General features: G+C 66.5%; 56 protein-coding genes and 1 pseudogene (2 of these 57 only partly in view). 20 read left to right on the forward strand and 37 right to left on the reverse strand.

The window, feature by feature from the left end; translation table 11 throughout:
• Positions 1–710, reverse strand: partial view of a sulfite exporter TauE/SafE family protein gene (locus U5914_RS04440; protein ID WP_336134464.1) — the 5' portion only. It extends 88 nt beyond the left edge of the window; the window shows 710 of its 798 coding nt (coding positions 1–710); its start codon is at positions 708–710; its stop codon lies off the left edge, out of view.
• A gap of 6 nt (positions 711–716) precedes the next feature.
• A complete protein-coding gene (locus tag U5914_RS04445) occupies positions 717–917 on the reverse strand; it encodes a DUF8131 family protein (RefSeq protein ID WP_336134466.1) in 201 nt (66 codons plus the stop codon).
• 104 nt (positions 918–1,021) lie between these two features.
• Between U5914_RS04445 and U5914_RS04450 the strand changes: the two genes are divergently transcribed.
• The 5 genes and pseudogenes from U5914_RS04450 (at position 1,022) to U5914_RS04470 (ending at position 4,288) form a co-directional block, all read left to right on the forward strand.
• Complete coding sequence (locus U5914_RS04450) at positions 1,022–1,177, forward strand: cytochrome oxidase (protein WP_336134467.1); 156 nt, start codon at positions 1,022–1,024, stop codon at positions 1,175–1,177.
• Positions 1,174–1,659, forward strand: a pseudogene (locus U5914_RS04455) (cytochrome c oxidase subunit II); the annotation flags it as partial. The gene U5914_RS04450 and the pseudogene U5914_RS04455, both read left to right, overlap by 4 nt.
• Before the next feature lie 11 nt (positions 1,660–1,670).
• Positions 1,671–3,395 carry a b(o/a)3-type cytochrome-c oxidase subunit 1 gene (locus U5914_RS04460; RefSeq protein ID WP_336134470.1) on the forward strand — a complete coding sequence of 575 codons (1,725 nt, stop codon included), beginning with the start codon at positions 1,671–1,673 and terminating at the stop codon, positions 3,393–3,395.
• On the forward strand, positions 3,392–3,610 hold the full coding sequence (locus tag U5914_RS04465) for a hypothetical protein (protein WP_336134472.1): 219 nt from the start codon (positions 3,392–3,394) through the stop codon (positions 3,608–3,610). The genes U5914_RS04460 and U5914_RS04465 overlap by 4 nt, the downstream gene beginning before the upstream one ends.
• Positions 3,611–3,613: 3 nt before the next feature.
• Positions 3,614–4,288 carry a DUF7546 family protein gene (locus tag U5914_RS04470; RefSeq protein WP_336134474.1) on the forward strand — a complete coding sequence of 225 codons (675 nt, stop codon included), beginning with the start codon at positions 3,614–3,616 and terminating at the stop codon, positions 4,286–4,288.
• Positions 4,289–4,407: 119 nt separating this feature from the next.
• Here U5914_RS04470 and U5914_RS04475 read toward each other — a convergent pair whose 3' ends face one another.
• Entirely contained in the window at positions 4,408–4,677 is a 270-nt protein-coding gene (locus U5914_RS04475) for a hypothetical protein (RefSeq protein WP_336134476.1), read from the reverse strand.
• Positions 4,678–4,831: 154 nt separating this feature from the next.
• On the opposite strand from U5914_RS04475, the gene rtcA reads away from it, so the two are divergent.
• A complete protein-coding gene (gene rtcA, locus U5914_RS04480; protein WP_336134478.1) occupies positions 4,832–5,851 on the forward strand; it encodes an RNA 3'-terminal phosphate cyclase in 1,020 nt (339 codons plus the stop codon).
• A 268-nt stretch (positions 5,852–6,119) separates the two neighbouring features.
• Entirely contained in the window at positions 6,120–8,366 is a 2,247-nt protein-coding gene (locus U5914_RS04485; RefSeq protein WP_336134479.1) for an NADP-dependent malic enzyme, read from the forward strand.
• 63 nt (positions 8,367–8,429) lie between these two features.
• On the opposite strand, the gene U5914_RS04490 is transcribed toward U5914_RS04485, so the two are convergent.
• Entirely contained in the window at positions 8,430–8,579 is a 150-nt protein-coding gene (locus U5914_RS04490) for a hypothetical protein (RefSeq protein ID WP_336134480.1), read from the reverse strand.
• Positions 8,580–8,670: 91 nt separating this feature from the next.
• Here U5914_RS04490 and U5914_RS04495 point away from each other — a divergent pair, with 91 nt between their 5' ends.
• Together U5914_RS04495 and yjjX are read left to right on the forward strand one after the other, a co-directional pair.
• Positions 8,671–9,204, forward strand: a complete 534-nt coding sequence (locus U5914_RS04495; RefSeq protein ID WP_336134482.1) for a diadenylate cyclase — start codon at positions 8,671–8,673, stop codon at positions 9,202–9,204.
• A gap of 67 nt (positions 9,205–9,271) precedes the next feature.
• Positions 9,272–9,796 (forward strand): inosine/xanthosine triphosphatase, encoded by a 525-nt coding sequence (gene yjjX / locus U5914_RS04500; protein ID WP_336134483.1) that lies wholly within the window; start codon positions 9,272–9,274, stop codon positions 9,794–9,796.
• A gap of 18 nt (positions 9,797–9,814) precedes the next feature.
• Here yjjX and U5914_RS04505 read toward each other — a convergent pair whose 3' ends face one another.
• The 23 genes from U5914_RS04505 to U5914_RS04615 all read right to left on the reverse strand — a co-directional run bounded on the left by U5914_RS04505 (position 9,815) and on the right by U5914_RS04615 (position 34,532).
• A complete protein-coding gene (locus U5914_RS04505; protein WP_336134484.1) occupies positions 9,815–10,903 on the reverse strand; it encodes a branched-chain amino acid ABC transporter permease in 1,089 nt (362 codons plus the stop codon).
• Between the two features lie 244 nt (positions 10,904–11,147).
• Complete coding sequence (locus U5914_RS04510; RefSeq protein WP_336134485.1) at positions 11,148–12,140, reverse strand: branched-chain amino acid ABC transporter permease; 993 nt, start codon at positions 12,138–12,140, stop codon at positions 11,148–11,150.
• Positions 12,137–12,835, reverse strand: coding sequence for an ABC transporter ATP-binding protein (locus U5914_RS04515; protein ID WP_336134487.1), 699 nt, complete (start codon positions 12,833–12,835; stop codon positions 12,137–12,139). Before U5914_RS04515 ends, U5914_RS04510 begins: the two co-directional genes overlap by 4 nt.
• Entirely contained in the window at positions 12,832–13,608 is a 777-nt protein-coding gene (locus tag U5914_RS04520) for an ABC transporter ATP-binding protein (protein ID WP_336134489.1), read from the reverse strand. The genes U5914_RS04515 and U5914_RS04520 overlap by 4 nt, the downstream gene beginning before the upstream one ends.
• Positions 13,609–13,611: 3 nt before the next feature.
• Positions 13,612–15,027 (reverse strand): ABC transporter substrate-binding protein, encoded by a 1,416-nt coding sequence (locus U5914_RS04525; RefSeq protein WP_336134490.1) that lies wholly within the window; start codon positions 15,025–15,027, stop codon positions 13,612–13,614.
• Positions 15,028–15,107: 80 nt separating this feature from the next.
• Positions 15,108–16,061, reverse strand: a complete 954-nt coding sequence (locus U5914_RS04530; RefSeq protein WP_336134491.1) for an alpha/beta hydrolase — start codon at positions 16,059–16,061, stop codon at positions 15,108–15,110.
• 166 nt (positions 16,062–16,227) lie between these two features.
• Positions 16,228–16,938, reverse strand: coding sequence for a helix-turn-helix domain-containing protein (locus tag U5914_RS04535; RefSeq protein WP_336134492.1), 711 nt, complete (start codon positions 16,936–16,938; stop codon positions 16,228–16,230).
• 37 nt (positions 16,939–16,975) lie between these two features.
• Complete coding sequence (locus U5914_RS04540; RefSeq protein WP_336134493.1) at positions 16,976–18,556, reverse strand: class I adenylate-forming enzyme family protein; 1,581 nt, start codon at positions 18,554–18,556, stop codon at positions 16,976–16,978.
• A 299-nt stretch (positions 18,557–18,855) separates the two neighbouring features.
• Positions 18,856–19,203: a hypothetical protein gene (locus tag U5914_RS04545; RefSeq protein ID WP_336134495.1), complete on the reverse strand. Its 348-nt coding sequence runs from the start codon at positions 19,201–19,203 to the stop codon at positions 18,856–18,858.
• Positions 19,204–19,274: 71 nt separating this feature from the next.
• Complete coding sequence (locus tag U5914_RS04550; protein ID WP_336134497.1) at positions 19,275–19,808, reverse strand: DUF7261 family protein; 534 nt, start codon at positions 19,806–19,808, stop codon at positions 19,275–19,277.
• A complete protein-coding gene (locus U5914_RS04555) occupies positions 19,790–20,194 on the reverse strand; it encodes a DUF7262 family protein (RefSeq protein ID WP_336134499.1) in 405 nt (134 codons plus the stop codon). Before U5914_RS04555 ends, U5914_RS04550 begins: the two co-directional genes overlap by 19 nt.
• Positions 20,187–20,825: a DUF7263 family protein gene (locus U5914_RS04560; protein WP_336134501.1), complete on the reverse strand. Its 639-nt coding sequence runs from the start codon at positions 20,823–20,825 to the stop codon at positions 20,187–20,189. The genes U5914_RS04555 and U5914_RS04560 overlap by 8 nt, the downstream gene beginning before the upstream one ends.
• Positions 20,822–21,283, reverse strand: a complete 462-nt coding sequence (locus U5914_RS04565) for a DUF7266 family protein (RefSeq protein ID WP_336134503.1) — start codon at positions 21,281–21,283, stop codon at positions 20,822–20,824. The genes U5914_RS04560 and U5914_RS04565 overlap by 4 nt, the downstream gene beginning before the upstream one ends.
• The gene (locus tag U5914_RS04570; RefSeq protein WP_336134504.1) at positions 21,276–22,004 is read right to left on the reverse strand and encodes a DUF7289 family protein; all 729 of its coding nucleotides are present in this window, start codon (positions 22,002–22,004) and stop codon (positions 21,276–21,278) included. Before U5914_RS04570 ends, U5914_RS04565 begins: the two co-directional genes overlap by 8 nt.
• Entirely contained in the window at positions 22,001–23,878 is a 1,878-nt protein-coding gene (locus tag U5914_RS04575) for a type II secretion system F family protein (protein ID WP_336134506.1), read from the reverse strand. Before U5914_RS04575 ends, U5914_RS04570 begins: the two co-directional genes overlap by 4 nt.
• Positions 23,871–26,060, reverse strand: a complete 2,190-nt coding sequence (locus tag U5914_RS04580; RefSeq protein ID WP_336134508.1) for a type II/IV secretion system ATPase subunit — start codon at positions 26,058–26,060, stop codon at positions 23,871–23,873. Before U5914_RS04580 ends, U5914_RS04575 begins: the two co-directional genes overlap by 8 nt.
• A 216-nt stretch (positions 26,061–26,276) precedes the next feature.
• Positions 26,277–27,572 (reverse strand): cyclase family protein, encoded by a 1,296-nt coding sequence (locus U5914_RS04585; protein WP_336134510.1) that lies wholly within the window; start codon positions 27,570–27,572, stop codon positions 26,277–26,279.
• 193 nt (positions 27,573–27,765) lie between these two features.
• Entirely contained in the window at positions 27,766–29,181 is a 1,416-nt protein-coding gene (locus U5914_RS04590) for a PAS domain-containing sensor histidine kinase (RefSeq protein WP_336134511.1), read from the reverse strand.
• Between the two features lie 190 nt (positions 29,182–29,371).
• On the reverse strand, positions 29,372–29,869 hold the full coding sequence (locus U5914_RS04595; RefSeq protein WP_336134512.1) for an Lrp/AsnC family transcriptional regulator: 498 nt from the start codon (positions 29,867–29,869) through the stop codon (positions 29,372–29,374).
• Between the two features lie 89 nt (positions 29,870–29,958).
• Positions 29,959–30,747, reverse strand: coding sequence for a carbon-nitrogen hydrolase family protein (locus tag U5914_RS04600; RefSeq protein ID WP_336134514.1), 789 nt, complete (start codon positions 30,745–30,747; stop codon positions 29,959–29,961).
• Positions 30,744–31,541 (reverse strand): enoyl-CoA hydratase/isomerase family protein, encoded by a 798-nt coding sequence (locus U5914_RS04605; protein WP_336134516.1) that lies wholly within the window; start codon positions 31,539–31,541, stop codon positions 30,744–30,746. The genes U5914_RS04600 and U5914_RS04605 overlap by 4 nt, the downstream gene beginning before the upstream one ends.
• Positions 31,534–33,729, reverse strand: coding sequence for an acetate--CoA ligase family protein (locus U5914_RS04610; RefSeq protein ID WP_336134518.1), 2,196 nt, complete (start codon positions 33,727–33,729; stop codon positions 31,534–31,536). Before U5914_RS04610 ends, U5914_RS04605 begins: the two co-directional genes overlap by 8 nt.
• A gap of 2 nt (positions 33,730–33,731) precedes the next feature.
• Positions 33,732–34,532 (reverse strand): enoyl-CoA hydratase/isomerase family protein, encoded by an 801-nt coding sequence (locus U5914_RS04615; RefSeq protein WP_336134637.1) that lies wholly within the window; start codon positions 34,530–34,532, stop codon positions 33,732–33,734.
• A gap of 146 nt (positions 34,533–34,678) precedes the next feature.
• On the opposite strand from U5914_RS04615, the gene U5914_RS04620 reads away from it, so the two are divergent.
• From U5914_RS04620 to U5914_RS04635, 4 genes are read left to right on the forward strand one after another with little or no spacing between them, the layout of a single operon-like run.
• A complete protein-coding gene (locus tag U5914_RS04620; RefSeq protein ID WP_336134521.1) occupies positions 34,679–35,821 on the forward strand; it encodes an ABC transporter substrate-binding protein in 1,143 nt (380 codons plus the stop codon).
• Between the two features lie 9 nt (positions 35,822–35,830).
• Positions 35,831–36,874 carry an ABC transporter ATP-binding protein gene (locus U5914_RS04625; RefSeq protein WP_336134522.1) on the forward strand — a complete coding sequence of 348 codons (1,044 nt, stop codon included), beginning with the start codon at positions 35,831–35,833 and terminating at the stop codon, positions 36,872–36,874.
• Positions 36,871–37,734 (forward strand): ABC transporter permease, encoded by an 864-nt coding sequence (locus U5914_RS04630; protein ID WP_336134524.1) that lies wholly within the window; start codon positions 36,871–36,873, stop codon positions 37,732–37,734. The genes U5914_RS04625 and U5914_RS04630 overlap by 4 nt, the downstream gene beginning before the upstream one ends.
• The gene (locus U5914_RS04635) at positions 37,731–38,519 is read left to right on the forward strand and encodes an ABC transporter permease (RefSeq protein WP_336134526.1); all 789 of its coding nucleotides are present in this window, start codon (positions 37,731–37,733) and stop codon (positions 38,517–38,519) included. The genes U5914_RS04630 and U5914_RS04635 overlap by 4 nt, the downstream gene beginning before the upstream one ends.
• A 200-nt stretch (positions 38,520–38,719) precedes the next feature.
• Here the strand turns inward: U5914_RS04635 and U5914_RS04640 are convergent, their stop codons facing one another.
• Positions 38,720–40,315, reverse strand: a complete 1,596-nt coding sequence (locus tag U5914_RS04640; RefSeq protein WP_336134527.1) for a hypothetical protein — start codon at positions 40,313–40,315, stop codon at positions 38,720–38,722.
• A 194-nt stretch (positions 40,316–40,509) separates the two neighbouring features.
• Between U5914_RS04640 and U5914_RS04645 the strand changes: the two genes are divergently transcribed.
• Positions 40,510–42,243, forward strand: coding sequence for a flippase activity-associated protein Agl23 (locus U5914_RS04645; protein WP_336134528.1), 1,734 nt, complete (start codon positions 40,510–40,512; stop codon positions 42,241–42,243).
• Positions 42,244–42,330: 87 nt separating this feature from the next.
• On the opposite strand, the gene U5914_RS04650 is transcribed toward U5914_RS04645, so the two are convergent.
• From U5914_RS04650 to U5914_RS04665, 4 genes are all read right to left on the reverse strand, one after another.
• The gene (locus tag U5914_RS04650; RefSeq protein WP_336134529.1) at positions 42,331–43,110 is read right to left on the reverse strand and encodes a helix-turn-helix transcriptional regulator; all 780 of its coding nucleotides are present in this window, start codon (positions 43,108–43,110) and stop codon (positions 42,331–42,333) included.
• An 87-nt stretch (positions 43,111–43,197) separates the two neighbouring features.
• Positions 43,198–44,832, reverse strand: a complete 1,635-nt coding sequence (locus U5914_RS04655; protein ID WP_336134530.1) for a DUF7504 family protein — start codon at positions 44,830–44,832, stop codon at positions 43,198–43,200.
• A gap of 122 nt (positions 44,833–44,954) precedes the next feature.
• Entirely contained in the window at positions 44,955–45,389 is a 435-nt protein-coding gene (locus tag U5914_RS04660) for a universal stress protein (protein ID WP_336134531.1), read from the reverse strand.
• 91 nt (positions 45,390–45,480) lie between these two features.
• Positions 45,481–45,855, reverse strand: coding sequence for a rhodanese-like domain-containing protein (locus U5914_RS04665; protein WP_336134532.1), 375 nt, complete (start codon positions 45,853–45,855; stop codon positions 45,481–45,483).
• A gap of 142 nt (positions 45,856–45,997) precedes the next feature.
• Here U5914_RS04665 and U5914_RS04670 point away from each other — a divergent pair, with 142 nt between their 5' ends.
• The gene (locus U5914_RS04670; protein ID WP_336134533.1) at positions 45,998–47,245 is read left to right on the forward strand and encodes a glycosyltransferase family 87 protein; all 1,248 of its coding nucleotides are present in this window, start codon (positions 45,998–46,000) and stop codon (positions 47,243–47,245) included.
• On the opposite strand, the gene U5914_RS04675 is transcribed toward U5914_RS04670, so the two are convergent.
• Positions 47,228–47,635, reverse strand: a complete 408-nt coding sequence (locus U5914_RS04675) for a Rieske (2Fe-2S) protein (RefSeq protein ID WP_336134534.1) — start codon at positions 47,633–47,635, stop codon at positions 47,228–47,230. The two genes, U5914_RS04670 and U5914_RS04675, sit on opposite strands and share 18 nt — an antisense overlap.
• A gap of 209 nt (positions 47,636–47,844) precedes the next feature.
• Here U5914_RS04675 and U5914_RS04680 point away from each other — a divergent pair, with 209 nt between their 5' ends.
• On the forward strand, positions 47,845–49,266 hold the full coding sequence (locus U5914_RS04680) for a sulfatase (protein WP_336134535.1): 1,422 nt from the start codon (positions 47,845–47,847) through the stop codon (positions 49,264–49,266).
• On the forward strand, positions 49,267–49,689 hold the full coding sequence (locus U5914_RS04685) for a GtrA family protein (RefSeq protein WP_336134536.1): 423 nt from the start codon (positions 49,267–49,269) through the stop codon (positions 49,687–49,689).
• Positions 49,690–49,705: 16 nt separating this feature from the next.
• On the opposite strand, the gene U5914_RS04690 is transcribed toward U5914_RS04685, so the two are convergent.
• Positions 49,706–51,466 (reverse strand): GMC family oxidoreductase N-terminal domain-containing protein, encoded by a 1,761-nt coding sequence (locus tag U5914_RS04690; protein WP_336134538.1) that lies wholly within the window; start codon positions 51,464–51,466, stop codon positions 49,706–49,708.
• Positions 51,466–52,056 carry a hypothetical protein gene (locus tag U5914_RS04695; protein ID WP_336134540.1) on the reverse strand — a complete coding sequence of 197 codons (591 nt, stop codon included), beginning with the start codon at positions 52,054–52,056 and terminating at the stop codon, positions 51,466–51,468. Before U5914_RS04695 ends, U5914_RS04690 begins: the two co-directional genes overlap by 1 nt.
• A 313-nt stretch (positions 52,057–52,369) precedes the next feature.
• Between U5914_RS04695 and U5914_RS04700 the strand changes: the two genes are divergently transcribed.
• Positions 52,370–52,510 carry a DUF7503 family protein gene (locus tag U5914_RS04700; RefSeq protein WP_336134541.1) on the forward strand — a complete coding sequence of 47 codons (141 nt, stop codon included), beginning with the start codon at positions 52,370–52,372 and terminating at the stop codon, positions 52,508–52,510.
• Positions 52,511–52,542: 32 nt separating this feature from the next.
• Here U5914_RS04700 and U5914_RS04705 read toward each other — a convergent pair whose 3' ends face one another.
• Positions 52,543–54,744: a hypothetical protein gene (locus U5914_RS04705; RefSeq protein WP_336134542.1), complete on the reverse strand. Its 2,202-nt coding sequence runs from the start codon at positions 54,742–54,744 to the stop codon at positions 52,543–52,545.
• A 258-nt stretch (positions 54,745–55,002) separates the two neighbouring features.
• Here U5914_RS04705 and U5914_RS04710 point away from each other — a divergent pair, with 258 nt between their 5' ends.
• Positions 55,003–55,152 carry a hypothetical protein gene (locus tag U5914_RS04710; RefSeq protein WP_336134544.1) on the forward strand — a complete coding sequence of 50 codons (150 nt, stop codon included), beginning with the start codon at positions 55,003–55,005 and terminating at the stop codon, positions 55,150–55,152.
• A 36-nt stretch (positions 55,153–55,188) separates the two neighbouring features.
• A complete protein-coding gene (locus U5914_RS04715) occupies positions 55,189–55,695 on the forward strand; it encodes a response regulator (RefSeq protein WP_336134545.1) in 507 nt (168 codons plus the stop codon).
• Positions 55,696–55,734: 39 nt separating this feature from the next.
• On the opposite strand, the gene U5914_RS04720 is transcribed toward U5914_RS04715, so the two are convergent.
• Positions 55,735–55,766: the end of an MFS transporter gene (locus tag U5914_RS04720; protein WP_336134547.1), read on the reverse strand. The gene runs 1,186 nt beyond the window's last position; the window shows 32 of its 1,218 coding nt (coding positions 1,187–1,218); its start codon lies off the right edge, out of view — the gene reads right to left on this strand; its stop codon occupies positions 55,735–55,737.

Raw genomic sequence — 55,766 nt, forward strand, 5'->3', positions numbered from 1 at the left:
AACAGGACGTAGCCCAACAGGACGAACGCCGCCCCGAGGGCCCGGTGGAGGCGCCGCCGTCGCGTCGCGTCGACGGCGTCCAGTACCGTTCCGTACAGCAACAGCGTCGGGATGGTACCGACCCCGAGGACGAAAAGCGACAGGCCGCCACGGACGGGGTCGCCGACGGCGAAGGCGTACAGATATGCCGGGTAGATGATGGGGCAGGGAAAGAGCCCGTGGAGCGCCCCGAGGCCGACGATGCCGGGGCCGGCCGCCAGCCGGTCGACGCGGTCGGTCGCGGCGGCGACGACCCGGCCCAGCGGCGCGCCGTCGGGGACGAACCGATGCAGGTCGGCGGCGCCGCCGAGCAGATAGGAGACGCCGACGGCGACGACGAGCAGGCCGACGAGGACGCCGACGCCGCCCCGGAGGCCGTCGCCGACGCCCTCGATTGTCGCGGCCGACTCGAAGACGACGCCGCCGAGCAGGCCGGCGAGGGCGCCGATGGCGGCGTAGCTGGTCGCGCGACCGAGGTTGAAAAGCGTGTGCTGGCGGACCGCCCGCGGGGTGAGTTGGCCCGCTCGTCGCCCGCCGTCGGCGGCCGTCGCGTCGATGCGCTCGGCGTACAGCGTCACGAGGGGTCCGCACATCCCGAGACAGTGGGCGCCGGCGAGCAGGCCGACGAGGCCGAAGACGGCGAGGTCGACCCCGACGCTGTCGAGTACCATCGGGCGTTAGCCGGCCGTGCCGTGTCCGTTCCCGCCGTGTCCGTGGCCCGAAACCGGCGAGAAGGCGACGTAGAGGCTCCCGAAGATGAGGCAGACGTTCACGAGAGCGATGCCGACGAGCGGCTCGCCACGAGCGAACGCGAAGGTGGCGACCGGAACGAGGGCGAGAAGCGCGACGATCGTCCCCCGACGCGGTGTCAGTTCCATGCCGAAAAGTATGACCGCCGGTGGTTGAAAACTCTATCCCCGCCTCCCGCGGGCTGAGAGCCGAGGGAAGTATTTTATCGTATGTCTTTGAAACACCGCTGAACATGTCGACAGATACCGAACGACAACTCGGACACGAGGAGTTCGATCCGGTGGGGACGGCCGTCCTCATCACGATCTACTTCCTCATCCTCGTGGGGATGTGGATCTTCACCTACTTCATCGAGTTCCTCGGCAACGGGCCGACGGTGGTAGGATGAACGTCCACACCTACGAGAAGATCTGGCTCGTGGCGGCGCTCGTGCTCATCGTCGGGTTCATCGCGACGGTGACCTACGGCGCGGTCGGCGCCGGCGTCGCGATGGTCGACAACGAGGGTGGGACCATCGACGCCACCGCAGTCGGCGAGGACGACCGCTTCGCCGAGCCACGGGTCGAACAGGTCGGCGAGAACGAATACGAGGCCTACGTCATCGCCCAGCAGTTCATCTTCCGACCCAGTCCCATCGAGGTGCCGGCGAACAGCCGCGTCACGTTCTACATCACGTCGATAGACGTAGTGCACGGCTTTGAGGTCGTCGGCACCAACGTCAACACGATGGTCATCCCGGGGCAGGTCGCGGAGATAACCGTGGAATTTGACGAACCCGGCGAGTACGGCATCCTCTGCAACGAGTACTGCGGAGAGGGGCACCACGACATGGAAGGGAAACTCGTCGTCCTCCCGGAGGACGAATACGAAGGAGGCAGCGAATGAGCGACCAAGACGCACTGACCGGCGAGCGACTGTTCGTCGACCGGTTCCCCGAGGAGGCTCGCATCGTCCGGGCGGCGCTGTGGAGTTCCTTCGTCGCGCTCGGCATCGGCGCTCTCGGCGGCATCATACAGGCGCTCCACCGGACGAACTACTTCCGATTCATCGACTCGGCGGACTACTACACCGTCCTGACACTTCACGGCGTGTTGCTCGTCATCTCCTTTACCATCTTCTTCCTCGTTGGGGTGTTCACGTGGGCGATGGTCAGAAGCCTCGACCGGCCGGTCATCGATACACGGTTCACGTGGACCTGGTATCTGCTGATGGTCGCTGGAACGGCGATGGCGGGCATCGCCATCCTCGCCGGCTTCGTCGACTCGATACCGATGAGCGCCGACGTCCTCTTTACCTTCTATGCGCCGTTGCAGGCCCACCCGCTGTTCTACGCCGGCCTTGCGGTCTTCATCATCGGCACGTGGCTGGCCGGCTTCGACTGGTTCCGGATGTGGTGGCAGTGGCGTGACGAGAACGAGGGCGAGCGGATTCCCCTGCAGGCGTTCATGGTACTGACCTCGATGCTGATGTGGTATATCGCCACCCTCGGGGTCGCTATCGAGGTCGTCGTCTTCCTGCTGCCGTGGTCACTCGGACTCATCGAGCAGGTGAACCCGCTTTTGACGCGGACGCTGTTCTGGTTCTTCGGCCACCCGGTCGTCTACTTCTGGCTGATGCCGGCGTATCTGCTCTGGTACACCGTCCTGCCGAAACTCTCCGGCGGTCGCCTGTTCAGCGACCCACTGGCGCGGGTCGTCTTCGTGCTGTTCCTCCTGCTGTCGACGCCGGTCGGCATCCACCACCAGTACGTCGACCCCGGCATCGCGGAGGGCTTCAAGTTCATCGCGATGACGAACACGATGTTCCTGCTGTTGCCGAGTCTGCTGACGGCCTTCACCGTCGTCGCGAGCGTCGAACACGGCGCCCGCCAGCGCGGCGGCGAGGGGTATCTCTCGTGGCTCGGCGTCCTCCCGTGGCGTGACCCGGCCTTCACCGGCATGGCGCTGGCCGGCCTGATGTTCGCCGCCGGTGGCTTCTCCGGCATGGTCAACGCCGGGATGAACATCAACTATCTCATCCACAACACGCTGTGGGTGCCCGGCCACTTCCATCTCACCGTCGGGACGGCCGTCGCGCTGACGTTCATGGCGTCGACCTACTGGCTGCTGCCGCAGTTGACCCGGCGGTCGGTCTACAGCCGGCGTATCGGGCTGTTCCAGGTCGTCCTGTGGTTCGTCGGCATGACGCTGATGTCGAACGCGATGCACCGCGGCGGCCTCATCGGCATCCCGCGACGGACCGCCGAACCGCAGTACTCCGGCTTCGCCTTCGACGCCGGCTTCAGTACGGTCGGCGAACTCCGGTTCCAGATTGCCATCGGCGGGACGCTGCTGTTCATCTCGGTGGTGCTGTTCCTCGGGAACGTCATCGTCTCGCTGCTGGAACCGCCGATGGAGGAGGCCTTCGACGCGACGCTGCCGCCCGCGCTGTCCGGGCCGTCCGACGCCCCCGAGGTGCTCGATAACCTCGCGCTGTGGACGGCCATCGCGGTCCTGCTGGTCATCCTCGCGTACGTCCTGCCCATCGGCGCCATCATCTCCGAGGGCGGGCTGTTCGGGCCCGGCACCGGCACGTATCCGGCGTGGATAATCGAGGTGATATCGTGAGCCGTCGCATCACCCGTGGCGGGCTGCTCGTCATCCTCGCGTTCCTCGTGCCCGTCATCGTCGAGTTGCGGACGATAGCCGGCCTCCTCGGGTTCGCCCTCTCGGCGACCCAGTATCTCGCCGTCGCGGCGGCGCTCGTCCTCGCCGTCCTCGGTGGCGTCGGCCTCTGGAACCTCCGGGTCGGCGACGAGGAGACGAACGCCGAGGGAGCCTGACCGATGGCGACCTCCAACGGCACCGGCCGGTCGGCCGTCCCGGAACTGCCGGTCGCGCGGTCGACGGCCGTCAGCGCGGTCGGCGCGCTGCTGGTCGTCGAGTTGCTGGCCGTGTTCGCCTACCTCCGGGTCACCGGCACGGGCGTCCTCGAACCCCGCTATACGCTGTACCCGTTCGTGTGGATCAACGTCGGCGCGTGGGTCCTGCTCCGGCGGCCGACGATTCCGGCGGACCGAAGCCGACGGCTCGCCGCGGGCGCGGTCGCCGCCGTCTACTTCCTCGTGTTGGCGGTTGCGGGCGGCCTCCTCGGCCCGGGTGGCATGGAGATGCCGGCCCGCATCGCGTGGCTCTCGCCCGGCTGGGGGCCGGCGCTTTTGTACACCAACGGCTGGATAGACCTCGCGGTCCTCCCGTTCGAAGTCGTCGGCTACGCCACCCTCGCCGTGTTGGTGTACACGGTCGTCCTCGCCGGCGCCCGAAGCGCGGTGGCGGGGCTGCTCGGCCTCGCCACCTGTGTCGGCTGTCTATGGCCGTTCGGCGCGGCCCTGCTGGCGGCCCTCGGCGGCGTCGGCTCGCCGCTGGCGACCGCCGTCCCCGGCGTCGCCTACGACCTCTCGACGGCGCTGTTCCTCATCACCGTCGGCGTGCTCTACTGGGCGGCCCGACGGGCCGCATAGCGCCCGCTCGACGGTTTTCGGCTCCGACGAGCGCCCGGCGGCTGCCGAACGCTGTTGCCACTCCTTATAAATGCTACCAGCCGGGACGAAATCTGTTTAAAAAAGCCTCGCTGTCGTCGCTACTGCGGCCGGTTCGGCGCGACCCGTCGGCTGACCATCGAGGCGGCGACGAGGGTCAGCACGGCGAGCGCACCGAACACGAGGGTGCCCACCGCGAGCCCCGAGGCCGTTCCGGGAAGCACCCCGGCGAGGGCCGGCCACAGCGACGCCAGTCCGACGAGGACGAGCGCGACTGCGAGCCCCGTTACGACCAGCGCGACGGCCGGCATCACGCGTTCCGGGCGCACTGGCGGGTCGTCCGCGAGCCGTCGGTCGAATGGTTGACTCATAGTAGAAGCAAGGCGCCGAACGGCCCTAAATAAGGGACCTGTGTCCCAACGCGTGAGAATCGCGCCCCCGAGGGCTCGACCGTGGCGATTCCCGAATCCTCGGTCGTCGTCGGCCGTCGGAAGCTTTGTGGCCGTCCGCGTCGCCCATCTTCGTATGCACGAAATCGACGGCGCGGCGGGCGGCGGCCAAATCGTCCGGACCGCGGTGACGCTGTCGGCCCTGTCGGGCGAGGGCGTCCGGGTCGAGAACGTCCGTGGCGACCGCTCGACGCCCGGAATGCGGCCCCAGCACCTCGCGGCCGTGGAGGCCGCCGCGGCGCTGTGTGACGCGACGGTCGAGGGCGACGAACAGGGTGCCGAAACGCTCGAATTCGACCCCGGCGACATCGAGGCCGACGACGTGACCGTCGACGTCGGCACCGCCGGCAGCGTCTCGCTGGTGGCCGACACCCTCGTCCCGCTGGCGACGGCGCTGGACGCCGAGGCCTCGGTGACGATAGCCGGCGGCACCGACGTCGCGTGGTCGCCGCCGCTGGATTACCTCCGGTACGTGAAGTTTCCCCTCCTGCTCGGCGCGGGCCTCGATATCGACCTCTCGGTCGCCTCTCGCGGCTTCTATCCGGTCGGCGGCGGCGAAATCGAACTGACGCTCCGACCCTCGGAACTGGACCCGCTCGCGCTGGTCGACCGCGGCGCACTCCGGCGGGTCGAGGTCTATTCGGTGGCCACCGAGGAACTCGAAGACCCGGCCGTCGCCGGTCGGCAGGCCGCGGCCGCCGCCGAGGCGCTGCCCGACGTGCCGACGCCGACGGACGTCTCCTACGTCGAAGCCGAGTCGACGGGGTCGTCGCTCGTGTTGGCGGCCGTCTACGAGGGCGGCCGCGCGGGCTTTACCGCCCTCGGGGAGGCCGGCAAGCCCTCCGAGGAGGTCGCGAGCGAGGCCGTCGCTGGTTTCGAGGCGTTCCACGACGGCGTGGGTGCGGTCGACCGCCACCTCGCAGACCAGTTGATGATTCCGCTGGCGCTGGCCGGCGGCGAGATGTTGGCGCCCGAACGCACCGACCACGTCGAGACGAACCGTGGCGTCATCGAGACGTTCGGGTACGAACTGGCCGTCGACGACCGGGACGAGGCCGTTCTCCTCTCAGGGCAACCGGTCCGTTCGGGGCCTTAGGTGGCATGAGATACCATGCCAAGGACCTAACACGTAGCCCTACAATATCGAACCGCAGTCAGCGCACGGGCCGTGTTCTGTCTGCACCGGCTGGTACCCATACCCGAGCCGATTCCGCTGGCACTCTGAGTCGGCTCGGATGGGTCTAAACCTCCCGTCCCCCTTCCCTCCTCCCCCTTCCCGTCCCCTTCTTTCGTCGCCTCCGTAGAGCGCCGTCTCCCGTGGCCACAATAGTTGCGTGTTTGTATCGGGCCGCTCAATGGCCGACATGGGACTGGACGAGGACGCTCTCGACTACCACCGCTCGGACCCGCCCGGCAAAATCGAGATTTCGACGACCAAGCCGACGAACACCCAGCGTGACCTCTCCTTGGCGTATTCGCCCGGCGTCGCCGCACCGTGTCGCGCCATCGACAAGGACCCGACCGAGGCCTACACCTACACGACGAAGGGCAACATGGTCGGCGTCGTCTCCAACGGCACCGCCGTGCTCGGTCTCGGCGATATCGGCGCACAGGCCTCCAAGCCCGTCATGGAGGGGAAAGGAGTCCTTTTCAAGCGCTTCGCCGACATCGACGTCTTCGACATCGAGTTGGACGAGACCGACCCCGCGGAGTTCGCCGACTCGGTCGCCCGGATGGAACCGACCTTCGGGGGCATCAATCTGGAGGACATCAAGGCGCCCGAATGCATCGAAATCGAGGAGTACCTCCGCGAGGCGATGGACATCCCGGTCTTCCACGACGACCAGCACGGGACCGCCATCATTTCGGGTGCGGCACTCCTGAACGCCTGCGAAATCGCAGGAAAGGACCTCGAAGACATCGAGGTCACCTTCGCGGGAGCGGGCGCCGCGGCCACCGCCACCGCGCGGTTCTACGACTCGCTGGGCGTGAAGAAGGCCAACATCACGATGTGCGACATCGACGGCATCGTCACCGAGGCCCGCGCCGCAGACGGGGACCCCCACGAGTACGTGGCACCCTTCGCGGCCGACCGGCCCGAGGGAAGTCTCGCCGAGGCGATGGAGGGCGCGGACGTCTTCGTCGGTCTGTCGGCCGGCGGCATCGTCGACGAGGACATGGTGCGGTCGATGGCCGACGACCCCATCGTCTTCGCGATGGCCAACCCGGAACCGGAGATCGGCTACGAACGGGCGAAGGCAGCACGGGACGACACCGTCATCATGGCGACGGGTCGGTCGGATTACCCGAATCAGGTCAACAACGTTCTCGGGTTCCCGTTCATCTTCCGGGGTGCCCTCGACGTTCGCGCGACCGAAATCAACGAGGCGATGAAGGTCGCCGCCGCCGAGGCGCTGGCTGACCTCGCCAAGCGCGACGTGCCGGACGCCGTCGTGAAGGCCTACGGCGACCAGCCGTTGCAGTTCGGCCCCGAGTACATCATCCCGAAACCGCTGGACCCCCGCGTGCTGTTCGAGCTTTCGGGTGCGGTCGCCGAGGCGGCGATGGAGTCCGGCGTCGCCCGCGAAGAACTGGACCTCGAAGAGTACCGCGAGGAACTGGAGGCCCGCCTCGGCAAGTCCCGCGAGATGATGCGGGTCGTCCTCAACAAGGCCAAAAGCGACCCCAAGCGACTCGTGCTGGCGGAGGGCGACGACCCCAAGATGATTCGGGCGGCCTACCAGTTGGTCGAGCAGGACATCGCCCATCCGGTGCTCATCGGCGACAAGCGCGCCATCTGGGAGCAGGCGGCCGACCTCGGACTGGACTTCGACCCCGAAATCGTCGACCCGACGACCGACGAACTCGACCCCTACGCCGACCGCCTCTACGAGTTGCGCCAGCGCAACGGCGTCACCCGCCGGGAGGCAGCGGGGATGGTCCACGACGGCAACTACCTCGCCAGCGTGATGGTCGAGGTGGGCGACGCCGACGCGATGTTGACGGGGCTGACGAACCACTATCCGACCGCCCTCCGGCCGCCACTGCAGGTGGTCGGCACCGCCGACGATTCCGACTACGCGGCGGGCGTCTACATGCTCACCTTCAGGAACCGCGTCGTCTTCGTCGCCGACGCCACCGTCAATCAGGCGCCCGACGCCGACGTCCTCGAAGAGGTCGCGACCCACACCGCCGACCTCGCCCGGCAGTTCAACGTCGACCCCCGGGTCGCGCTACTCTCCTACTCGGACTTCGGGACGGTCGACAACGAGGGCACGCGCAAGCCCCGCGAGGCCGCCCGTCGCCTCCGTGAGAACCCCGGGGTCGACTTCCCGGTCGACGGCGAGATGCAGGCCGACACCGCCGTCGTCGAGGAGATGCTGACCGGCGACTACGACTTCTCGGAGTTGCAAGAGCCCGCGAACGTGCTGGTCTTCCCGAACCTCGAAGCGGGCAACATCGCCTATAAACTGCTCCAGCGTCTCGGCGGCGCGGAGGCAATCGGCCCGATGCTGGTCGGGATGGACAAGCCGGTTCACGTCCTCCAGCGCGGTGACGAGGTCAAGGATATCGTGAATCTGGCGAGCGTGGCTGTGGTGGACGCGCAATAAGGACCGGTCGTGAGCATTTGCGAGGGTCGGAGCGAAGCGAGACCCTCGGACGCGACCGGTCCGTTAGACGATCAGGTCGAACAACGCGTCGCCGAAGAAGATGAGCGCGAGTCCGGCGATGACGAGCAGGATGACCCACAGTATCGTCAGGTAGCCGACGCGGCGGAACACCTCCTCGTCGTTCGCGTTGCGGGGGTCGGAGGACGTGGTCATAGGTGACGTTTGTTATGCTCTCTCATTAACGCTGCCGTGCTCGTGGCGAGTCGGGGCGAACCACTATGCATCACCGCCCGACAGTACACCTATGAGCGGGCCGCTGGATATCGCGTATCAGTCCCACTATCGGGTCGGCCATCTGCAGGCGGTCATCCGGTACTGTCTGGAAGGAATCGCCGCGGGGTTCGGGGAATGGGAGGACGCGGCGGCGGCGCCGGGGGCGTATCTCGCGGTCGTCTCCGGGGCGTCGGTCGCCGACTTCGCGGACCCGATGGGCGACAACTACTGGCCGGAGACGGGTCGAGAGCCGCTGGAGGAGTTCGATGCCTTCTACGAAGCCCTCCGGACGGTCGCAAGCGACTGCGACGGCGCGGCGGTCATGGGCGTCGACGGCGTCATCAACGAGCAGTTGGTCCGGTTTCGGAGTCCGCCGGACGTCGAGGTGGAGTACGAACCGTGGATGGGCGCCCGCCACATGAGCGCCCTCGACATCTCGACTCGCGACGACGTCGTGACGACGCTGACGCTCAGCGAGGAGACGGGCCGGGTGACGGTCTTCCAGAACGGCACCTTCGAGAGCACGCCACCGGAGCGGTTCGGCGACCGCTGGCGCGGCCGGTAGTTCCGACGCCACAGGGTCCCGGCACGCCTTCGGAACGTCCTTGGCGGCCCCGTGGCTACCGCCGCCCATGTACGTCGGCGTCGGAAGCGGCAACCCGGTCAAGCGACGAGCGGTCGAATCGGTTCTCTCGGCGAGCGATGCGTTCGACGATACGACCGTCGAGGCGGTGCCGGTCGCCTCCGGCGTAAGCGAACAGCCGACCGGTCACGCCGAGACGGTTCGGGGCGCCGAGACCCGCGCCGCGAACGTGCTGGAAGCCGGGGATTTCGACCTCGCGATCGGCATCGAGGGCGGCGTCGCCCGCTTCGAGGGCTGTGACGGGCTCTTTCTCGTCATGTGGGCCGCCGTCGACGACGGCCAGCAGGTCGGCCACGGGTCGGGCCCGAGCCTCCGGTTGCCCGACGACATCGCCGAACGGGTCGATGCCGGCGCGGAACTCGGGCCGGTGATGGACGACGCGTTGGGCGAGTCCGACGTGGCGAGACGGCAGGGCGCTGCCGGCGCGCTGACTGCCGGTGGTCTCGACCGGCAGTCGGCGCTCGCCGCCGCGGTTTCGGGTGCGCTGGGGCCGTTCGTCACCGACCACTACTGAAAAAGAACGGGAGCGCCGCTATCGCCGGTAGCGGTCGAGGCGCTCGGGAAGCTTCTCGGCGACGGTGCCGCCGAGGCGCTCTCTGAGCGCGCCGAGGATGCCCCGCGGCATGAAGAGGACGAAGGCGATGAAGATGAGACCGAGGTAGAGTTCGGCGCGGCCGTCGATGAAGACGTTGATGAACTCGACGACGGTGAAATCGCCGACGCCGGCCGTCAGCACGCCCTCGGGGAGTGCGTCCCGGAGGAATCGGGCCAGTCCGTGGGATTCGGTCGAGAGGATGCCCCGGACGAACTCGTGGAAGAGGTGGCCGTAGAGCGCGCCGGCGAGGGTGCCGAAGCCGCCGATGATGGCCGCCAGCAGGGCGTCGGCGGTCACGAACAGGTCGAAGGTGTTCTCGGGGGCGACCGACCGCCGGTAGCCGGCAAAGAGCGCGCCGGCGACGCCCGCGAAGAAGCCGCTGATGCCGAAGGCGCCCAGTTTGTACCAGAAGGTGTTGTAGCCGACGGCCTTAGCCCGCTCCTCGTTTTCGCGGATGGCGACCATCACCCGGCCGAACGGCGAGTGGATGACCCGCTGCATCGCGAAGTACGACAGCAGGACGACCGCGCCGATGGCGTAGTAGGACACCTCGACGGTGCCCAACTCGAGGCCCGTCCCGAGGACGTTCTCGAAGCTATCGCCGGTCAGGCGGCCCAGTCGGAACTGCAGGGCGTCGATACCGGGAACCCCGACCGCGAAGCCGTCGCGGCCGACGACGCCGACGCCGTCCCGTGGGTTCGAGCCGACGTAATCCCAGTTGCGGATGAAGACGTGGGAGACCTCCGCGAAGCCCAGCGTCACCATCGCGAAGTAGACGCCGGTCAGTCGGAAGGAGACCGCGCCGACGGCGACCGCGATGAGCAACGCCACCAGCGCGCCGCCGACCAGCATGAGCATGAAGGGCGCCTCGGCCGGGAGGCCGGGTATCTTCCCCGTGCCGGCCAGCACGACGAAGTAGGCGCCGATGCCGTAGAACATCGCGTGGCCGAAGGAGAGATAGCCGGTGTAGCCGCTGATGAAGTCGAAGCTCATCGCGAAGAGGCCGACGTAGAGGACGACGACCATCGTCCGGGTCCGGGGCAGGAAGACGTCGAACAGCGCCCCGAGTTGGACACCGCCGACGGTGAGGCCGATGCCCGTCAGGGCGGCGTAGATGAACGGGTAGACGACCAGCGCGGCGACGACGGCGACGTGGGCCGTGTGGCTCCGGAGGTAGCGGCGGAGCGTCTCGACGGTCGTCGACTCCTCGACGGCCGTCTCGCCGCTGCCGCCGCCGGCCTCGTCAGCGTCGGCCGCGGGAGCAGGGTCGCTAATGGCCCCCCACCTCCGCGATGCCGAACAGGCCCTTCGGACGCGCGATGAGCACGACGACGAGCACGAGGAACAACACCAACTCCGGCAGGCCCGGGAAGTCGATGTAGTTGATAAAGAGCCACGTCATCAGCGCGTCGACGAAGCCGACCAGCAGGCCGGCGACGACGGTCCCCTTGAACGAGCCGAGGCCGCCGATGATGACGACGATAAAGGAGATGAGCAGCGTCTCGACGCCCAGCGGGACGCTCGCGCCGAAGCGGGGGTCCCACATGAGCAGGACGCCGGCGACGCCGGCGAGGCCGACGCCGACGCCGAAGACGACGGTGAAGGCCCGCCGGACGTCGATGCCCAGCGCCTGCGTCATCTCGGGGTCCTCGCTGCCGGCGCGGATGTAGAGACCGTATCGGGTCCGCGTCAGGAACAGGAAGATGGCGACGACCACGAGCAGGCCGACCAGCATCTCGAAGAAGAGCAGGCCGCTCGTGCTCGCACCGAGGATGCCGTATCGGGTCGCGAGGAACTCCGGCGCGGTCCCGATGGCGTCCTGCCACTCGGTCTGCGGTCGGAGCCCACCCAACTCGACGACGATGCGCGCGGCCTCGTCGAGGACCAACACGAGGCCGAAGGTGAGCAGTATCTGGAACAGCGGCTCGCGGTCGTAAATCGGCCGGATGAGCGTCAACTCGATGGCGGCGCCGAAGCCGGTCAGAACCGCGAAGACGGCGGCGACGGCGACGAAGAACAACAGCAACCGCGCGATGTCGCCGGTGGCCGCCGAGACGAGGCCGACCATCACGGCGCCGCCGAGGTAGGCGCCGAGCATCGTCAGCGAGCCGTGGGCGAAGTTGAGCACGCCCATCAGCCCGAAGATGAGGCTGAGGCCGCTGGCGATGACGATGTAGAGGGCGGCCTTCGACAGCGCGTCGAGGGTGATGTCGACGGGCGCGAAAAGCGGGACGCCGTCGGCCAGCAGTTCGAGGCCACTCATGCGCTTAAATACCTCCGAATCCGCTCGTCGTCGCGAGAGACGTCCGCGGTGTCACCCGATTCGACGACCTGGCCGTGGTCGAGCAGGTAGAAGCGGTCCGCGAGGTCCATCGCCAGCGGGAAGTTCTGTTCGACCAGCAGGACCGTCGCGTCCTCGGCGACCCGCGAGAGCGCGTCGGCGACCTGTTGGACGATCTGCGGCGCCAGCCCCTCGCTGGGTTCGTCGACCAGCAGGAGGTCGTTGTTCCCGACCAGTCCGCGCGCGATGGCGACCATCTGCTGTTGGCCGCCGGAGAGGTCGCCGGCCTCGCGGCCGCGGTGGTCGTCGAGTTCCGGGAAGGCGCCGTAGGCCGTCTCGAAGGCCGCCTGAACGTCCTCGCCGGGCGGCGTCGCGATGCGGATGTTCTCGTCGACGGTCAGATGGGAGAACATCCGGCGTTCCTCCGGCACCCAACCGACGCCCTTCCGGGCGACGTCGTGGGTCTGCCAGCCGGTGACGTCCTCGCCGCGGAGGGTGACGGTCCCCTCACGGGGCGGCGTCAATTGGAGAATCGACCGGAGCGTCGTCGTCTTGCCGACGCCGTTGCGGCCGATGAGGGCGACGGTCTCGCCGGCCTCGACCTCTAGGGAGACGCCCTGCAGGATGTGGCTCTCGCCGTAGTAGCTGTGGATATCCTCGACTTCGAGCAGGCTCACGCGTGTTCACCCCCGGCAGTGTTGGCCTCGTAGCCGCCGAGGTAGGCCTCCTGGACGCGCTCGCTGTTGCGAATCGCCATCGGGTCGTCGTCGGCGATGAGCGAGCCCTGATGGAGGACGGCGATGCGGTCGCTGACCTCCATGACGACGTCCATGTTGTGTTCGACCAGCAGGACGGCGTGGTCGGCGGCGATGTCGTCGACGAGGTCGGTGAGTTCGTCGATGCCGTCGCTGGAGACGCCCGCGGTCGGTTCGTCGAGCAGGATGACGTCGGGGTCGCCGGCCAGGGCGATGGCGACTTCGAGGTTCCGTTTCTCGCCGTGGCTGAGCGCCTCGGCGGGCCGGTCGGCCTTCTCGGCGAGGCCGACCCGGTCGAGGATGTCGCGGGCCTCCCGCTCGTATTCCGGGAAGGCCTCGACGTTGCGCCAGACGCGCCACGAATCCTCGCCCGCCGCCTGCGCGGCGATGCGGACGTTCTCCAGTACCGTCGACGTCTCGAAGACGTTCGTAATCTGGTAGGAGCGATGCAGCCCCGACAGCGCCGTCTCGTGGGGCGCGTGGTCGGTGATGTCGGTCCAGTCGTCGCCGTCGTGGTACTCGACGGTGCCCTCGGTCGGGTCGAGGACGCCCGTCAGCAGGTTGAAAAACGTCGTCTTCCCGGCGCCGTTCGGCCCGATGAGCGAACAGCACTCCTCTTCGAGCTCGAAGTCGACGCCGTCCACGGCGACGAGGCCCCCGAACTGCTTCGTGAGGTTCCTCGTTCGCAGGACCATCGCTTACAGCGAACACCCCATGTCGGGGTGGTCTGCCGGCAACGTCGTCTCGTCGGCGGGGATGCGGGCCAGCGGTTCGCCCGGCATGATGGGCGCGTCCCAGTTGTCCTCGGTGTTCGGGACGGGGTAGGCGACGGTCATCTCCGAGCGCGCCTGATTATTGTACTCCTGGAAGGTGTAGGCGTCGGCGCCTTTCGGCGTGTCAGCGACGGTCATCCCGCGGAGCGCCGAGGCGATGTCGGCGCCGTCGGTCGACCCGCTCTCGTTGACGGCCTGCACGATGGCCGAGGCCGCGGTGAACGTCCCCGAGGTAAAGAGGTCGGGCGTGATGCCGTACGTCGAGGTGTAGGAGTCGACGAAGGCGTCGTTGATGTCGTTGTCGTACTGGTTCCAGTGGTAGCGGGTGGTGAAGGGGCCGAGTTTCGCATCGCGAATCTTCTCCTCGGTCAGCGGTTCGCCGAGGACGCGCTGGGCGACGCCGCCGACGGCGTTGGTCGATATCTGGGTCGCGAAGCCGCCGAACATCCGGAGGCCGTAGCCGCCGGAGAGCCCCTCGTCGAGGAAGTTCGGTAGCGTCACGACGGTGAAGCCGCCGACGACCGCGTCGGCGTTCGCGTCGACGGCGTTCTGGTAGAGTCCCGCGAACTCCTCGTGGCCCCGCGGGACGAACCGCTCGCCGACGATTTCGATGCCCTCGTCTTCGAGGACGTTCCGGTAGTTGCGGGCGACCGCACGGCCGAACGAGTAGTCGGCGGCCATGATGTAGACCGACTCGACGTCGGTCTCCTGTGCCACGTACTTCCCGCCGGAGAGGGCGTCCATCGCCGTGTTCTCGCTGGCGCGGAAGACGAGGTCGCTACAGAGTTCGCTGTCGCTGGAGAGGTCCGCCGCCGCGGCAGGCCCGGCCATGAAGGGAACGTTCGTCTGGAGGACGACCGACTCGATGACCCGCCGAGCGCCGTCCGAGGAGGCGATTCCGAACAGCATGTCGACCTCCTCGTCCTGCACGAGGTCGGTCGCGACCGTCTGGGCCTGGTCGGGGCTGAACTGCGAGTCCTCGATGACCAGTTCGTAGGTGACGTCTTCGCCCTCTATCGTCTCCGTCCCGGTGGTCGAGACGTCGAGCGGGTCGGCGTCGTGTTTGTAGGCCAGCCCCGAGAGGAATCCCCACAGCGACTGCTGGCCGTAGTACTGCACGTCGCCGGACAGCGGCTGCATGACGCCTATCTTGACGGTCCCACCGGCACCGCCGTTTCCGTTGCCGTTGCCGTTGCCGTTGCCGTTGCCGTTTCCGTTGCCGTTGCCGTTGCCGTTTCCATTCCCGTTGCCGTCCCCCGTACACCCGGCCAGCGCCGTGGCTCCGAGCGTTCCCGCGGCCGTCGTCTTCAGCCACTGTCGCCGCGTCTGTTTCTTTGCCATGATAGAAGTATACACACATTATTCGCCAAAAGGGGGGAGGTTAACATATCAACTACACCGGTCTCGGGCGGGTCGAGCGGTCACTCGCCGCCGGGCGGGTCCGGAAGCCGGTCGGCGGCGTAGTCGATGGCGTCGCGGCCGTCGTCGATGTGCTCGTAGAGGCTCAGGAAGCCGTGAATCTGCCCCTCGTAGTTGCGGTGTTCGACGGAGACGCCCGCCTCGTCGAGCCGTTCGGCGTAGGCGGTGCCCTCGTCGACCAGCGGGTCGAAGCCCGCGGTGATGACGGTCGCCGGCGGCAGCCCCGAGAGGTCGCGGGCCCGCAGCGGGAAGGCGTAGGCGTTGCCGACGTCGGCGGCGCCCGAGAGGTACTGGTCGAGATACCACTCGATGCTGTCGAACTCGAGGAAGTAGTCGGTCCCGTAGTCGTCGTAGGAGTCGAACCGGCGGACCGACGGCGGGTTGACGGCCGGATAGACGAGCAACTGGTGAGCGAGGTCGGGGCCGCCGCGGTCGCGGGCGACGAGGCTGACCGCGGCCGAGAGGTTGCCGCCCGCGCTGTCGCCGCCGACGGCCACGCGGTCGGGGTCGCCCTGCAGGTCCGCGGCGTGGTCGGCAGCCCACGCCGTCGCGGCATAGCAGTCCTCCAGTCCCGCGGGGAAGGGGTGTTCCGGCGCCCGACGGTAGTCCACCGAGACGACAACGCAGTCGGCCTCCGCGGTCAGCAGGCGACAGGGGCCGTCGTAGGCGTCCCGCGAGCCGCGGACCCACCCGCCGCCGTGGAGGAAGACCAGCACGGGAAACGGCCCTTCGCCCTCGGGCGAGTAGATGCGGAGCGGAATCGGGCCGTTCGGGCCCTGAATCTCGATTTCCGTGACCTCGCCGACGGGTTCGGGGTCGGCGACGGCAAAGAGGTCGTCGAGCAACTGCCGGCCGGTCGCCACCGACAGCGTCGAGGAGGGCGGCGCGACGCCGGCTTCGAGTTCCTCCAGCAGCGCCCGCGCCTGCTCGTCGAGGTCGGGATGGCGGTCGGTCATCGTTCCGCTCCGGTGACCGTCGATTCGTCCGTTCGGGTGGGGGTCACTGGGTGGCTACTCGGAGTGGTTCGCGGTAGCATGACACACTATACGTGATGCCGCTAACAAAAACGAAGGGTTGCAATATGAACGGAGCGCGGTCGATGCAGTCGGAGGCCGCCGCCCGCTATGGCATCTCGTCGACGTGTTCGAGCGCCTCGACCAGCCCCCGGAGGACCTTCTTCTCGCCGCGGCGCATGTTCTTGGAGACGGCGGTCGTCGAGACGTCGAACTCGTCGGCCAGCGTCGAGAGGGTGGCGTCCCGCGGCGTCTCGAAGTAGCCGGCGTCGGCCGCGCGTCGGATGGTGTCCGCCTCGACGGCCGACAGCGACCGGGCGGCATCCAGCAGGGCCGTCGCCGCGTCGGCGTTGTGCATCACGTCGAACAGCTGGTCGAGTTCGAGCCCGCGGCGCTGTTTGACCTCGAAGTCGTTGTTCTTGTCGAGGGCGTAGAGGGTCTCGTCGGCGACCCCGCCGTCGTCGAAGCCGACCTGCCACAACTCCTCGCCATCGCGGATGTGGAAGGGGCCGGTGATGTAGCCACCGCGGTCGTGGATGGTCTCCATCGCGTCGGTCTGTTCGATGACCGTCCGGATGACCGCGGTGTCGTCCTGCCGGGTGAACAGCCGGTAGTCGTTCATGTTCTCGTGGGCGCGAAGCGCCGACAGGCCGTTGTCGAGTGCCCCCCGGTCGGCCGCCTCGACGACCAGCCGCGTCTCCAGTTCCTCGGCGGCCGCATCGAGTTGCCAATGCATCGTCGAGAACGTCACCTCGTGGTCGACCGTGGTGTCGATGAAGGGACAGTCGTACTGCTCCATCTCCATGGTGACGTCTAACATGATGTCTCCCTTTCGGTGCCTCCTATATAACGGTTCCTCACAGTTCACCCTCCTCCGGCGGCCCGAACCGTTCCTTGACGGCCGCGCGGTCGATCTTCCCGGTGCCCGAATCGGGGAACCGGTCCGTCACCGTCAGCGCGACGGGGAGCGCGAAGTCGGCGACGCGGGGTTCGAGGAACGCTTCCAGTTCCGACAGCGTCAGCGAGTCGTCGCCGACGACGACGGCCTTGGGGACCGCGCCGAGGCGGTCGTCGGACACGCCGAAGACCACTGCCGCCTCGACGGCGGGATGTTCGGCGATGGCGCTTTCGACGCGCTGGGGGTAGACGTTCTCGCCGTCGGAGACGAACATGTCGTCGATGCGGCCCTCGATGTGGACGTAGCCGTCCGCATCGACGCGAGCGAGGTCGCCGGTGGAGACCCACTCGCCGAAGGTGTTCCCGTCGGCGTCCGCGTCGCCCCAGTAGCCGGCGGCGGCGGCCGGCCCCGCGAGTTCCAGTTCGCCGACCTCGCCGCGGGCGACCGCGTCGCCGAAATCGTCGACCAGCCGGAAATCGACGCACATCGCGGGCACGCCGACGCTGTCGGCCTTCTCCGGCGGGGCGTCGGCCGGCATGGCGAAGTTGTTCGGGCCGAACTCGGTGAGGCCGTAGCCCTGCGAGAAGTCGACGCCGCGGTTCCGCCACGCCTCGATGACGTGGTCGCGACAGCGGCCGCCGCCGCTTTTGACGAAGCGGAGACTGGAGAGGTCCGTCCGGTCCCACGCGTCGTGGCGGGCCATCTCGCCGAGGGCGGTCGGCGTTGCGACGAGAGTGGTCGCCGACTCGCGGTCGATATCCGCCAGCACGCGCTCGGGGTGAGCCTCTCGCCGGAGCAGCACCGTCGCGCCCATCCCGAAGAAGGGCAGCGTCAGGACGTTCCAGCCGCCGGTGTGGAACATGGGGAAGACCAGCGGCGTCACGTCGTCGGGGCGGATGCCCCACGAGGTGATGGTGTTGAAGGCGTTCCAGTAGATGCTCCCGTGGGTGAGGACGGTCTCCTTCGGCGTCCCGGTCGACCCCCCGGTGTGCAAGAGGAGATGCGGGTCCGACAGCGCGGTTTCGACGCCGTCGAAGGCGGCGTCCTGTCGGTCGATATCGAGCGGGTCGTAGCGATGGTCGTCGTCGGTCGGTAGCGACCGGACGGCGGGGTCGGCGTCGCTCCGTTCGAGGGCGTCTATCAGTTCGGCTTCGAAGGGCGTCTCGACGACGACCACGCAGGGGTCGACGTCACCGATGACGGCCGCCAACCCGCGCTCGGGGAGGCGGTGTGACAGCGGCGCCAGCAGACTCCCGGTCTTGGCCGTCGCGAAGAACAGGTCGACCAGTTCGACCCGGTTCCGCGCGAGCACGGCCACGCGGTCGCCCGACTCGACACCGAGCTCCCGGAGGGCGCCTGCGGTCCGGTTCGCCCGCTCGTCGAGGTCCGCGTAGGTGTATTCTGACCCCGTGGCTGGCTCCTTGATGGCGACCCGATTCGGGGTGAGTCGCGCCCGCCGTTGGCTCCAGGCTCCGACCCACTCGTAGGGTCGGTCGGCGTGGGCGTGTGGGGACGCGCTCGCCGCGCTCTCGGACGTCACGTCTCGGGCGGGCCGGTGGGGTTCGGTTCCGGGGGTGCGTACGCCCCCTGCGGTCGAGACCTACGGGCGGGTGGCCGGCTATACGTGGTGAGTGACATACCATACCACAGCCACTCGTCCAGTATCAAACCGGAGATTCACATATCAACCCGAAGCCCTTCGTCCTCGGTTTTTCCTCACATGCGAGACACCGCTATGGCACCGACCTGCCGTTCGGCGGTGGCTACACGCTCCCACGCGAGTAGCGGCGGTGGGCCGGCGTGCCCGTCGACAGGCGTCGTCTCACGTCTCGGAGGGGGTCACGCCATATCGGCATCCGACGCCGTCTCGACCGGGTCGACCCGGAAGACGTACCCCGAGTAGGCGTTGTCGAGGTTCGTCGGACTCTCCTCGGCGGTGTGGTCCGGACAGAGATACGCCCTCGCCACGACGGCCCCGTGGCCGGTCTCTTCCTGATAGCGCTCGCGGACGACGAACGCTGGCGGTTCCGCACAGCCGCGGCGGTGACACTCACGAGGGAGTTCCTCGTCCTCCGCCGGCGGTTCCAACTCCTCGCTTCGGGTTCGTGCCTCCTCGATGTCCCGCTCCCGCTGTCGCCGGTCCTCGTCGGCGGCCTGTTTCTCGCGGCCCTCTTTGGTGTCGGGCATTCCCGTTACTTCGACTGCGAGCAATATAACGGTGGGGTGGCAGACTCGAACTCGTCCGTGAACCGACTGTCCTATCCCGTACCTACCTCGATGACGGTGGTCAACTCCGTGTTGCCATCAGGGCCGACGATCTCGATATCGACCCCGACGGCCACCAGTACCGCCTCGTTGGCCCGCTCCTGTATCACGATGCCGTCGAGGGATTCGCACGTACCGAACCGCTTGCCGGGGCCGGACTCGCAGTTCGTGGCGGCCCACTCGCGTGCGGCGCTGTCGTTGTACCGGATTTCGCGGGCGATGCCCTCCTCCAGCGCCGCCGCCTCCAGCGTGTCGATATCGCCCCCGATTTCGGCTCGAACCGCCTCGGCTTTCCCATTGCGGGCGGGCCAGCGGTACTCGCCGGCGGTCGCGGCCGCGGCGTCGTGGACCGAGCGGTCGAGGTAGGCGACGGCTTCCTCGCCCGTCACCTCGGGTTGGCGCTCGGTGTCGGGGTGGTAGCCCAACTGGAGGTAGGCAAAAAGCACCGGCGCGAGGCCGATAGCGATGACCGCGGCGGCGACCAGTACCAGTTGGCCGCGGTCGCCGGTCATGCGTACCAGACCCATATCGTCACCTCCCCGCCGGTCGTCGGCACGCGGGCGTGGCCGACCTGCACGCTCGCCGGGCGTTTGTACCCGACGGCGCCGTGTGGCGTCTCGACCCGATACAGCAGGTTGTCGCCGAGAATGCGGTCGACGCGCGTATCGAGGGCGTCGGCCTCCCGGTCGAAGGCCGTCGGTGACTGGGTCACCTCCGAAAGCCGCGTTTCGCCGCCGTGCCGCGGCGGTTCGTTGGCGAGGACGGCCGCCGCGTCCTCGGCGTAGGCGTCGAGTTGCGGCGTGTCGGTGTCTGCCGACGGCACGCCGAGCGCGAAGCCCATCGTCACCGCGAGGACGAGAACGACGCCGATGCCGGCCTCGATGACCGACAGCGAGAGTTGGCCCCTACTCATCGACGGTCACCTCGACGAGCGCCTTCGTCGTCCGGCGCGGATAGTAGGTCACGGTCACGTCGCCGGGCTGGGGGTCGCCGTCGAACCGGAGCGTCGTGGTTTCGTACCGCGAGAGGGCGATGTCGTACTCGCCGCCGAGGTCGTCGGGGTCGTGAAGGACGACGCGGTCGTTCGCGCGGACGGTCTCGACGCCCGCGTCGGCGTCGATGTCGACGGTGGCCGTCGGACTCCGGCGCGGGAGTGTCGTCTCGCCGTGTGTCAGCGGTGGGTCGACGGTGACTGTCTGTCGGTCGGCGCGGAGGGCGATTCGACGGGCCGTCGGGCCGGTCGGGTCCCCGCGCTCGTAGATCGTCTCGCCGTCGATGACGACCCGGATGTCGACGCCGCCGGGGACGATATCGGCGACCGTCCGGGCGTCGAGACGACTCGCGTTCAGGACGTTCCGGCGGTCGGTAAGCCGACTGTCGGCGGCGACGAGCCGGTCGGCCAGCGCGTCGGCGGTCGCCCGTTCGGCCGCGTTTCGGTCGGCGATGGTGAAGGCGCCGTCGGCGACGGTCACCGAGAGGGCAGTGACGGTCGTGACGACGAGCAACGCGACGGCCAGCGCCGGCAGGTTGGCCTGCCCCTTCACGTGAGACGCACCTCCAGTCCACCGTCGGTCGTCGTTACGACGACCTGTGCGTCCTCGCCGCTTTGCCACGTTCCCGAGACGCTCACGACCCGCTCGGGCAGCACCAGCGGCACGGTTTCGTCGATAGCCGGGTTCGGGTGGTCGAGAACGAGACGGTCCCTGTCCGCGTGAACGCGATAGGCCTCTCCGGCGATGGTCGCCGGCAACTCGATGTCGCGCGTGACCGTAGCTCCCACGGCTTCCGGTGGAATCGCCGCTTCGATGTCGGTCGCGGCGTCGGCGAGCGTCCGTTCGGCGACCTCGCTGCCGGCCGTCGCACGGTACTCGGGGACGGCGCCACCGTAGAGCGCGGTCGTCACGAGGCCGATGTAGAGGACGACCAGCGTGGCCTCCATCGACTTGCCGATGACGGGGCTGATGGCGCGGTCGGCGGCGCCGAGGCGCTCGGGGTCACTCACCGCCGGATACCTCCGCGTTCAAGTCGTGAACGACGAGATAGCCCTGTCGGTCGCCCTCGAAGGTCGCGACGACGGTCGGCGGCGAACCGGGTTCGCGGTCGACGGTCGCACCCTGCTCGCGGAAGGCTCGCTCCCACGCGCCCGGGGCGTTCGTCTCGATGGCCACGGAGAAGGTCGCCGTACCGAGGTCTCGCCGGTCGTGACTCACGTCGCTTTCGACGGTGGCGGTGACGCCGCCCTTGCCCGAAACCCCCCCGACGCCGTCGCCGAGTCGTGCCGCACCGATGATGAGGACGTCCTCGCCGACGGTCACGGGGGGTTCGGTCGCAAGCCAGCCCGTTCCGCCCTCGCCGCGGACGATGGCGCCGGCGTGGAACGCCACGCGGCGGTCGCCCGACTCGAAGACCAAGGCGTCGACCGCCAGTCGCTCGACGACCTCGCCGTCGGCGCGGATTTCGAGGGCCCGGTCGACCGGTGCGAGGCGGCCGCTGCTGAAGGTGACGGTGCCGCGACGGGGGCCGGTCGTGGCGACCGGTTCGAGGGCGCTGTCGAGGTCCGACGAGACCCGTTCGGCGTCGGCCTCGGAGGCCGTCGATTCGACGACGGTGCCGACCGCGGCGGTGAGCGCGCCCATCGAGACGACGGCGATTCCGAGCAGCAGGGCGACGCCAATGACGTTGGACTGGCCGCGAATGGCGGACCGTGATTCGCTTCGGGTCATATCATCCGTGCCCCCGAAAAGACGAGATAGCAGACGAACACGAGCGCCGCGGAGTGAAGCAGTGCCTCGTAGCGGCTGCGGGAGGCGGTGCCGGCGAACCAGCCGCAGGCCAGCATCGTCGCCTGCGTGACGACGTAGAAGCGCCGCGTGTCCCGCTCGATGTCGACCGCGTTGGGGTCGATGGCGACGCCGGTGCCGCCGGAGACGGTCGCCAGTTGTGCGAACCCGTCGAGGACGTAGGCGGTGACGGCGATGACGATGCCGACGACGAGCAGGGCGGTCGTCCACCCGACTACGATGTAGACCAACATTTCGGAGCGGAGCTTCTTCCGCTGTTCGTGGAGCTGACCGATCTCCGTCTGGAGCGTCTCGAAGGTCGTTTCGGGGTCGCTCCCGACGTCGAGAGCGCCCGTCACGAGACCGACGGTCTGTTCGGCCAGCGGCGTCCCGACGCGGTCGACGAAGCGGTCCAGTGCCTCCTGTCTGGTGTCGCCGGTTTCGGTGCCCGTCGTCAGTCCGAGCGAGAAGGCGAGGTCCTCGATGTCGGCCTGAAGCGGCCCGAAATCCACCTCGCGGGCGACCGTCTCGACGGCCTCGCCGAACGGTCGGCCGAGGCTGACGTGGCCGGAGACGGCGTGGACGAAGTCCCGAATCTCGCGGTCCTTGGCGTCGTCGAGGCGCGCTCGCCGGAGGGCGACGGCGCCAACCGGGAGGCCGTAGGCGACGTAGCCGAGCAAGGCGACGTTGACCGGCGGTTCGCCGACGGTCCACAGCGCCGCGACGGCGAGGCCGGCTATCGGGAGACAGACGACGGCAGCGCTGGCGGGGTTGGTCGTAGCGCTCGCGAGGGTCGCCAGTCCGCCCGGTCGCTCGTAGCTCGGGGTGTGACTGGCCGGGCGGAGTTCGCCGACCAGATAGGCCGTACAGGCGCCGACAAGCAGGACGAAGCCCGCGCTCCCGTAGACCAACACGGCGCGGGCGGTCGGCTGGCCGGGCAACGGGATGGGCTGGGAGAGTCCGGGAGCGAGGACGCTCATCACCGTGATGATGATGACCAACAGTGCGGGCAGCACCAGCAGGACGATGAACAACTCGGCCAGCAGTTCGAGGAAGTCGCCGGCCCGCTGGCGTCGACGGGACTGCTGGTGAGAGAGCATCCGCGATTCCATCCGGAGATAGCCCGTCAGGGCGTCCGAGCCCTGTTTGGCGTGCTCGCGGAACTTCAAAAGAAACGGCGAGAGGTGCTCTCTGGAGGGTGTCTCGCGGGCCACCCGCCGAAGGCCAGCATCGAGGCTGCCGGTCAATGCCGCCTTCCCGAGGACGCGCTCGAAGGCCGCGCTCGTCTCGCCGTAGGCGTCCTGTTCGGCGACCTTTCGGAGCATGGTTCGCCGGTCGTCGCTGCCGTCGGCCAGCGCGCGAAGGTAGCGGACGGCGCCGGGAAGCGTTCGCTCGATGGCCGCCCGGCGGGCGTCGGCCCGCCACCGCAGGTGGGCGCTGCCGACCGCGACGGTCGTCCGCTTGGCGAGTGCACCTGCTGGAGCGGCGACGGCGACTGCGACGTAGAGGCGGGGAATCTCGGGGGCGACGCCGCCCGTGCTTCCGGGAACGACCGCCCGGGCGGCTTCGAGCCCGGCCACGACGGCTTCGGTCGGCAGCGCGACCACGAAGACGGCTGCCAGCCAGCCGACGCCGACCGCGACCAGCCACGAGAGGCCGTAGACCCGGGCGAGATAGGTGTCGAAGCCGACGTCGAGGGCAGCCCCGCGGTACTGTTCGCGGTCGGCGTCGTGCTTGCGGCGGTCGGCGTGCCGAGAAAAGAGGGCATAGAGCCCGCGGTCGAGCACCGACAGCGGCCTCGCGAGGGCGCTAATCATCCACGGCCTCCGCGTCGGCACTCGTCCGCTCGCGCTGGATGCGCTCGATGGTCGCCGCCTCGTTCGTCCGGAGGTCCGCGAGGAAGCCGAACAACTCGTCCATGTCGGTGACGCCCTCGCGGACGAGATACTCGACGTAGCCGTGTTTTCGGTGGAACTCCTCGGTGACGGCGTCGACCGGACGGTCGGTGCGCTCGGCGAGGCGGTCGAAGGCATACAATCCCAGCCGTTCGGTCGGGTCCCCGAACTTCGGGTGGTCGTAGGCGAACGTCCAACTGTCGTCGGGGTTTCGCGAGAGGACCGTGTTGTAGTGGACGGTCACGTCGCCCTTCTCGATGGTCTCGGTTTCACCGTCCAGTTCGGCGGCCTCCTGCTCGGAGAGCAACTCGACGACCTCGCCGACGTACCGTTCCCCGTCGACGTGACGGGGGAAGACCACGAGGTCGAGTTCCCGGAGCAGGTAGGCGGGCAGGCCCTTCTCGACGACCCGGTTGACGAGTTTCTCGACGTCCTCGGCGTGGGTGGTTCCGAGAGCCCCGTGACCAGTTTGCAATACCTCACCAAACGTCTCGAAGGAGGCGGCCGAATTGATTTCGGCGATGACTTCCGTATCCGGATTCAGATAGTTCGTCTCCGTCATCAAATCGGCCATCGAGACGTGTTTGTGCTCGTCCTGATGGTCCCGCGTCGTCAGCGAGACGCCCGTCTCGTGGGGCAGGAGGACTTCGCGGGAGCCCTCGTCAATGCTGACTGGGCGGTCCTCGAAGTCGACGAAGGGCATGTGTGCGTTCATTAGCGTCGTCTTGCCGACCCCGGTCGGCCCGGAAAAGAGGACGACGCCGTGGTGTTCGTACAACAGCCACAGCAGGGTGACGAGTTCGGTCGGGAGCGCCCCGCTCTCGACCAGTTCCGGCGGCGTGAGCACGTCGGCGGCCTGCTTCCGAATCGAGATGTGGGGGCCGTCCTCGGAGATGGTCGGCAGCGCGACCGCACACCGGATGGTCTGGTCGAGTCCCTCGGGTTCAAGGTTCACCTTCGCGGAGGGGCGACTCGCCGAGAGTTCGACGCCGTCCTCGGCAGCCAGTTGCGTGACGACGTTGACGAACGCGTCCTCGTCCTCGAAGGTGAGATTGGTCGGTTCGCGACCGCCGCCGCGAGGGACGACCTTGAGGCGCTCGCCGACCCGGTTGCCCTCGATGTCTTCGAGATTGGGGTCCCGAATCGGCACCGTGAGCTGGCCATAGCCGACCAAATCGCGGAGGACGTAGTAGAGCAGGTCGTCGAGGCGGTCGTCGGCGAAGCGGCGGGAGACTGGCGGCACCGCGAGGTCGTATTCGGCCAGCGCCGACCGGGCGCGGTAGCGGGCGGCGTCGAGCCATGCGCGGGTGTTGCGAGCCGTGAGGCGGCGAGAGAGCAGTTGCTCGGCCCGCTCGCGAACGACGCCCGCGCGGTCGTCGAAGGCGGTCGCGCCGTCGACGCCCTCGATGCCGACTTCCCAGACGCGCTCCTTGCACTCCTCGATGAGGCGGTCGTCGCCCGGCAGGCGGTCGGGTTCGCGGACGGCGTACTTCCGCTCGAAGGGGTCGACGCCCAGCATGCGCTCCCGATAGCGGACGACGGGAATCTCGTAGCCGGCGAAGGAGACGGTATACCGGGCCAGCCGCTCGGCGCTGAACCGTTCGAGGAACTCCGGGTCGTCGAGGCCGGTTCGGGCCGGCGCGTAGTCGGTCAGGTGGACCAGTAACTCCCCGTCCGCGAGGTCACCCACCTCGATTTCGTCGTCGATGGCGTGCGGCGTCAACTCGCCGAGACATTTCAACTCCGCCAGCGCGTGGTACTCCAGTCGACGCCGCTCGCTCGGCGAGCAGTCCACGAGGCGGTCGATGGCCCGCCCGTACTTCGGGTCGAACCCAGCCCGCAGTTGCTCGGCAGCCCCCTCGCGGGTTCGGGGCCGGCGCAACTCGGCGCCCCCGAAGTAGTCGCGGACCGCATCGAGGTCCGCCGACGCGTCCGCCGAAAGCGATGGTTCCCGAACGTCGTAGACGAACGCTTCGTCGTCGCTTTCGACAGTCGCGACGACGCCGGCTTCCAGCGCGTACTGGTCGTGGACATCGGGTGCGTACCACGCGTCGGGGCTGTCGGGCGGTTCCGGTGGCGGGACGGTCGGAAGCTCGGATGGCATCTGAGTGGTTTTCCCACTCTATTGAATTTAAATATTAGTATTTAGGGAAAAATCATTTGCTACTGGAGAACTAGTAATATGTCTCCGTACATTCCATCTTTCTCAGTCTCGGTTCGACCGCCGCAGTTTCATCGTGGCCCCGTTCTCGCCGAAAACACGGTGTGGGCGCGAACGGCCTCGATTCCGGGTCGTCGAAAAACGGACCGGTGTAGTCCGTCAGTTGCGGCCCCTGTCAGCTCCGCGTCCTCTGTCGTTCCCGTCGGTCGCTTTCAGCACGACCGGATTTACCGGAGCGCCGCTGCCGCGTTCGATGTGTAACGGGGCCGCGGTGAAGAGGAACTCGTAGATGCCGTCGCGGGCGCAGGCGGTGGCGAGTTCCCGGAGGTCGAGTATTTCGTTGATACTGACGCCGAGGTTCCGCAGCAGCGCGCCGTGCAGCGGGATGACCAATGTCTCGTCGTCCCCGTCCTCGTCGACGTCGATCTGCTGGGTGACCTTCTCGACGGCGAGGTTGTCCGCGCCGACATAGGGGATATCCTTCTCGTAGAAGAAGTCGAACAGGTCATCACTGTAGACCAATCCGGGTTCGTTCAGCGCGGCCCATTCGGCATCGGGGTCGCGTGTCCGCTCGACTGCACCCGTCCGGACGAGGAGTACGTCCCGTTCGCGGAGTTCGGTGCCCTGGGCCTCCGCGGTCGTCATCAGGTCGTCGTAGGTTATCTCGTAGCCGAGCGGCAGGCGGTCGTTCTCGTCGCTCGCGTCGAGTGCCCGGCCAACGTCCAGCAGGACGCCGCGGCCGGCGATACCGGCGTCGGCGGCGTTTTCGATGCCGGCCTTGCTCAGCCCTCGCGTTTCCGAGACCTTCGTCAGGTTCTCGTCGTCGCCGTTGTCCGGGATGGCGTCCCGGTCGGGGGTTCCCAACAGCGGGGTGTCGAACTCCTTGACCGTCTCGGTCGTCCGGGCGGAGAAGCCGTTGTAGATCTCCTCGCCGTACCAGGCGTGTCCCAGTGCGTCGACGTGGGTCGTTCCCTGGAGGAACATGTCGGCGACGAACTTGTCGTCGACGAACTTCACGCCGCCCGGCTGCGGGGCCGGTTCGACCGCCGTCGTGTTGTCCCGGCGGCCGGGCGTGCGCGGCGGGAACGCCGGGTCGCCGGTATCCGTTGCCGAATCGATGACCTCGCCGGTCTGGGACAACTGGAGCGTGAAGCGTTCGACGCGGTTGCGGCCGCGCTTGGTCGCCGCGCGCATCCCGTCGAAGGCCGCCGCGCCGTCGAGGAGGTTCAGCCGTCCGAGTTCGTCGTCCTCGCCGAAGCGCCCCCAGTCGTCCGGCTTGTCCGCGAGCAGTTGCTCGACCGCCGATTCGGAGTCGGTCTCGGCCGCCGCCGTCGAGAGGCTCGACCCCGCGAGCGCGAAGGCCAGGGCCGCTCCACATCCTCCGACGAACCCTCGACGCCCGACGCTCCCGCAGCTACAGTCTTCGTGGTTCTTGTGGTCGCTGTTGTCTTTCATACCGTATCAAATCCTACGTGCAATGGTAGCACGCAACTAAGAAAATCTGTTGTGAAAAATATAAATACATCGGTGGTTCGGACGACGGGGCGTACCGGGCGCTCGCCGGTAAAAGACTCCAAAACCCGTATGAATGGATCCCGACGCTATTCCATTCGGAACCGAGTACCGAACCGGGTGGACCGATTCCACGTCAGGCCGTCCAGTGTCCGTTCGGCTGCTGCAGTTCGAGCGTGACGTTGTTCCCGCCCGAATCGACGCGGTCGAACTCGAGGGTGCCGCCGGACCGTTCGGTGACCCAGTGGACGAACCACAGTCCGAGCCCGCTCGAGTGGAAAATCGGCGTCAGCGACGCGAAGTCATCCAGCGGGAGGTACTCCATGTCCGGAATCTCCGGCGCTGAATCGATCACCTCGACCGTGACGGTCGACCCCTGCGAACGCACCACCACGTGGACGGAGGGTTCGTCGGCGTCGTTGTGCTTGACCGCGTTCTCGACGAGTTCGTGGAGCGCTCTATCGACGGCTGGCACGGCGACGACCGTCGCCGAATCCGGGGCCTCATAGCTGAGTCTACTGTCCGGATACTCCTCACGAACAACCTCAACGACCGACTCGACGACCGCGACCACGTCGAGTTCCTCGGCGGGGTCGCGCTCGGTCAACAGTTCGACGATATCGTGGTGGTTGTCGAACATCGAGAGCAGCTGCCCGGACGCGGTTTCGATCCGGTCGGCGGCCTCGGAGGGGTGTGCCGTGCCTTCCCGGAGTTGGTCGGCCTGTCCGTTAATGACGTTGACCTTGTTGCGGAGGTGGTGCTGGAGCAGTCGGTCGACGGCGTGGAGGTGCTGGTCTCGGGCGACCCGCTCGGAGATGTCGCGGCCGACACCGACCAGTCCGACGACGTCCCCATCCCGGACCAGTCGCCGTTTGCGGAACTCGAAGGGTATCTCTCGGCCCAGTTTCGTCACGACCGTCGCCTCGATGACGTCCTCGCCGTCGGCGAACACCGTCGCTATCGATTCCGAGATGCGCTCGGAATCCGCGTCGACGAAGAACTCCTCGACGTCCATCCCTCGGACCTCCGACTCGTCGTAGCCCGACACCTTCAGCAGGGCGTCGTTCCATCGTTTCAGTTGCCCGCCGGGCGTGATGACGTAGAAGACGTCCTGAAGCGCGTCCAGGGCGTCGTCGATGAACTGGCGTTCGGCCTCCAGTTCCGCCTGGGCGTTCTTGAGGTCCGTGACGTCGATGACGACCGCCTGTCCGATGTCTTGTCCCTCGTATCGCCCGGGTGCGGTGGCGACGCGGATGTCGCGCGTCTCGCCGTCCGCCCGCTGTAGCTTCATGACGGTCGGGCCGGCCGACCGTTTGTCCCCGACGACCTCCGCGAGTTCCTGCTTGGCCGTGTACTGGTCGGCGGGGTCGATGAACTCGAAGATGGACCGCCCAACCAGTTCCGACCGGGAGGAAAGGCCCAGAAGGTCGAGGACGGCGTCGTTGCCCCAGAGTATCTCGCCGTCGGCGTCGAAGAGGTTGATCGGCGCCGGCGACGTCTCTATCAACTGCCTGTATCGCCGCTCGCTGTCGCTCGACCGTAGATACCTCATCGGGGGCTAACTACCGCGCCGTTCGACCGCCGAGGCGACTGCGCGATGATTCAGGGCCATTGATTTCGGTATAATCCAACGGGTACTATGTTAAGTGTTCATGTGGTATTGTGACGTGATATCGCGTATGGAGATGACTGTCGGGAAGCATCCGCCTCGTCCTTCCGAGGGGAGATACCTGTTGGGCTGACTATTCAAAAAGCCGCTTCAGATCCTCGTCGTCGTAGTTAACCAGCAGCCGGTCTTCGTCCTTGAAGGTCCGGAGGACCACGTTCGTTGTGGAGTCATCGACGCCCTCCGTCTGGATTATCGCCTCCATGAGCTCTCGGAGGTGCTCGTGGTCTCGGACGCGAGAAATGACGTAAAACGACATCTCGCCGAGCATGAAGAACACCCGTTGGACCCCGGAAAGCGACGAGACTCGGTCAGCGATCTCCTCATAGCCCGGTCCATCGTAATTGGCGTTGATCTCGGTGATCGCCGTCAACCCGAGCCCGAGCTTCTGTGGATCGAGTTTCGAAATCTTCCCTTCGACGATGCCCTGCTCGCGGTATCCTTCGATTCGATAATAAATAGTGGATTTACTGACGTCCAACTCGTCGCTCAAATCCTCGACGCTTATCTCCCCATCCTCGTCGAGATGTCGGAGGATTTTGAAGTCCACCTCATCGAGTTTCACGTCTGGCATAGTGTCATCCATATATTCACGTTCGGTAATAAGTCATTTTACTATCAACACGGCCGCATGGAGGGACAGTCGGACAAATCCCTATACTCTCAGCGTATCTCCACGTCGGCGTCCGTAGCCGGTCGATCTTCGCGGATCGGATTCCGGCGCCGTTCGGCCGAGACGATTCCGGGGTCGATGGTCGTGGTCACCTGACCGGCTTCGGTTCCCATCTCGGCGACGACCGTTCCATCGGGTTCGATAGCCATGCTGCTGCCACAGAAGGTGTCGCCGGCCTCGGTTCCGGCGCGATTACACCCGACGACGTAGGCTCCCTGCTCGACGGCTCTGGCGGGGAGGAGCCTCGCCCAGTCCCGCTCCATTTTGACGGTCCACGCCGAGAGGTTCACGAAGAGGTCACACTCCGCCCGTGCGAGGGCGGCACTCGATTCGGCGAACGCGAGATCGTAACAGATCTGCACCCCGACGCGGCCGAACGGCGTCTCGACGGCGACGTAGCGGTTGCCCCGCTTGAAGACGTCCTGCTCGTCGCCCCAGAGATGCCGCTTGTCGTATCGCGCTCGAATCTTGCCGTCGGCACCGAGCCAGACGGCGGAATTGTACACCGCCTCGCCATCTTCGACGGGCATCCCGAAGAGGACCTCGCTTTCGGTAGCCTCGGCGGCCGCGCTCAGTTCCTCTGTCGTCGGGCCGGGGACGGGTTCGGCGAGGTCCTCTATCCGGTCGAAGACGTGGTAGCCCGTCGTCGCGAGTTCGGGAAAGACGATGAGGTCGGCGTCGGTCTCCCGGACGACGGTCGCCATACGCGAGACGGTCTCGTCTTTTGGCTCCTCGAGCCGGGAGTCGAACTGGACGAGGTTGCACTCGAAGCGCTTCATCGCCCCTCGAACTCCGGCTCGCGGTCCTCTTGGAACGCTTCGACGGCCTCCTCGTGGTCCCGCGTCTGCGAGCAGATTCGCTGGGCGCGAGTCGCGTCCGCGAGGGCTTCCTCGAGGCCGGTCTCGAAACTGTCGTTGACGAGTCGCTTGCTCTCGGCGAGGGCGACTGGCTGCCGGTCGGCGAGGTCGCTCGCGAACGCGGTCGCGGCCTCGAGCAGTTCGTCGGCGTCGACCTGCTCTTTGGCGAGGTCCCACTCGACGATTTCCTCGCCGGAAAGCTTGCGGCCGGTGAAGATAAGCTCCTTGGCGCGGGCCTCGCCGATGAGCCGGGGCAAGAGGAAGGCGCCACCGTCGCCGGGGACGAACCCGACGTCGATGAACGTCTCTCCGAGGACGCCCTCGTCGCTCGTGAATCGGAAGTCGCAGGCGAGGGCGGTATCACAGCCGGCCCCGAGCGCGTAGCCGTTGATTGCGGCGATGACGGGTGTCCGAATCTCCCGCAGCGTACGGACGACGTTCTGGAAGAGGCCGAGGCCCTCCTCGTAGTCGGCGAAGTCCATCTCCGGAGTCAGCGGCATATCGGTCAGGTCGACACCGGCACAGAAGGCGTCGCCGGCGCCGGTCAGCACGATCGCACGGATGTCGTCGCGGTCGTCGAGTCGTTCGAGTGCCTCGACGGCGCCCCGGAGAAGCGGTTCGTTGTAGGCGTTCATCGCGTCCGGCCGGTCGTAGGTCACGCAGGCGACGTACTCCTCGAGCCGTTCGACCTCGATTGGGGCGTCGATCTCAATCATCGGTATCACCTACGGGGGCCGCAGGGGCTTCAGTATCGGTGGCCGACTCCCGGAGCGTGACGGCCGCGTCGACGATCTCGACCCCCTCGTCGTCCGCGAAGACGGGATTGAGGTCGAGTTCCTCGATCGCGGGGTTGGCCTCGACGAACGCCGAGACCTCCAGAAGAAGGTCGATGACGGCCTCCCGGTCGACCGGGGCGTTCCCGCGTGCGCCGTCCAGCATCTCCTGGGCCTCGATGTCCGAGAGCATGGCCTGGGCATCGGCTTCCGTGAGCGGTAGCGCGCGGAACGCGACGTCCTCGAGGACTTCCACGAAGACGCCGCCGAGGCCGACCATCATCACCCGCCCGAACTGCTCGTCGTCGACGACGCCGACGATCAGCTCGACGTTCTCCTCGAGCATCGGCGAGACGAGCACGCCCTCGATATCCGCGTCGGGGTCGTACTCCCGGGCGGCGGCGAGAAGCTCCTCGTAGGTCGCCTCGGCCTCGGTCTCGCGGACGTCGAGTGCGACGCCGCCGGCGTCCGATTTGTGGACGATGTCCGACGACACTACCTTCATCGCGGCGGGTTCGCCGGTCGACGCGACCGCCTGTCGCGCTTCGGCCGGCGACTCGACCAGTTCGAAGGATGCGACTGGAAGCCCCCGGTCCCGGAGCGCCCGTTTGGCGGTGTACTCCGAGAGCTGTTGGCGCCCGTCTTCGAGGGCGCGAGTGACGGCGTCCGCCTCGTTGTCCGCCTCGCGGAGCCGGAAGTCGCTCTTCTCGTCCGCGATGTCGAGGTGGGTTCCGTGGGCGGCGAGCGACGCGAGGCTGCTCGCGGCGATGTCGATCGATTCGACGACCGGGATGCCGCCCTCCCGGAGTATCTCGTGTGGCTCGGTGCCGAACTCCGCGTAGGCGCTCTGGACGACGATCGGCGTCCCCTGCTCGTCGGCCAGCGTGACCAACTCGTCGGCGACGCCGCACTCGACGTCGGTGTACTGTTCGGCAAAGCGGATGCCGTAGCCGCCGAAGAGACCGGCGAGCAACAGGGCATCAACGTTCGGGTCGGCCAGTATCGCCTCCGCACAGTCGTAGAAGACGCGCTGGTCGTCGTCGGTTCCCCCGGCGACGTCGACGGGATTGACGATGCTGGCCGCGTCCGGCAACACCTCGCCGAGTCGCTGTTGGGTTTCGGCGGTCAGGTCCGGTACCGAGAGGCCGCGTTCGGCGAGCGCGTCGGCCGCGAGCGTCGCGTGGCCCCCGCCGTCGGCGAGGATGCCGACGTTCGGCCCCTCGGCCGCGGGCAGCGACGACAGGGAGTTGGCGACCGCGAGCAGTTCGTCCGACCGTTCGACGCTGACGACGCCCGCCTGTTCGAGAACGGCGTGGGCGACGGCGCTATCGCCGGCCAGCGCGCCCGTATGAGAGGAGGCGGACTCCTTGCCGACGTCGGACTTCCCGCTTTTGAGCGCGATGATCGGCGTCTCGGTGCTCACCTCGCGTGCCGCCTGCAGGAACTTCCGGCCCTCGCTCATCCCCTCGACGTACAGCACGATGGCGTCGGTCTCGGGGTCGTCGTTCAGGTAGGGGAGGTACTCGTGGAACTTGAGGTCGGCCTCGTTGCCGACGCCGACGTAGTGGCTGTAGCCGACGCCCTCTCTGGTCGCCGCCTCGGTGAAAAGCGAGATGGCCATGTTGCCGCTCTGGCAGAGCAGGCCGAGGCCGCCCTCGGGGACGCCCTCGGCGCCGACGAGGTTCAACCCCTCGTGGACGTTGATCATCCCGGAGGTGTTCGGGCCGATGAGCCGGATGCCGTGTTCGTCGGCGAGCGAGACGATCTCCCGCTCCAACTTTTCGCCGTCGGAGCCGGCCTCACCGAAGCCGACGGCGATGACCACGGCCCCGGCGAGGTCCGTCCCCGCGCAGTCCTCGAGGACGTCCGGAACGATGTGTGCGGGCGTGACGATGAGCGCGAGGTCGACCCGGCCCGGAATCGCGGAGACTGTCGGGTAGACCTCCAGCCCGTGGATCTCCTCGGCACTGGGGTTGACCGGGTAGATGTCTCCGTCGTAGCCGCCCTCCTGAAGCGTCTCGATGGCCTGATAGCCGCGCTTGGTCTCGTCAGTCGAGGCGCCGACAACCGCGACCGCGTCCGGGTCCATGATGCGTTCGATGTCGGTCTCTGTTTCGGTCGTTTCGGCCACGGTCACTCCCCCCGGAACGTCGGCTCGCGGTCCTCGGCGAACGCGTCGACGCCCTCCTGCCAGTCGTCGGTCTCCATGCATGTGAGCAGCGCCTCCGCTTCGGCGGTCCGCATGTCTTCCCGAGCCGCGGAGCCGACGCGCCCGAACTGTGCTTTGGCGAACTCCATCGGAATCGGCGCGTTGCCCGCCAGATCTGCGGCCAGTTCGTCGACCGCATCGTCGAGGTCCGCCTCGTCGATGGCGCGGGTGACGACGCCCTCGTCGGCGGCTTCCTCGCCGGTGAGCTCCGCTGCCGACAGGATGAGTTCCTTCGCACGCGCGGCGCCGACCCGCTGGGCGAGCGTGTAGGTGACGCCGCCGCCGATGTAGGTCCCGATACTCACCTCGGGGAACCGCATCTCGGCGTCGGTCGCCATGAGGATGAAATCCGCGCTCAAGGCGAGTTCGGCGCCCGCTCCAATCGCGTAGCCCTGAACCTTCGCGACGACCGGTGCCGGGTGCGTCTGAACGGCCTCACAGGCCTCCTGTGCGTCCCAGACGTACTCGCGGCGTTCCTTCGGCGTGCGCTCTTTATCGTCGTGGTTCTGCATATCCGCGCCGACACAGAAAGCCCGGCCTTCGCCTTCGAGGACGACGACCCGCGCATCGTCGTGTTCCGCCCGGTCGAGCCCGGACCGGATTCCCTCGTAGAGATCGCCGGTCACGGCGTTGAGGCGGTCGGGTCGATTTAGTCGGATATGTGCAACGTTACCGTCTAGCTCGTAGATGGTCGATGGACTCGTCTCCGAATCTGTTGCCGTCATGGCTGGCACTACCTCATGCCTCGTGACTCATCCACATAAAGTTTCGCTGATTATCAAAACAGGCGAAGATATTCGGAGTAATTCTAAAGATGGTATTGTTTTGTGGGATAGTTTCTTATAGGAGTGTGTTTAACAGACCCATAGCCATGTCGAAGGGCTCGAACTACAGTCGACGCGACGTACTGGCAGCAACTGGTGCGGGAACGATCGCCGGGTTGGCGGGCTGTCTCGGTGACGGCGGCAACGGCGGTAACGGTGGCAATGGCGGCAATGGCGGCGGTAACGGCGGCGGCAACGGTGGTGGCGGCGGTGGCGGCCAGCTCCGGTTCCTCGGATTCGGCGGGAACACCCAGGAGGCCCAGATGTCCGTCTTCGAACCGTGGGCGGAGGAAAACGGTGTCGAAGTGACCGGAACCGAAGCCGGCGGGACCTCGGAGATGATTTCGCTGATCAAGCAGAATCCCGGCTCGTTCGACATCGTCGCGCTCAACGACACTGGGATGGTCCGTGCACAGCAAGAGGATGTCATCGAGCCGATCGACCTCTCGATGGTACCGAACTACGAGGAGAACATCAGGGAGTCGGCCCGGTCGCTATCGTTCAACGTCGCCGGAGATGATACGTACGGCCTGATTCGAGAAAACGGCGCGACCGGGTACGCCTACAACACCGAACAGGTCGACGAAGAACTCACCTCTTGGGAGGACATCAAGAATTCCGCCTACGAGGGGAAGGTGTCGCTCATCGACCGGACCATCGACCGCCTGTCGAACTGTGCGGCTGCGGCCGACCTCAACATCAACGAGGTGCCGGACGACGAGGCGAAGACCGACCAGATGTTCGAGGAAGCCAAAGCACAGGACCAGAACGTTTTCAACTACTGGAGCGACGGTGCCACGTCCATCCAGTACCTCCGTCAGGAGAACGCGTTGATCTGTGAAGCGTGGGGCGGGCGCGTCCTCGCCCTCCAGGAGGAAGGCTACGAGCACATCGAGTACGTCATCCCCGACGAAGGCGCGATGGCTTGGTCGGACAACCTCGCCATCGTGAAGGGCAGCGAGAGCCGCGAACTGGCACATGAACTGCTGAACCACACCTATCAGCGGGAGCACCTCCTGACCCTCTCGGAGAAGATGAACTACACCGTCCAGGTGAAGAACCCGCCTGAGGAGATGAAGGCGCTGCCCGACTACGCGCCGGCCGAAGACCTCGCCTTCCGCGATTGGGACGTCGTCCTCCCCAAGGAAGACGCCTGGACCGATCGACTGAATACGATCAAACAGAGCTAGGATTCCGATATGCTCGAAGTTCGTGACTTCACGAAGTATTACGGCGATCTCTGTGCGGTTGAGAACCTCTCGTTCAGCATCGAGGAAGGGGAGTTCGTCACGTTGCTTGGACCATCCGGGTGCGGGAAATCGACGACGCTCCACGCCATCGCGGGCCTCGTCGAACCGACCGACGGGCAGATTCTGCTCCGGGGCGAGGACGTGACCGACCTCCCGCCGGAGAAGCGCAACATCGGGATGGCGTTTCAGTCGACCGCGCTGTTTCCACATATGACGGTCCGCGAGAACATCGCCTTCGGGCTCAAGATGCACGGCCACGACTCGGCGGCCGTCGAAGAGCGCGTCGATGAGTCGCTCGAACTCGTCGACATGCCCGACCACGGAGACCACAAGCCGGGAGAGCTCTCCGGCGGCCAACAGCAGCGCGTCTCACTGGCACGGGCACTGGCGTACGAACCCGATATTCTCCTGCTGGACGAACCCCTGACCGGGCTCGACCGGGTGCTCCGCGAGGATATGCGTGGCTGGCTCGACCGGATTCAGACAGAAGTCGGCGTGACGACGCTGTACGTCACCCACGACCAGGAGGACGCGCTGTCGATGTCCGACAGCGTCATCGTGTTGAACGACGGCCAATCCGAGCAGATAGACAGTCCGGAACAACTCTACGAATCGCCAGCCACCCCCTTCGTCGCCGAGTTCGTCGGGAAATCCACACAGTTTAGCGGCCCCGCCTCTCGGGAGGGCGACCGGACCGTCGTTGTGAACGACGGTAAGACGATCACGGTCGAAGGGACCGAAATAAACGACGGCGAGGAGGCCCGTCTGTACATCCGACCGGAGGATATTGAGGTGAGCCCGGCCGCCGAAGGCGCCGAAAACGAGATACTTGGGCGCGTCGTCAACGTCGCCAACCTTGGCAATCGAGCCGAGGTGACCGTCAAGTTGTCCGACGGACTCGAAGCGCTCGCCCACACGAACCGATTCCCCGACATCGACATCGGCGATGACGTCTACCTCCGGTTCGACCCCGAGCAGGTGATCGCCCTATGAGCGTCTCGCGGCCGACGGTGGACGGCATCACCGGCTCCATCGGTGAGCTATTCAACCGTCGAATCACGAACAGTCACCTCGCTCTGTTCGGACTCGGGTTCATCGGGGTGTTCTTCATCCTCCCGATACTGCTGCTCGTCCCCGAGAGCATCGCGTTCGGCACCGGCGAGCCGCTACAGGCTTACCAGCGCGCGACGAAGGGCATCTACGTTGATGCCTTCGTCCGCTCGTTCCTCTACGGCATCATCACGACGGCCGTGACCCTCGCGTTGGCGTACCTGCTGAGTTACTTCATGGTCTTCGGGACGGAGCGTGTTCGCCTGACGATGACGCTCATCATCGTGCCGCTGTGGATCGCCTACATCGTCCGGTACTTCGGTATCCTGCTTTTCCTCTCGCCTGCGGGACCCTTCGCCGATTTGACCGGAATCGAACCGTCGCTGTTGTTCACGACGCCGGCAGTCATTATCGGCCTCGCGAACGTTTACCTGCCGTTTGCCGTACTACCGATTTACAACTCCCTAAACGCCATCAACAGGGAACTCATCAGCGCCTCCCGCGTCCTCGGGGCCACCCAGTGGCGTACCCTCGCCGCCGTCGTATTCCCGCTCAGCCTCCCCGGTCTGGTCGCCGCGGGACTCATCGTTTTCATCCTGGCGGCCGGGTCGTTCCTCGGCCCCGCCGTTCTCGGCGGTCCAAATCAGACGATGATCGCCAACGAGATCGCCGGTGCGTTCCTGGAGAACTTTAACATCCGGTTCGCTTCGGCGCTGGCGGTCATCTACTCGATACTGCTCATTGGGACGTTACTGCTGTTCAACACGGTGTTCGACATTCAGGAGGTGCTCGGGAACATATGAGCGGGCGTTCGTTCCCGAGTCCCTGGAGGGTCGGACTCCTCGCCGCCGTCGTCGCAGTGTTCGCGTTCCTGTTGGTCCCCGTCATCATCGTCGTGGTAACTTCCTTTACGCCACAGACGTTCCCGGGTATCCCACAGGAGGGGTTCTCGCTGCGATGGTACAGCGAGCTCATGGCCGACGAGAGCCTCCTCAACGCGCTGAAAGTGAGCCTCATCGTCGCCACGCTGTCGTCGATTCTCTCGGCAACCATCGGTACGATCGCTGCCTTCGGTTTCGTACGGGGCGAGTTCCCCTACAAGGAGCAGATATCGACGATCATGCTGTTGCCGATGATCATCTCGCCGGTCATCACGGGTATCGCGCTGGTCCGGTACTTCGGGAACCTGAGCCTCCCGTCCGGATACCCCGCGCTCATCCTCGGACACACGGTGCTTTCGCTTCCGTACGTGTTCCTGTTGGTCCGGTCCGAACTCGTCACGTTCGACCAGGACCTCGAACGCGCCTCGCGTGTTCTCGGGGCCGATCCGGTGAGGACGTTCCGACACGTGACTGGGCCGATCATCTCCCCCGCGATAATCGCCGGCTCTTTTATCGCCTTCGTCGTCTCCTTCGGCGAGTTCACCGCAACTCAGTTCCTCATCTCACCGGGCACGAGCACGGTGCCCGTCGTCATCTACACGATGTTGCGAACCGGGCTGACGCCGACGATTAACGCCCTATCGGTCGTCCTGATCGTCGTCATGCTCGTGGTGGCGCTGAGTAGCCGACGGTTCAGTTCCACCTGAACCATCAAAAGGATTTCACGCCTTGAAACTGAGATTCTGGTTGATCTTCATCCAGTGTTCGGTTGGTACGGTGGTCAAGTACTCTTCCGGCATCGAATTTCGGGACGTTTCAACAGGAAGTAACAGGGAGGTTGTGTGTTGTCGTGGTGTGACCGGTTTCCGCGAATACGGACCCGTACCGCACGGGCAGGTTGGCTTGTTCACATCACGTCGAGCCACTCGGCGACGTAGACGATGCCTGCCCAGACGAACGGCGCCCCGAGAATGAGGAGGGCGCCGATTTCCGCAGCGCCGTCGGAGCGACCACCGACGATGTAGAGAAGCAGGGCCGCGAGGATGGTCGCCATGTAGAGTCCCACGAGTCGAAGAACGCCGCTGTCGCTTCGGAGTAGAGGGGGAATCGTCGCGGGCAATAAAAAGAGGCCGACGACGAGGAGCACCTCTCCTATGGTGGTCGCGATGCCGAGGGGGTCGACGGGGACGAATCGTCCGTTCGCGAGGAGTCCGTGCAGCAGCGTCAGGACGGGTTCGTCGCCCGACACCACGACGACCACCATGTGGACGAAGAAGGCGGCCGGTGCCAGGTGCCGTACCGAAAGCCACTCCTGTGGCTCGCGTCGGCGCGTCAGATAGACGGACAGCAGCGCGACGGCGGCAGTGAGACACGCGAACAGGACGTACCCCGACGGAACCGGTTGGCGAAACGGCTCTCCGTCAGTCGCTTCCAGATAGACCATCATGGGCACTAGCAGCAGTGGAAGCGGGAGCCCGAACCATGCTGGAAGCGCCCGGTACTCGACGGAACCGATAGTCGTTGCCGACGTTTTCCCGGGGGCGAACGACGAGTCCGTGGCTGGGGTGAGGATGCCGAACTCGAAGGGGAGTCGTTCGAGCAGCCGCAGCCAGTACCAGAAGCCGTAGACGGCCGGTCCGAGCACACAGATGCCGACGAAGAGCACGCTCTTGGGGTCGCTGCCGGCAGCCCCGGCGAGCCCCACTAGCAACGACCGTGTCGTTCCCGTCGAGCCGATGACGCCGACGAGCGAGAAGACCAACCCACCGAGGATGTAGAAGAAGGTGATGTACCCCTCGGCGTGCGACCGTGCGGCCGCAGCGCCCAGTACGAGTCGTTCGATCGGGTCGTTGACGAGTGCCTGAATCGTGGGGCCGAATGGGACCGCGTTGATGCCGACGACGGCGACCAGCCAGCCGATTACCGCCACTTCCGGGAGGGGATAGAGTGTTGCCGCAATCGCCAATACTGGCCCCAGAAAGAGCGTTCGTGTCCCCTCGTAAGCGAGCGATCTCAGCGCGGCGGTGAGCGATACCGGCTCTATCGGATGCCGGACCATCGACGGGACCGTACAGACCAGATAGAACAGGCCGCTCCCGACAAGCAGAAGGGAGATGTTCTCCGCGACCGGTGCCGGGACGCTACCGTGCCCGAAGGCCACCGCGAAGACCTGGTGTTTCAGCGTTATCCCGGCCCCGACGGCGAGGCCGGCGCCCCCGGCGGATAGCACCCGCTGGAACGGGACGCCCACGTCCCCGTCGGTTCGTATCGTATCCATCCGGTAACAGACCTGATACGAGAGCAAGCCGAGAAACAACCATCCGAGTCCCCACGACAGGAGCGCTCGGTCGCTGACGAACGGCAGGAGCAGCGTCACCCCTGCAGTGAGGAAATCGACCGCGAGTGGGGCCACGTCCGCGAACGACCGCAGGAGTAGTTCGATACCGGCAACCACGAACAACCCGACCGAAACGATTCGAGAGTGAAGCCGACCACTTCGCATCACGAACTGAGTGACAACATTACGCCATAAATATACTTCGAACGCCCGGTGTGGGCACGATAACAAATATAATATATGTATAATATACTGGTTCGAGCAGCGTCGCCGCGCGAAAACAGTCCCCTGTCTCTCCTCCGAAATGCCGACTCGGAAGACAGAACCCCTTTAATATCCCCCGCCGACACCGGCACACGATGAGTACCTCCCTCGACGACCGCACCGTACAGGCCGTCCTCGTCGTCGTGGCCGTCGGCTTGCTCGCCCGATTCGTCTTCCTCGGGGCCCGCATCTCCCACTACGACGAGGCCCGCGTCGCGTGGTGGGGCCTCGAATACCTCCGAAGCGGCGAGACCACCTACCGCTACATCATCCACGGCCCGTTCCTCCAGTTGGTCCATCGGCCGCTCTTCGCGGCCTTCGGCCCGACCGATTTCGTCGCGCGTGCGCCCGTCGCCCTGATTACCGGCCTCTTCCCGCTGGTCGCGCTGTGGTTCCGGCGCTATCTCTCGGATATCGAGGTCGTCGGGATGGCGCTGTTCCTCGCGCTCAACCCCATCATCCTCTATTACTCGCGATTCATGCGGTCGTCGATGCTGGTCGCGGGCTTCTGTTTCGTCGCTTTCGCCGCCCTCGTCCGGTGGCTGGACGGCCGGGGTACGGTCTACCTCTATGCGGCGTCGGCCGCGCTGGCCTTGGGCTTCGCCGCCAAGGAAAACGCCATCGTCTACGTCCTCTGTTGGTTCGGTGCGGCGGCGCTGCTGCTCGATACCGCCTTCTTCCGTCCCCGCGAACACGACAGCGGCTGGGACCTGTTGATGACGCGACTGAGCGAGTGGCGCGAGACGTACGCCCTCGACGCTCCCGCCGGCCGCCAGCGCCTGTTCGGCTACGGCAGCCATCTGCTCGGCGCGGTCACGCTGTTCGCCCTGCTCACTGTCTTCTTCTTCGCGCCGCGGGGCGGCGAGGCGGGGCTGTGGACCGGCAACCTCTCGATGACGCTGGATGCGACGATTTCGGACATCTCGGCCGGACTCGATTACTGGTTCGGACAGGGCGGCGAGACGACCTTCTCGACGTACGGCGAGCGACTGGGCCTGTTCGTCCGCACGACGCTCACCTACGCGGGGCCGCTGTTCGTGCTGTCGGTCGTCGGCTTCGTCATCGAGCGATACGGCCGGGCCGACTCGCGGCCGCTGGTGTTGGCGTGTGCCTACTGGGGCTTCGCCAGCGTCCTCGGCTACCCGCTGGGCACCGACATCTGGGGGGCGTGGATTATCGTCAACGCCCTCGTGCCGCTGTCGGTGCCGGCGGCGGTCGGCCTCGGCTTCCTGCTGGATATCGGTCGGGAGTCGCTGGCGGATAACGACACCGTGAGCGTGGCCGCGGTCGCGGTCCTGCTCCTTTTGGTCGTCGGACAGGTCGCCGTCGTCGGCGGCGGTGCGGTCTACGGCACCCCCACGAGCCCCGACAACGACCTCGTGCAGTTCGCCCAGCCCCAACAGGAGATGCGCGGGGCGGTCGACGCGACGACTGCGGCCGCGGCGGCTAACACCGACGGCCCCGACGCGCTGTTCTACGGGGGTGAGGACTTCGTGACCATGGACGAGACGGCGACGCGGACGCCCGCCTGTATCAACTGGTTCCGGACCCTGCCGTGGGCGTGGTATCTCGACGCCAACGACGTCTCGGTCACCTGTGCGAACTCCCCGGATACGACGCCCGACCAGCTACCGCCCGTCGTGGTCGCACAGGCCGACTGTACGCTCGACCGCGCGGTCGCCTGCCGCGACGAGCCCGAGGCGCTCGAGGCGCCGGACGACATCGCCCAGCGGGTGCCGGACCGCTACGAGCGACACGCCTACCTGCACCGAACGACCGGCGGCTCGCACTTCCACGGCGTCGTCGTCTACGTGGACAGCGAGGCCTGACCGAGAGACGGGTTCGTCGCCCTCTTTTCGACGGGTCGATTTCGAGCCGCGTGACGGGGGCCGTCCCGTTCCGTCGCGTCGATTCGCTCACCCCACGAGCGACTCGGCGGCGTCACGATACCGTTTGAAGGTCTGTTCGGCCCACTCGTAGACCGACGCCGAATCGCTCTCGACGAGCGCGACCGGCGTCCCCCGCTCGTCGACCACGCCGAGGAGGACGCGCTCGTCGAGCAGCGCCAGTAGGTACGGGAGATTCTCGTGGACGTAATAATCGACCGCGCCGTCGGCGACCGCCCGTTCGAGGTCGGCGCTATACTCGTCGTCCTCGCGCATCGACGACGCGACGCTCGCATCGAGGACGACCTCGATGGTCGCGTCGGCGTCCGCGTTCTCGATGCGCTCGTGAATCTGGTCGGCGCTTTCCTGCATGACGACCGTGGCGAACTCCCGGATGGAATCGGACTGCGCGCGAGCCTTCATCGCGCGCTCGACCGGCGCCAGCGGCTGTTCGGCGGTCGCCTCGACGACGTCCGCGTCCGCGAGTTCGCGGGGGTCAAGGTCGAACTCGTCGACGGATGCCCGCCGCAGCAACGGCGCCAGCCGGTCTCCGACTTCGAGTCCCTCCAGTAGATGCGAAAACTCCCGCTCGATGTGTGCGCCGAGCGCCGTCAGCCGATAGGGGCTCCCGTTGGATTGCTGTTCGATCCACCCGAACTCGGCCATCCGGTCGAGGCTCCGCGAGAGGGTCGTCCGGGAGGCATCGAGGCGGTCGTGGAGGTCCCGGCGTCCCTTCGGCCCCTCGGTGAGGACCCGTAATAACTCGATGCGCGTGTCGGACCGAGCGAGGTATTCGATCTCCTCATTCATGCTGTTTTGTGTAGGCCCATCGCGGAGGTTCACAAAACCATCGCCGCCCCCACACCGAAACCGAGACCGGCCGCCGTCATCGCGTCCTCAGAGCAGGTCGTCGTCATCGCTGGAGAGGGTGTCGTCGACGGTATCGGTCGTGTCGTCGACCGTGTCATCGACGGTATCGGTCGTGTCGTTGACGGTGTCGTCGACCGTATCGGTGAGGTCGCCGCCCTCGGGTGTCGGCGTCGGTGTCGAAGTCGGCGTGTCGGTCGGTGCAGGTGTCTCGGTCGGTGCGGGCGTATCGGTCGACGCCGAACTCGATTCGTCAGTCGACGTGCTATCGGACCCGCCACCGGTGGACGGTTCGGGTGTCGCTGTCGGGGCCGGGGTAGGCGTCGGGGTGGCGGTCGGCGTGGGATTGAGCGCTTCCGTCGGCGTGGTGCCGTCGGTGGCCGAATCGGCGGCCGGGTCGGGCGTCGGCGTCGTAATCGCGTTCCCGCCGTCGTCGATGCCCGCGTCATCGCCCATCGGTATCGGCATCGCGGCCGCCAGGAAACTGATGAGGACGAGCATCACCACGACGCCGACGACCGTCGCCGTCGTCCGCGAGTAGAGGGCCGTCCTGTACCCCGTCGAGCGTTCGTCGTCGGTCGCGCCGGACGACGAGGCCGTCTTCGAACTGCTGGCCGTAGTCGGGTTCGCGGCCGCGGACATCGTGGCCGAGGCGGAGGCGGTGGCCGAGCGGTCGTTCGGCTGTTTCGCGCCCGTCTCCGCCCCCGTCTTCCGTTTCGGTCCGGGTCCGATGGGCGGGCCGACGACGGGGGAGTCCTCATCGTCCGATTCCTCGGAACGTTCGGCCGCCTCGTCGTCGGTCTCATCCCCGTCGTCATCGTCGAGTAGGCTACGTCCCGTCGAACCGAGGTCGACGTCCGCATCGCCCGAGTCCTCGCTGTCGCTCGTCTCGATGAGGGGCGATTCGCTCGTCTCGTCGGCTTCGGCACCATCGTCCGGGTCGGAGGCGTCCGCGGCGTCGTCGGTTCCGTCGGTCTCATCGCCGAAGACGAACTCGTCGGTTCCGTCGGTCCCGCCGCCGAAGACGAACCCGCCGGCGTCGGTCGTCGAAGCGTCCCCGTCGTCGGCGTCGGTCGTCGCCTCGGGGTCGTCGCCGACGACGCTCGCGGCACTCGTCCGCTCGCCGAACAGCGACGCGAGGACGCTGAGGTTCTGGGGTTCGTGGGCCTCCGGAAGCAGGTGGAAGTGGGCGTGTGCTCCCGCCTGCTCGAACTTGGAGGTCATCTCGTTGAGGAACTGGAAGACCCGGTTGGCGTCGACGTACTGCAACAGCGCGGTGACCGAATCGAAGCAGACGACGGTCTGCTGGTCGGTGTCGGCCCACGCCGAGAGGAACTCGGAGATGGCGATGCCGACGCCGGTGAGGTCGCTCGGGTCGGAGATGCGACGGACGGCCGGCCCGGCGTTCCGGTCGGTGCCGGCGCCGCCGTTGGCGCCGCCCATCTCGACGCTCACGATGCCGATGTTCGCGGGCGGGGCGTCGGCGTGGTCGCGCCACGCCGCCAGTCGCTGGTCGGCGGATTTCGTGAAGGTGACGAACACCACGTCGACGGCGTCGGGGTCGTCGACGCCCGAGAGGGCCATGCAGGCTTCCGCCTCGCAGTCGTCGTGCCCGTCGGTCTCCAACAGCAGGTTCGCCGGCCCAGATGGGATTTCGTCGGTCATTTTCGAACACACCCACCAGCGGTGCGAAGCGAACGCTTCCGGGCCGCTGATTGCCGTGTGTTATCCGTTCACTATATAATAGCCGTGCTCCGTTTCAGTCGTCGAAACGACCGAAAGCCCGGTCAGGCCGTCTCCTCGCGCTCCCGAACCGTCAGCACGGGCTGGTCGGCGGTCCGGAGGACCCGCTCGGTCACGCTCCCGAGCAGCGCGCGCTCGAAGCCGCTTCGGCCGTGGGTGCCCATGACGATGAGGTCGATGCCGTTGTCGTCGGCGTAGTCGAGGATGACCTGATGCGGCGCGCCGGCGCCGATAGCCGCCCGAATCGAGGTGACGTCGGCCGCCTTCGCTCGGGTCCGCGCGTCGGCGATGGCCTCCTCGCCCTCGGCTTCGAGGGCGTCGTACAGTTCCGGCTGTTCCTCGGCCGGGACCCGCGACTCGTCGACCACGTAGAGGACGTGCAACCGGGCGTCGTGGGTGTTGGCGTGGCCGATAGCCTCCTCGACGGCGGCCGCCGCACACGCCGAGCCGTCGGTCGGAACGAGGATGTCGTCGTACATATCCCCGGCTTCGGCCGAGAGGAACTTAAACGACTGTGGCGATGTTCGGCGGTCGCTTCTCGTCGCGGTGTGCCACTGACACGGACTGGGGCTATCGGAGCCGCCAGAGGAGCGACCGGAGCTTGTAGCCCAGCGAGCCCTTCTGATACCCCGTCCACCCGCTCATGCCGCCGAGCAGCGTTGCCGCATCGTAGCCCTCCTCTCTGAGGATGCTCGTCGCTTTCTTGGCGACGACGCCCATCTTGCAGACGACGACCACGTCGCGGTCGGCCGGGACGTCTCCCAACCGGTCGCGCAGCGCCGACTCGTCGCCGCGGCGCAGGTCGTCGTACACGGGGATGTTGTGGCTCCCGTCGATGCGTCCCGACTCGAACGCCGACTCCGGGCGGATGTCGAGGAGGAACGGCTCGTCTCCCGACGGTGACCCGAGGCGGTCGTCCAGTTCCTTCGGACGGATACTGCTCATCGGTGTGCTATTGGACTTGCCGAACAAAACCGTGCTGCTTGCGAGCGTCGAGCGACTGCGCGCCGACAGTTCGCCTTCGAGGTGAAGATGCGACGCCTCGTAGCCTGTTATTTATACCGCATCCCGCGCCAGATTGGGACGAATGCCCTCCGACGAGTCGCCGGATGGTCCCCCCGACGCCCCCCGCGCCAGCACGCGCGCCGTCCTCGCTGTCGGCATCCTCGCCGGCATCGTCTCGTTCGCGTTCATGTGGTTCACCGCCCCCGAGCAGGTGGGACTGGCATCCAACGTCTATCTCCGGGCCGGCGAGGCGCTGCTGGCCGGCGAGAACGTTTACGAGGTGTCGCCGCCCGGCCTCGATTACTACTACCTCTATCCGCCCATCGTGACGCTGCTGTTCGTCCCCCACGCGCTCGTCGGGAGTTCGCTGGTCGCCTTCGCTGTCCAGACGGCCCTCAACGTCGCCGCAAGCGTCGGGACGGCGGCGGTCATCTACCGCGCCCTCCGACGTCGCGGCGTCGCCCTCGAACGACTCGATTTCGCCCTGCTCGCCGGGTTCGTCCTCACCTCGGCCTACGCCGCGATACCGCTTATAAACGGGCAGGTGACCCACTGGCTGACGCTGGCCTTCGCGGTCGGCTTCGACGGCCTCGACCGCCGACGCGAGTCGCTCGCCGGCGCGGCCTTCGCTGGCGCGGCGCTTATAAAGGTCTTTCCGGCCGCAATCGGGCTGTGGCTGCTCCGTCGCCGCGCGTGGCGGGCCGTCGGCGTCGCGGTCCTGACCGGCCTCGGCGGCCTCCTGCTCGGCGCGGTCCTCTTCGGGCCGGACCTCACGGTCACGTACTTCTCGGACGTGCTCGTCGGCCGGTATACGGGCAGCAGTTTCGATGGGACGCCGACGGCCTCCCGGAACGTCGACGGAATTCGCCGGCAGCTGGCGGCGCTCCTCGACGTGGGTCGGCCGGTTCGAACCGTTCTCTCCGCGGCGATTCTCGCGCCGTTCCTTGCTGTTCTTTATAAGCGGGTCGACACCGATGGCCGGCGGCAGGCCGCCGCGCTCGGGACGGTCGTGGCGACGTTGCTGTTCCTGCCGCTGCAGCCGATGTACTCCCTGCTTTTCGTCTTCCCGCTGTCGGTGCTGCTCTATCGGCTCCCTGCCGGCCGGCCACGGGCCGTCCTCCTCGTCGGGGTCCTGTGGTCCTACCTCGCGATGGGGTACGAGGAGGTCACCATCGCGGTGGCGGCGGTCCCGTTGTCCGGAGGCGTTTCGGAGTCGCTGCTCGCCGTCGCCGAGGCGGCCTTCACCGTCATCCTCCCACCGACGGTCGGCCTCTGGCTAATTTTGGTGGCCTGCGTCCTCGTCGCCCGCGACTCACAACTGGAGGTGTGAGGTCGAACTCGGGCCGCCGTCGTCGTCGATGCCGCCCTCGTGTCGGAACTCGAGGTCGTCGTCGGTGAGGTATATCTGCCCGTGTCGGACCGAGATCTCGACCTCCACGAGCGTCGAACCGGCGGCCTTGCCGTTGTCACAGTAGCCCGATTCGGCGTCGAACATGGAGCCGTGTTTCGGGCAGATTATCTCGCCGTCCCGCATCGCGGCGCCGTTGCCGCGGTCGAGTCGCTGGTCGGTCTCGTGCTGGCAGAAGTTCTTCCACGCCGAGACGCCGTCCGCGAGGGCCACGAGGATGACCTCCTCGAGGCTGCCGTCGGTCTCCTCGACGGTGAATAGGTACGAGCCGCTCTCGGGGACGTCGTCGGTACTCGCGATGAGCGTCGCCATCGGCGGCCATATGCGGGGCGATGACTTGACGGCTTGGGAGCCGCCAGCGGTCGGCGTTTCGCATCCGGTGGTCGGCGGGGCGTCCTCGGCGACTCGACGCTCGAACAGACCAGAAGGTTCAGGGAAATGCGTGCTAAAGGGGAAGGTAACCAATCGCCTCGTCCGCGGCCTCGGTCGCTCACACGCGGGCGGTTCGACCAACCAAACCGATGACTGTCGCCGATATCTCTAATGTGGTCCTCGTGACCGTCGACTCGCTCCGAGCGGATGCAACAGCTGCCTACGACGAGAGCCGGCATACGCCGGTTATCGAGGAGTTGGCCGACGAGGGGACGGTCTTCGAACACGCCTTCGCGACGGGCAACTGGACGCCGTTTTCGTTTCCCGGCATCCTCGCGTCCCGCCCCGTCTTCGCTGATTCGGGCGATATCGGCGTCGAGAACGCCGAAACGCTCGCCGAAACCCTCTCGGACGCCGGCTTCGAGACGGGCGGGTTCAACGCCGCCAACGGCTTCCTGACGAGCTTCTGGGGCTACGACGACGGCTTCGACGAGTTCGACCCCTTCGTCGCCGGCAGTTCCCGCTTTTATAGCCAGTATCTCGCCGCCCACCCGACCGTCGAGGCGTGGCTCCAGTTGGCGGCCTCGCCGTTCCGCCGTCTCGCCTCCAAGATTCGCCGCGACGGCGAGGACAAGCCCTTCTTCGACGCCTCCCGCGGTCTCGACGTCGAGCGCGCGGCGACCGGCTTCATCGAGGACACCGACGAGCCGTTCTTCCTGTGGGTCCACTACATGGACACCCACACGCCGTACGTGCCCGCCCCGCGGTACGTCCGAGAGGTCTCGGACTCCCGACTCGGCACCCACCGGATGTTCTCGGCGCACACCCGGACGGGCCTCGGCTGGGAGGTCGGCGAACGCACCCTCGGCGACCTCCGGACGCTCTATCAGGGCGGCGCCCGACAGGTCGACGCCAGCATCGGCCGCATCCGCGAGGCGCTCTCCGCGGCGGGCGTCGGCGACGAGACCGCCCTCGTCATTGCGGGCGACCACGGCGAGGAGTTCCAGGAACACGGTCACCTCGCCCACTATCCCAAACTCTACGACGAACTCATCCACGTCCCGTTCATCGTCGATGTGCCGGGCGTCGACGGCGGGCGAGTAAACGAGGCGGTCGGCCTCGACGCCATCCCGCCGACCATCTGCGGCCTGCTCGGCGTCGATGGGGCCGAATCGTGGGTCGGCGAGGACCTCGCGCCGACGCTGTTGGACGGCGAGACGCCCTCCGGCGACCCCATCGTGTCGGTGACCTCCCGCGGCGAGGAGGTGACCTCCCAGCCCATCCCCCGCAGTCTGGAGGAGGGTGACCTGCTGGTCAGCGCCCGGACGACCGACTGGACCTACATCCAGAACACCGTTACCGGCGAGGAGGAACTCTACTACCGGCCCGACGACCCGACACAGCAGGACGACCTCTCGGGGACTCCCGACGAGGCGGCCGAAGCGGCCATCGAGGAGTTGCGACCGGTCGCCGAGCGGCACGCGGCGTCGCTGTCGACCGAGGGCCCGACGGCGGACGGGGAGGTGGACGAGGACCTCGAACGACGGCTCTCGGCACTCGGCTACCGATAGATGGTACGGGACCTTCTCCGACAACTCGTCGAGGGGCCGCTCGCAGTCCGGTTGCGCCGATTCGTCGCCGTCGGAACGTTCGCCGCGGGCATCCAGCTCGTCCTGCTGTGGCTGCTCGTCGATAGGGGCAGTCTCAACTACATCGTGGCGGCGTTTCTGGCCATCGAGACTACCATCATCCTCCAGTACGTCATCAACAACGCGTGGACGTTCCACGCCGACCGCAAGACCAACCGCTGGCCGTACGTCTACGGACTGGTGAAGACGAACATCGTCCGCGGGTCGGCGATTCCCATCCAGCTGTTCGTCCTCTACGTGCTCGTAACCTTCGGCTCGCTGCAGTACCTGCTCGCGAACGCCCTCGCTATCGGGGCAACCGGTATCTACCGCTACGTCCTCGACGCGCGGTGGACGTGGTCGTAGGCCGGTCCCGCCCCTCTTATATATCGCCGATTTGCTCGTCGACGCCGCCGAAGTACCGCTCGGCGACGTGCTCGGCCGTTCGCAGGGCCAGCGCCTGTCCCGTATGCGTCGGGTTCGCACCGCCGACGCCGTTCGACAGCGCGGAATGGTCGGCGACGAACAGCCGCCCCACGTCCTTCGCTTCGCCGCCGGTATCCAGTACCTTCCCCATCGCCATCGTGGACTGCATGTGGAGGAGAATGGGTGCGGCGTCGGTGCGGTGGATGTGTTCGGCGCCGGCCTCCTCGAGGATTTCGGCGGCCCGGACGGCCAGTTCGTCCCGCCGGGCGTCGTCCTCGGGGTGGGCCTCCCACTCGACGAGCGGGACGGGGCCGTGTTCGTCCTCGGTCGATTCGTCGACGGAGACGCCGTTCTCCTTCCGCGGTCGGTCGTCGGTATGGCAGATGAGCGTCAGCGTCCGCCGGTAGTCGGCCATCCGTTCTTTCAGTTCGCGGCCGGACAGCCGCCCCGCCGTATCCCACGGCTTGCCGGCCGTCTCGCGGTCGAAGGCCCACTCACCCTGTCCGGCCGCGTAGACGGCCATCGCCGTGATGCCGGGTGCGAAGGTGTTGACCGCGATGCCGCCCGTCCCGGGCACGTCGACCCGGGAGCCGGCCGCCTGTCCCTGGTGGGGTTCGGTCCGGCGCTGGCCGATGAGGTCCTCCAGCGTATCGGGGTCGAAGACGCCCGCGACGAAGTCGAAGTGGTGGGTCGTCAGGCCCTTGCCGACCCAGCCGTTGTCCGGCAGGCCGCTGTTGAGCCACAGCCGCGGCGTCTCGATACAGCCCGCGGCCAGCACGATGACATCGGCGTGGACGCGCTCGGTCGTCCCCGCCCACGTGTCCCGGAACGCGACGCCGGTCGCCTCGACCGAACCGGGGCCGCCCTCGGTCAGCACCTGCGTGGCGAAGGCGTTCGGCCGAATCTCGACGCTGCCGGTATCCAGCGCCCGCGGGACGAGCGAGATGCTGGCCGACCGCTTCGCCCGCTCGCGGTAGGGCGCGCCACGCGGCTGTGGCCCGCCCTGATGTTCGTGCATGGCGAGGGTGTCGCCCTCGTAGTCGGGATAGCGGTAGGCGTCGTCTCCCGGTTCCTCGTCCCCGCCGTCGCGCATCAGGCGTTCGTCGGGGTGTTCGATAGCGTTTGGGAACGGCCGGTAGCCTTCGGTCGTGACGTTCAGTCCTTCATTCAACTCGTAGCCCGCGCGGCGGGCCCCCTCGAAGAACACCTCGCCCTTCGGCGTCGTCGGTGCCGGTTTGACCGGGTGAGTCTCCTCCAGCAGTTGATAGTAGGACACGAGGTCGGCGTAGTCGATGGGCCAGTGGGGCTGGTCGTCGATGCTCTCGACGAACGCCCGCGGGTGGTTGGCGTAGTAGTGCTGTGTCGTCCCGCCGACGCCCGAAATCTGGGAGATGAGCGCCTGCTGGGGAACCGTGCGCTGCCACGGCGGTCGCTCGGCGTCCGCGGGTCCCCAACGAAGTTTTCCGGTGACGGGGTCGTTCATGTCGCCTTCCTTCGCGGTGAACTGCTCGTCGAGCAACTCGCCGGAGAGGTCCGCGGGGTCCGCCGAGGACTCGCCGCCCGGCGCGTCGTTCGGCGCCTGCCACGTCTCGTTGCCGTAGAAGGGCCCGGCCTCCAGCATCGTCACGTCGATGCCGAGTTGGCCCAGTCGCCACGCCAGCGCGGGGGCGTCCCCGCCCGCGCCGACCACGACGACGTCGGTCTCGCGTTCGTACATCAGTAGTCGTTCTCCTCGAATTCCTCGACCTCGTAGCCCATCCCGACCGCATAGCCCTCCGCGGGGCCGGGATAGCCGGTCTGCTCCCAGCCCTGTGACCCCTCGCCGCCCTCGCCCGTGAGTTCGGAGTAGTAGACGAACTCGATGAGGATGGGCAGCGAACTGGCGAGGAACTGCACCGCGCCCAGCGCGGCGGAATCGTAGCGGTCGGCCAGTCGCGCCACGACACCCTCGTCTTCGAGCAGACGAAGCGCGCGCAGGCGGTCCTCCCGGGAGAGTCGCGAGAAGACGCCGCGCGAAAAGCCATCGTCCGGCGTATCGAGGTCGTCCTCGGTGCGCCGCCGAACCAGCAACTCGACGGCGGCGACATCGAGCAGGGTCGCCACGACGGGCGCGAGCGGCACGGCATCGGTCACCGCCGCGGCCGCCCCATGCGTTTCGAGGAAGTTGTCGACTCGCTCGATGACGGCCATCTCGAGGTCGACCGCGAGGCCGCCGGGGACGTGCTTCTCCCCTCGGTCGGCCAGTTCGGGGGTCTCGGGGACGACGGCATCGACCAGTGCCGCGAACGTGCCGCGGGTGTGGCTCACGGCCGATGCACCTCCAACGTGCGTATGGGTACCATACGCTTGGATTCAGCGGCGTCCCCGTCAACGTTTGGCCGTTCATGACGGGGAATAGGACCTCCCGAGCTACCTTCGGATGTGACAGTTCCGGCCGGCGAGTCCGATGTTCCACGGATTGTCCCATATAACGTCTGACGCGAGATTTGGTAATCAGAAATCGGTATATACGACGAATAAAGGCTCTGTGTCGTCCATTCGGATATTAGTAATGGCTCTGATAACTTGTCTTAAATCTTAAGATAATTTTATTTACCAACCCTGACTACGGAAGACTGTCATGTCCGATGATAACAACGCGGTTACGAACTGGCTCGCAGAACACCCGAAGATGACCGGCGTCCTGTTTACGATGATGCTGCTGCTGACGCAGGCTGGTTCAGTTGCGGCCTCGAATGTTGGCGGAACAGCTGGTCCGTAGTCCAAAACCTAATCGCAAAGAAGTCTGCGCAATTAGATATACGACTGCAACCGCTCACGAAGCGCTTCTGCCGAAATCTCGTCGGACCAGTAGAGGTTCTCAGCGCCAACGATCGGGAATGTCGAGGTCTCGAGGAACTTGTTTAGATTGTCGTCGTTGACAATCCAAGTGTCCATATCGCCGGGGACAACGTAGTGGCAGTCACAGCCATCGATATATGGTCGGACCATTGATCCGACATCGTAGTTCCAACTTGCAAAAGATTCAACGTTGACATCAAAGCGGCCGTCGCCACGGAGTTCGACTCGGGTGATATTCGGAATCGGGACGTTCGATTGTGCAAGCGTCGCGTTCGAGTCGCCGACGACCGCGTAACTCGAACCGGTGAACATTGTCTCTTGGATGAGACCTGTGGCGCTCCCAACAGGGAAGCCATAGTTGAGCAGGCGGGCGATATTTCTCCCGATCTTCGTCGCGACCGAACTGATGACGTCCTCTAGCGTGACGACGCCTGCGATAGCGCCGTGGTCGACGAGACCCTGGCCCTGCTCGTAGGAGGCACAGGCATTGAGGACGAACGTGTCGGCGCCGACTTCCCCGAGCTGGTTCGTGTCTAGGTAGCCGTCCGAGCAATTGAACCCCTCGGGCTCAACGTGACCGATGTAGTGGACGAAGTCCGTCTCCCGTTCAAACACGTCGGCGAGTTCTGACTGAGAGAGGTTCTGATGGACACCAATGTCGAAATCGAGATGGTCACGGTCCCCATAGATGTCGGAGACATCGGCCTCCTCGAGCATTTCCTCGTCGTTGACGACGACGTCGATGCTAATCCGGGAGTTCCCCTCGGCGTGTTTCTCCAGTCGCTGCAGATATGAGGTCGTACTCGCTTTCGCGGCACCGACGGCGAAGCCGTCGCCAACCCACGCCTGCGCCATACTATCTGCCTCTGGGAGACGGATGACCCGTTCGCGGTCGGCGCTTCCTGAGGTAGAATCCGGCGAGGACGACGACCGGGTGAGGACATCACCCCCTGCGTTCGAGATTCCACGGGCTGTTCCCGCGCTGAAGACGTTCTCCGCGGTGGTGCGTTCCGTCGAGTCGGCGATTACTTTCTCAGATGGACACCGAACCACGGCAAGGTCGCGGGCGAGGAACGGCATAATCGTCGCTCTGTCCGAATCGGCTTCCACGTCAGCGGTAAGCCGCCATCCCGGTCGGCCGACGCGTGCGGCCAGGTTCTCGAAAGACGAATCGAGGTCGAGATACGTCTGAACGCGCTCGGTTAGCGGTGCGTCGTACAACTCCTCGATGTCTAACGGAATCTCGGCGGCTTCCACACGGCGCCGGGCGTCCAGTTCTACGTCGTAGAAGCCTTCGGTGCGAACCGCACAGTCGAAGAGGAAGGTGAACTGCATCACGTCCCGGACGTGTTCTTCGAACGCCTCGCGCTTGCTACTGGCTTGGTAGCCGCCAGCCATTCCGAGCGGGTAACGTCGGTCCCCGACGTGGAGTGCGGGCGACCCGGGTTCGACGGTCGCGCCGAGCCAGTAGGCGAGTGGCGCGGCCGGGAACAGCCATTCGTGCTCGGCCGGAATCGTGAGGCGAATACCGGTATCCGGCGGTGTGAGATTATCCGGGATGGCTGGTTCGTCGTCAAGTTCGAGTAGCGGCGGATGTCCACGAAGCGACGGCCAGGTACGTTCCGGCGACCACGTTTTCATCGCGTTGCCGAACAGCGAAATCGCCTGCATTAGGTCCGTCGGCTCGCTTGTAGTCGTGAGTGTCCGGGCTGGCTGGGAGTGGAGCGATCGCGCACCAAGCTGAACCACCGTCTCGCTATCGAAACAAAGTTCGATGGCATCGTTCTTCCGAATCACCTGGATACGGGTACCGTTGACGCGCGCGTAGACCTTCAGCCCCATCCCGGCGAGTTCGAGCAGGTAGTCATCGGCCGGGACTGCGGTCGACTCACCGCTGTTGGGATCGAATTCTGCGAGTGTGTTTCCATCGAGATCGCGAACCCACAGGTCGATCAGAAACGGCGTTCGCAACCGCGAAACAGTCACTTCGGTCGCGCTGTCGACGGGGTAGACGAACCCCTCGGTCGGTGCTGGCGTCGGATCGACCGACCGGTCGGTGTAGAGAATCGCCTGAACGTCCTCGACGGGGTCACGGATATGGACCCCAGTCTGTCCGATAAGCGATTCGAATCGGGGGACGACGGTATCCTTCATAGGGAACCTCCATCGGTTCGGAAGCGACGTACTCCGACGTCCGCCAGTCGGTCGAGGTGGCTGTCGGCCGTCGCCTGCTCGTCCCTCGTGGACCTCTCCGGCAGAAAGGACGACCGTGCCGCGTCGACCGACGAACCAGTCATGGCTAGATATTTCCGTGCTATTTCATTAAAAAGATTGCGAGCGTTTCGGCGATGTGACCTTTGCGGGCTGAAACGGTAGTGTGTTTTATTATAGTTGGGTGCGGAAATAAACGGTATGGGCGAGGAGAGTTGTATCAACTGTGGGGCCGACGATGTCGACACCTACGAGTTGCTGGTGCGGAACACGAACCACGACGAGGTACCGCTGTGTGAGGACTGTCACGAGGCAATTCAGCAGGAACTGACCGACGACGGACCCCGGTAGGGTGCTGCGAGAGTACTGCAGCCCACAGACCTAACCATGGACGATTCGATTCACGTCTTGCACGTCGACGACGACTCGGCCTTTCGAGACCTCGCGGCCGAACTGCTGGAGCGGGCCGACGGTTCGATAACCGTGTGCAGTGAGTCGGACCCGACCGCCGTCCCGGCGTGTGTCGAGGCCGACCCCATCGACTGTATCGTTAGCGACTTCGATATGCCGGAATGTGACGGGTTAGAACTCTGTCGACGGATTCGGCGGGACCACCCGGAGTTCCCGTTCGTCCTGTTTACCAACCGGACGGGCGAGGAGATCGTCGACCGAGCGATGTCGGCGGGCGCGACCGATTACATCCAAAAGGAGACGGGTACTCACCACTACGAACTGCTCGCGAACCGCATCACGCTCGCGGTGACCCGCCATCGGGCGCTTCGTCGCCTCGGTGAGGTCGAGGGGATGCCGGGCGAGCACGCGTCGTCCGGGACGCCCCTCGACGGTGAGGACGTTTCGCTGGCCAACGCCGAAGCGGGCGACCAGGACGACTGACCGACCGTCGCTGTCGGCCGCTCACTTCGCCGCTGTCCGTCAATTATCGAGTGATGACATCGCCACGCCCG

The sequence above is a fragment of the Natronomonas amylolytica genome (assembly GCF_037031205.1).
Lineage (GTDB): Archaea > Halobacteriota > Halobacteria > Halobacteriales > Haloarculaceae > Natronomonas > Natronomonas amylolytica.

Excerpts from the sequence above, each read along its gene's own strand:
- U5914_RS04445 (WP_336134466.1), bottom strand. The coding sequence starts at position 917 with ATGGAACTGACACCGCGTCGGGGGACGATCGTCGCGCTTCTCGCCCTC.
- U5914_RS04450 (WP_336134467.1), top strand. The coding sequence starts at position 1,022 with ATGTCGACAGATACCGAACGACAACTCGGACACGAGGAGTTCGATCCG.
- U5914_RS04460 (WP_336134470.1), top strand. The coding sequence starts at position 1,671 with ATGAGCGACCAAGACGCACTGACCGGCGAGCGACTGTTCGTCGACCGG.
- U5914_RS04470 (WP_336134474.1), top strand. The coding sequence starts at position 3,614 with ATGGCGACCTCCAACGGCACCGGCCGGTCGGCCGTCCCGGAACTGCCG.
- U5914_RS04475 (WP_336134476.1), bottom strand. The coding sequence starts at position 4,677 with ATGAGTCAACCATTCGACCGACGGCTCGCGGACGACCCGCCAGTGCGC.
- rtcA (WP_336134478.1), top strand. The coding sequence starts at position 4,832 with ATGCACGAAATCGACGGCGCGGCGGGCGGCGGCCAAATCGTCCGGACC.
- U5914_RS04485 (WP_336134479.1), top strand. The coding sequence starts at position 6,120 with ATGGGACTGGACGAGGACGCTCTCGACTACCACCGCTCGGACCCGCCC.
- U5914_RS04490 (WP_336134480.1), bottom strand. The coding sequence starts at position 8,579 with ATGACCACGTCCTCCGACCCCCGCAACGCGAACGACGAGGAGGTGTTC.
- U5914_RS04495 (WP_336134482.1), top strand. The coding sequence starts at position 8,671 with ATGAGCGGGCCGCTGGATATCGCGTATCAGTCCCACTATCGGGTCGGC.
- yjjX (WP_336134483.1), top strand. The coding sequence starts at position 9,272 with ATGTACGTCGGCGTCGGAAGCGGCAACCCGGTCAAGCGACGAGCGGTC.
- U5914_RS04505 (WP_336134484.1), bottom strand. The coding sequence starts at position 10,903 with ATGGTCGTCGTCCTCTACGTCGGCCTCTTCGCGATGAGCTTCGACTTC.
- U5914_RS04510 (WP_336134485.1), bottom strand. The coding sequence starts at position 12,140 with ATGAGTGGCCTCGAACTGCTGGCCGACGGCGTCCCGCTTTTCGCGCCC.
- U5914_RS04520 (WP_336134489.1), bottom strand. The coding sequence starts at position 13,608 with ATGGTCCTGCGAACGAGGAACCTCACGAAGCAGTTCGGGGGCCTCGTC.
- U5914_RS04525 (WP_336134490.1), bottom strand. The coding sequence starts at position 15,027 with ATGGCAAAGAAACAGACGCGGCGACAGTGGCTGAAGACGACGGCCGCG.
- U5914_RS04530 (WP_336134491.1), bottom strand. The coding sequence starts at position 16,061 with ATGACCGACCGCCATCCCGACCTCGACGAGCAGGCGCGGGCGCTGCTG.
- U5914_RS04535 (WP_336134492.1), bottom strand. The coding sequence starts at position 16,938 with ATGTTAGACGTCACCATGGAGATGGAGCAGTACGACTGTCCCTTCATC.
- U5914_RS04545 (WP_336134495.1), bottom strand. The coding sequence starts at position 19,203 with ATGCCCGACACCAAAGAGGGCCGCGAGAAACAGGCCGCCGACGAGGAC.
- U5914_RS04550 (WP_336134497.1), bottom strand. The coding sequence starts at position 19,808 with ATGGGTCTGGTACGCATGACCGGCGACCGCGGCCAACTGGTACTGGTC.
- U5914_RS04555 (WP_336134499.1), bottom strand. The coding sequence starts at position 20,194 with ATGAGTAGGGGCCAACTCTCGCTGTCGGTCATCGAGGCCGGCATCGGC.
- U5914_RS04570 (WP_336134504.1), bottom strand. The coding sequence starts at position 22,004 with ATGACCCGAAGCGAATCACGGTCCGCCATTCGCGGCCAGTCCAACGTC.
- U5914_RS04575 (WP_336134506.1), bottom strand. The coding sequence starts at position 23,878 with ATGATTAGCGCCCTCGCGAGGCCGCTGTCGGTGCTCGACCGCGGGCTC.
- U5914_RS04580 (WP_336134508.1), bottom strand. The coding sequence starts at position 26,060 with ATGCCATCCGAGCTTCCGACCGTCCCGCCACCGGAACCGCCCGACAGC.
- U5914_RS04585 (WP_336134510.1), bottom strand. The coding sequence starts at position 27,572 with ATGAAAGACAACAGCGACCACAAGAACCACGAAGACTGTAGCTGCGGG.
- U5914_RS04590 (WP_336134511.1), bottom strand. The coding sequence starts at position 29,181 with ATGAGGTATCTACGGTCGAGCGACAGCGAGCGGCGATACAGGCAGTTG.
- U5914_RS04595 (WP_336134512.1), bottom strand. The coding sequence starts at position 29,869 with ATGCCAGACGTGAAACTCGATGAGGTGGACTTCAAAATCCTCCGACAT.
- U5914_RS04600 (WP_336134514.1), bottom strand. The coding sequence starts at position 30,747 with ATGAAGCGCTTCGAGTGCAACCTCGTCCAGTTCGACTCCCGGCTCGAG.
- U5914_RS04605 (WP_336134516.1), bottom strand. The coding sequence starts at position 31,541 with ATGATTGAGATCGACGCCCCAATCGAGGTCGAACGGCTCGAGGAGTAC.
- U5914_RS04615 (WP_336134637.1), bottom strand. The coding sequence starts at position 34,532 with ATGACGGCAACAGATTCGGAGACGAGTCCATCGACCATCTACGAGCTA.
- U5914_RS04620 (WP_336134521.1), top strand. The coding sequence starts at position 34,679 with ATGTCGAAGGGCTCGAACTACAGTCGACGCGACGTACTGGCAGCAACT.
- U5914_RS04625 (WP_336134522.1), top strand. The coding sequence starts at position 35,831 with ATGCTCGAAGTTCGTGACTTCACGAAGTATTACGGCGATCTCTGTGCG.
- U5914_RS04630 (WP_336134524.1), top strand. The coding sequence starts at position 36,871 with ATGAGCGTCTCGCGGCCGACGGTGGACGGCATCACCGGCTCCATCGGT.
- U5914_RS04635 (WP_336134526.1), top strand. The coding sequence starts at position 37,731 with ATGAGCGGGCGTTCGTTCCCGAGTCCCTGGAGGGTCGGACTCCTCGCC.
- U5914_RS04640 (WP_336134527.1), bottom strand. The coding sequence starts at position 40,315 with ATGCGAAGTGGTCGGCTTCACTCTCGAATCGTTTCGGTCGGGTTGTTC.
- U5914_RS04645 (WP_336134528.1), top strand. The coding sequence starts at position 40,510 with ATGAGTACCTCCCTCGACGACCGCACCGTACAGGCCGTCCTCGTCGTC.
- U5914_RS04650 (WP_336134529.1), bottom strand. The coding sequence starts at position 43,110 with ATGAATGAGGAGATCGAATACCTCGCTCGGTCCGACACGCGCATCGAG.
- U5914_RS04655 (WP_336134530.1), bottom strand. The coding sequence starts at position 44,832 with ATGACCGACGAAATCCCATCTGGGCCGGCGAACCTGCTGTTGGAGACC.
- U5914_RS04660 (WP_336134531.1), bottom strand. The coding sequence starts at position 45,389 with ATGTACGACGACATCCTCGTTCCGACCGACGGCTCGGCGTGTGCGGCG.
- U5914_RS04665 (WP_336134532.1), bottom strand. The coding sequence starts at position 45,855 with ATGAGCAGTATCCGTCCGAAGGAACTGGACGACCGCCTCGGGTCACCG.
- U5914_RS04670 (WP_336134533.1), top strand. The coding sequence starts at position 45,998 with ATGCCCTCCGACGAGTCGCCGGATGGTCCCCCCGACGCCCCCCGCGCC.
- U5914_RS04675 (WP_336134534.1), bottom strand. The coding sequence starts at position 47,635 with ATGGCGACGCTCATCGCGAGTACCGACGACGTCCCCGAGAGCGGCTCG.
- U5914_RS04680 (WP_336134535.1), top strand. The coding sequence starts at position 47,845 with ATGACTGTCGCCGATATCTCTAATGTGGTCCTCGTGACCGTCGACTCG.
- U5914_RS04685 (WP_336134536.1), top strand. The coding sequence starts at position 49,267 with ATGGTACGGGACCTTCTCCGACAACTCGTCGAGGGGCCGCTCGCAGTC.
- U5914_RS04690 (WP_336134538.1), bottom strand. The coding sequence starts at position 51,466 with ATGTACGAACGCGAGACCGACGTCGTCGTGGTCGGCGCGGGCGGGGAC.
- U5914_RS04700 (WP_336134541.1), top strand. The coding sequence starts at position 52,370 with ATGTCCGATGATAACAACGCGGTTACGAACTGGCTCGCAGAACACCCG.
- U5914_RS04705 (WP_336134542.1), bottom strand. The coding sequence starts at position 54,744 with ATGAAGGATACCGTCGTCCCCCGATTCGAATCGCTTATCGGACAGACT.
- U5914_RS04710 (WP_336134544.1), top strand. The coding sequence starts at position 55,003 with ATGGGCGAGGAGAGTTGTATCAACTGTGGGGCCGACGATGTCGACACC.
- U5914_RS04715 (WP_336134545.1), top strand. The coding sequence starts at position 55,189 with ATGGACGATTCGATTCACGTCTTGCACGTCGACGACGACTCGGCCTTT.